Origin of the sequence: Parapedobacter sp. SGR-10, assembly GCF_011030405.1 — a bacterium.
Lineage (GTDB): Bacteria > Bacteroidota > Bacteroidia > Sphingobacteriales > Sphingobacteriaceae > Sphingobacterium.
Genome location: NZ_JAAJTJ010000023.1, coordinates 1 through 57,671, shown reverse-complemented (window position 1 = coordinate 57,671; position 57,671 = coordinate 1). Strand labels below are relative to the sequence as shown.

The window sequence follows — 57,671 nt, the reverse complement described above, 5'->3', positions numbered from 1 at the left end:
CTTTCCGTTGTAGACCATATGGGACAAGGTATTGACATCACCGTGCGTCTGCGGGTAAATGTCTTCTCTCAGGATGGTCTCGATGACTCGCGGCACAATATTTTCGGGTGTAAATTTTCTTGAAATATACAACGGGATGGATTGTACCAAGGCGGGATAAAACTCCGAATCTGCCCCTAGGAACATATCCAATCCTATGCCTACATAATCGTTGCCTATGGGCGTCTGAAAAGAAAACCCACCGACAAAGGAGATAAAGCGTGGAGTTTCATACTCCGGAAATTCATATTTGAGATATTTCAGTGCTTTTGCCAGATCTTTTTCCTGTTTTTTCAAATGGGGAAATCGTTGTGTCACCGAAGCGGATAAATCCTTGAAGTCTTTTTTTTGAAGCACTTGTGTGAGCAACTGTTGGACTCGTAAGCTGTCTTGTGGAGGGCCTATTTCCAGGATTTCAGTCATGTAATCGTGATAAAAGTAGCCGTATTGCTGCTGCCACTCCGTGTTTTTTAGCAGAATATCTTTCGGTTGCAAGGCCGCCATTTCCTGGTCAAAACGTTCGATTTTGACCTCAATATCCATGTTTGATATATCGGGTCTTGAAATTGTAGCCGATTGCTGACAAGATATTATCGTGGGTATTAAAAAAAAGAGATACTTTTGTACGGAAGAATACTGCATAATACTTATTTTCGATTATCGGTACAAAAATATTAATTTAAATAAACAATAATGATTATGACCAACTTTACCAAAAAACTATTCGCTTCGCTAGCACTGCTAGGTGCTGTCCTATGTGGCAATGCTGTATCGGCACAAGATTACTATACCAATCAAAACAGCAGTAGTCTTGATGAGAAAAATTTCCGTTTGGGATTGTCGATCAATCCTAATATTGGTTGGTACAGATATAATGACGATGATTATAAATCCGGTTCAAAAATGGGTTTTTCATATGGTTTGATTGCCGATTTGGGATTTGCCAAAAACTATTATTTCTCGACAGGTTTGCTGATCAATTCTATTGCATCGAGTGTAGAGCCGCCAGCTTCGGCAGCAGATAATGCAAAAAGAGACTTGATACGTTTACAGTATGTAGATGTCCCTTTGACCGTGAAGCTGAAAAGCAATGAAAACGAGCTTGGTCGTTTCTATGGCCAGTTTGGTTTTACGGCAGGTTTTAAGGTTTCGGGTAAAGAAAAATTGGCAGGAGAAACCAAGAAAAGAGGTATCGACAAAGACGATTTGTTCCGTCTTGGCCTTCAATTGGGTGGAGGTGCAGAATGGAAACTGAACGACAACCTGGCGCTGTTGACCGGATTATCGTTCAATAATGGTTTCACCAGAGCCATCAACAATGAAGGGAAACCAAAAACTTCTTTTGTTGCGCTTAATTTAGGATTGTTTTTTTAAAGGAAATTCTCTGATGCAAACGCAAAACCCTTGAGTTGAGGGCTCGACGTTTCCTTTTGTCATCCTGACGATAGGAAGGATCTAAAACTATATAGTTAAAGATCCAATGTTGCATCAGCCCCAGAACCGCCAACACGTCCCTGATGCCTGCTTTGCAGTCGGTAAGCCTCAGGATGCAAATAAACTCTGGTAAATAAATCATCCTATGAAAATAGCTTTAGCACAATTAAACTATCATATCGGAAACTTTGAGGCTAATCAGAAAAAAATAATCACGGCCATACAACAGGCCGTTCTGGACAAAGCTGATTTGATTGTTTTTGCGGAGTTGGCTATTGGAGGCTATCCTGCCAAAGATCTATTGCGAAATGCTGTTTTTATCGAACAATGTCAACGGGCGGTAAAAGAAATTGCGACCCATTGTGATGGTATAGACTGCATTATAGGAGCTCCCCTCCCCAATACTTCCCCGGAGGGGAAGTCCTTAGTCAATGCGGCCGCGTATATCTCCAAAGGCGAGGTGGTCTCCGTGACCGCTAAATCCTTGCTGCCCGATTATGATGTCTTTGACGAATACCGTTATTTTGAACCCAATAGAAATACGCATTGCATCAATATCCGGGGGATGAAAGTTGCCCTTACCATTTGCGAAGACCTTTGGGATGATGATCAGCAAAACTCGTATGTAGGGGATTTGATACAGGAACTTGCTTTGGAAAAGCCGGATCTGATCATTAATATTGCTGCTTCGCCATTTTCATATTCCCATTTTCAAAACAGGGTCAATGTCCTAAAAAGAAATGTGCTAAAAGCCAATGCACCTTTGGTCTATGTCAATCATGTCGGTGCCCACACCGATATTATTTTTGATGGCCGGTCGCTGGCTTTGGACAAATCGGGCAATATCGTTGCCGAACTGCATAAATTTGCCGAAGACCTGCAATACGTAGAGGTTTTGAATAGCCACATCACGGCCTTGCCACCCCCCTCAGTCGATGTGGCAAAGGATACCGATATTGCGCTGATCCACGAAGCGCTTATTCTGGGACTGAAAGATTACTTTTCAAAATCGGGTTTTAAAAAAGCTGTATTGGGGCTGTCCGGTGGAATAGATTCAGCGGTGGTTGCTGCTTTGGCCATCGAAGCGTTGGGTGCTGAAAATGTATTGGCCGTACTCATGCCTTCCCGATATTCGTCGGATCATTCGCTGAAAGATGCACTTGATCTGGTTCAAAATACGGGTTGTGAACATTTGCTTCTGCCGATCCAAGACATTGCCTTCACTTTCGAAAATACGTTGCATAAAGCCTTCGAAGGACGGAATCCAGATACGACCGAAGAAAATATACAAGCCCGGATCAGGGGTACACTCTTGATGGCTATTTCCAATAAATTTGGCCATATTTTGCTCAATACCTCCAACAAGAGCGAAGCGGCTGTCGGGTATGGGACTCTATATGGGGATATGGCAGGATCACTGAGCGTCATCGGTGATGTGTACAAGACGCAGGTCTTTAAATTGGCCGAATACATCAATCGCGACAGGGAAATCATTCCGGAGAATACTATCACCAAACCACCTTCGGCAGAGTTGCGTCCCGATCAGAAGGATTCAGACTCGTTGCCTCCTTACGAAATTCTGGATTCGGTATTGTATCAGCTCATTGAGCTGGAAAAATCCGGATCGGAAATCGTTCACTTAGGATTTGACGAGCAGCTGGTGCAACGTGTTGCAAGACTGGTCAATAATGCTGAATTCAAACGTTTTCAAGCTCCACCCATTCTGCGCGTAAGCCCTAAAGCATTTGGCCCTGGAAGATCCATTCCACTGGTGGCGAGGTTTCCTTTTTAAAATATCTATATTTGAATTTTATGGTCACATTTAGGTTAAAATGGACATTCTGACAAAGAGATTCGTTATGAAAATCGTCATTTCGATGAGGAGGTACGACGAAGAGAAATCTATGGTTAGGTAGGAAAATAATCCCTTATTTATCCATAGATATCTCCTCATGCTTTGTCCATATGACGGTATATTTGTAAAAAAAAAAGCAATCTTTTAAAGTATGGAAAGAGGTGGTGCGGTATATATTTTGACAAATGTTACTAGAACAACTTTATATATTGGTGTCACCTCGGATCTGCTCTGGCGATTGGGAGAACATCGAGAAAAGAAATACCCCAAATCATTCACTGCTAAATATAATCTTTCTATATGTGTATATTATGAACTCTTTTCTTCTATTGAGGAAGCAATAGATAGGGAAAAAGAAATCAAGAAATGGCGGAGAGAGAAGAAGGAAAGATTGATAAATGCAATGAATCCAAATTGGAGAAACTTATGGGAAGATATAAGAGATTGGTAATGTAATCTGCTTATCCATAGATTTCTCTCTTCGTTCGAAATGACGATAAACTAATCACAACGTAAAAGTCGCTAGCTACTGCAAGTCTTAGAGGGATAGATCGTGTGCGGGTCGACTTGTGCCCGATAGGCAAAAAATCTTTTACCCAATTTAAACCATCCCTTACCTTTGTAGTCCAATACGTACTAAATTAAGGAGCTGTCATGAACAAGGCACTATTTTTTCTATCGGTTACGGTTCTATTGATTATGGGTTCATGTGCGACCTATAACTACCATACCACACGTCAGCAATCTATCGATTTTTATCAATACAAAACGTATGGTTGGCTGCCACCTATCGATTCGCTTTCAAAAGATTATTTTACCAACGATATCGCAAAGAGTAATATCATTGGCACGGCCAATAAAGAATTGGAGGCCCGTGGTCTAACCTATACCAAAGAGAACCCCGATATCCTGTTTCGTTACGTAGCTATTGTGAATAACAAGAGCCGATTGGTTTATAGTTCGCCTTATTATGGCGGATGGGGATGGGGTGGCCCTTGGGGCTGGTATAGGCCGTGGGGATTTTACGGTTATTATGGCGGTTCTTATCCCGTAGGAAAAGAACGTGTGCGGTACGGACATATTATCCTGGAAGCAATCGACCGCAGTACCAATGCTGTGATATGGCAAGCACGTGGTACGGGACAGGTCAATATTCCTGAGAAAGCTATCAATGATCTTCCGAAGATCGTCACAGGTATTATGAAAGAATATCCGGTGCAGGCGCGGAAAAGATAATTACGCCCTATGCTTGACAGCGGCGACAAATAGTCCAATCCAGCCGACCATAAAACTGAGTCCGCCAAGGGGTGTAATAGGGCCTAGTATAGCCGTAAAGCTATCCAAGCCTATCAGGTCGCGCACGCTCAAAAGGTACAAAGAGCCCGAAAAGAGGAGTATCCCTAGTGTAAAGGCAATAAATGACACCCGAATAGACTGGCTCTTGGCCCTTGAGAAAGTAGAAATAAACAGCAGTGCAAAGGTATGGTAAAAATGGTATTGGTTGGCTGTCTTCCAGGTACCCAGATGATAATCACTTATTTTTCCCTCCAATCCATGCGCACCAAAGGCACCGAGCACAACGCCTAATAGTCCAAAAAAAGAGGCCGTTAAAATGATCTGCTTATTCATATAGCTATATATAAAAAAATATAAGTCAAAAATCGTTTATAAATGTAAAAAATATCCTGTAAAGAACAGGTTTTTTTATCTTTTTTTATATTAGGATTGAAATTCCTAGGTTTGTATCATGCGTAATACGATAATATTTTCGGCCGTTTTATTCGTAGCAGTTATTGTTGCTTCTGTCTTTTATTTTCGAAGCCTCGATAGAGAACAAAGCCATGCGGCCAGACCGTTGAGGCATCTTCCCGACAATACGATGCTTATCGTATCGCTACGCAACAATGAGGTATCGGATAATATTTTTAAGGATTTTGATGTTTTCGAGGCTCTGTTGGGCAAAGAGGAAGTTAATCTGCTTGCACAGTTCAAAAACCAGATTTTGCGGCACGAGGAAATCGGTGCTTTCGTACAGGATGCAGAAATCTATATCTCGTTTCATCCGGCACAAAAAGGGACAGATATGCTGCTCACTATTCCGACGACAACCACAGTCCCCGAAAACCAACTGCCGAACCTTTTGCACAAAATGGATACCCGATATAAGGTTTCCGAAACGGATACATTGGGACACCGGATGTACGCACTTGCTTATGGTAGTAAGGATTCGGTTTTACATCTACTCTATCATCAAAACATATTTTTTGCCTCTCGTTCTATACCACTTTTGTCGCGAATCGTGGATAAGGCAACCCGACATCTACCTGATGAGCAGATCGATTTTTTCCTCAAGAATAGTTCTCGAAATACACCATTGAGCATATATTTTCCCCATCAACAGTATGACAGCGTCGTTCATCTCTATCAGCGTAGAGATGGAGGCCCATTTCTGGATTTGTTCAAAAATCTACAAGGACAATCGGCATGGAATATCAATTTTAGGCAGGATGCCCTCATGTTGACCGGCGAAAGCGAATTAGATCAATATTCGGAAAATTATGTTTCTATCTTCAAAAACCAACAAAAAAAAGTACAGAGCCTTTATGGTTTCTTTCCGGCAAATACAGCCTTATACATAGAATACAGTATCAGTGATCGTTCCAGATTTCAAAAAGATCTAAAAGATCTGTTCAAAAGGAGGAAAGAAAGTGTTGCCCAAGAAGTTGACACCACAAGCCTCAGTGAACATCTTGAGCAGGTACTCGGAAATGAGTTTGCTTGTCTGGAGACGGGCAGTCAAAACTATATGGCCTTTATTCGTCTCCACGATACAACAGCCTGGAAGGAAATCCAAGTCTTACACTTCGAAAAGACCACCGATTCGATTTTTCGATTCAAAACTCCGAACGTACTCTATAAAAAATTTGGGGATCCTTTCAAACCTTTGACCAGACCGTATGTCACTTTCGTCGAAGATGTTCTCGTATTGGCCAACAGCAGCCATACATTGCGGGCATATCGCGAGGACTGGCGTAGTAGAAACCTGCTGACAGGTACGTTGGGTTTTAAGAACTTTGAGAAGTTACAGAGCTATGAAGCCAATGTGACGCTTTTTGTCCATACAGGGAATGCCCGGCAAAAAATTACCAACTCATTGACCCAACCTTTTCAGGATAATTTCAAGGATACCGAGAATTTTGGTTTTCAGGATTTTCATTCTTGGTCTGTGCAGCTGTCGGGCAATAATGGCAAGATAAGTTCACAGGTGTATGCGGTCTACCAGAGCAAGTCGGCTCTTGGTGTCACACCGGAGTGGACGTATAGTTTTGAGAACAGTGCCATTACGCAGCCTTATGTTTTTGAACATTCGGACACCTCCAAATTTATCATTATTCAAGAATTGGATCATACCATTCACGCTATCCATCCTACAGGTCAGAAATTGTGGTCTACTGTATTTTCGGGTCGTGTGGTCGGGGATATACAACAACTTGAAGACCGAACTATCGTTTTGGTGACGGACAAGAACAGGTTGTATAGATTTAATACCGATGGAAAAGTTTTACCTGGTTTTTCATTACCGCTGCCCGAAGAACCCATTGCTGCCCCTACGATCGTGACGATTAATAATTCCAAGGTGATGCTGATAACGGGACAAAAATCCGTGTACGCCTATGACTTGAACGGTGATATTTATGCCGATTGGCACGATACCGAGCTACAAGGGAATGTGACGGGGCCGATACAGCGTATAAATGACCGTTTTGTGCTGGCTACCGATATGGGCAAGGTTTACTTCTTGGACGAGAGAGGCCATGTGGTGCAGACGTACAGCAGTCCTGGGGAGGTAAAGATTCAAAATCCATTGATGGTATCAGGACAGCTAGCGTGGTGGACAGACGACATGGGTTATCTCAATAAGATTGCTTTGGATGGAAATGCCGTACGTTATAGCGTGGATGAACGTCTTCCCAAACATTTTTCGGATTTTGTGAATATCAATGCCACTTCTATGCCGGAATTGATATTGGTGGACAAAGGTCATCTGCGGGTGTACGATATAGCGGACAGCGCACGGTTGTTGTTTGATTATAATTTCACAAAAGATATTGTCAATCGCCCTCAGCATTTCGAATCGGTTTCGAATCGGGGACAATATTTGTTGGGCATTGCTTCCCGACCGACCAATCTTCTCTATCTGTTTGAGGCAAATGGAAATGTCATGGAGGGTTTTCCTGTCGAAGGGTTGCCGTTGTTCTACTATGGCCGGATCAATTATAACAGTGATATGTATTTGTTGACGATGCGCCGGGACCGTAAGTTGTATGCTTTTAAGCATCAGAAGTAAAAGAACACACGCCACAGGCGTGCGCCATGCTATGATTAGTTTTTCTTTAAGCTAGGCACACATGCCGCATGTGCTTAAGGTTTTGTCCTGTACTAAGAAATTTTTATGTATCTTTGAGAATAATAGGAGGTGGTAAATGGCTGTTAAAGAAAAAAATAAAACAGGGTCACTTTCGTCGACACCGAGATATAAAACATATTCCATCGCAGAGGTTATGGCTGCCGGAGGCACAACCGCGTTTGCCAATAAGCTAGGTAAAAACACAGCGAACATTCAAGGTCGGCTTAATAAATTGCCGGATGAGGCTTTTTTGACGAAAGAAGAAGCTGATAAGGCTCTTAAAACGTTGAATGAAAGTAAATGAATCTATTACTGGATACCAATATTCTGATTTTACTAGCCAAAGATAGAGGTAGGCGGTTATTTAATACCGTGATTAATCCAACTCATGAGAAGGTTTTTGTATCCATTGCTTCGTTAAGCGAACTGAAATCCATTGCATTGCAAAATAAGTGGGGTGCAAAGAAATGGAAAACAGTGAATGCCGTACTGGAAGATGCTGTCATCATAGAAATTAATGAAAATCTTGTGGATACTTATGCCGAAATCGATGCTTTTTCTCAATGTCGTAATCCATCCTATACAGACTACTCGTTTACTACGCCAAGAAATATGGGAAAAAATGATCTTTGGATAGCCACTACTGCAGCACTTTTGGGGTTAAAACTTATTACAACCGACCGGGACTTTGACCATCTACATCGTATATTTATTGAAGTGGAATGTCTACCTCTTAAAGCCTTTCAACAATTATAGCGTTTTAAAAATAATTTGTAGGTTTGTGTCCTTAGATATTTTATGCTTAAAGGAGAAAAAAATTTACAATTACTGGATCACCCCCGACGTATAGTCATCACGACGCATCATAAACCCGACGGAGATGCTTTGGGTTCGTCCCTGGGACTATACCATTGGTTAAAGAAGCATGGTCACGACGTAGAAGTAGTCGTGTCTTCCGATTTTCCCACATTTTTGGATTGGATGCCCGGACGTGAGGATGTGCTCATTTATCCCCAACAACCTGAAAAATGCCAAACCTTGTTTGAGCGTGCAGATATTCTTTTCTGTTTGGATTACAGTGCTTTGTCCCGAGCCAACATATTGGAGGAGATCATTGCCCAAGCCAATGGCCAAAAGTGGATGATTGACCATCATTTGGATCCGGAAGATTTTGCAGATCTGTCTTATTGGGATGCTAAGGCTGCCGCTACGGCCCAACTGGTGTACACGTTTATCGCGGACATCATGCAGGATGCAGGCAGCATCAATGCCGATATCGCTACCTGTCTTTATGCAGGTATCATGACGGATACAGGATCTTTTCGCTTTCGTTCCACAACGTCTGCCGTACACCACATTATTGCGAGCCTGATTGACGCAGGAGCCCGTAATTGGGAGATACACGAGCATGTGTACAACAGTTCTACCGAAAAAAGATTAAAATTTTTAGGATACTGCCTGTTGAATTGTTTGGAAGTCATTCCAGACTACAACACAGCCCTTTTTGCGATCAGCAAAGAGGATTTGGCACAATTTGAAGTCACTACCGGTGATACGGAGGGCTTGGTAAACTATGCGCTTTCGATAAAAGGTATAAGATTAGCTGCATTAATTGTTGACAGAACCGAATTAATTAAGTTATCTTTGCGTTCGATCGGCGAAATCCCTTGTAATGAGATATGTAAAAAATATTTCAATGGTGGAGGACACTTGAATGCCTCGGGTGGAAGTTCATCCGAAGATTTGAGTACGGTTGTCAACAAATTGAAATCGGTATTGCCGGAATATAAAGAGCTATTAACAAAGTAAAAAAGTAGTAAACAAATAAAATGAAGAAATCAATTCTATTTCTATCTGCAGCTGTGTTATTGGTGGCTGCATCATGCCAGAGCTTTAAAAAAGGTGAAGGTGGTCTGGAGTACAAAATCGTGAAGGATGCAGGTGCCGAAAAGGCCGTAGCCGGTGATTTATTGTCTGTAGATATGATGATCCTGTCGGATCGTAAAGATTCATTGTTGAACAGTACATATGATCTGGGACTGCCCCAAATCGTCAATATCGCTCCTGACTCATTGCCTGGACTTTATCCAGGAGATTACAACTCTATGTTCACAAAATTGGGTGAAGGAGATAGTGCTATATTTCGCCTTAACCTGGATACGATGGCAGCCAAAACAGGGCAACCAAAACCGGAGATCGGTGATAAATATGTGACTTTCCGTATCAAAGTAAGAAAGCACTTCAAAAAAGGCGAATTGACTGATTCTGCACTTTATGCAGAAGTAGACAATTATTTCAAAGGTGAATTGGAGAACTTGAAAAATGCAGAAGAAGGTAAGATTACCGGCTATGTTTCTTCAAACAAGTTAGAGCCTAAGAAAACAAATAGTGGTTTGCAATATATTATTTCCGAAGAAGGAAGCGGTGACAAACCTGCTGTCGGAGATACTGTAGTCGTCAACTACACTGGTAAATTGACCAACGGAACGGTCTTCGATACAAATAATGAAGAATTGGCCAAAAAGCATAATTTGGCGAATCCAATGCGTACGTATGAGCCTATCCGTTTCAGTATTGGTAACGATCCGGTTATTCAGGGATGGACAGAAGGTCTCCAATTGTTGAACAAAGGTGGCAAAGCAACCTTCATCATTCCTTCTTCTTTGGGATATGGAGATCGTCCGGCAGGAAATAAAATCCCTCCTTATGCGCCATTGATATTTGACGTAGAGTTGGTTGATATTGTGAAGGCTCCGGTTGCTACAGATTCTGTACCGTCTTTGCCTAAAGCTGAACAATAAAAAACGGTTTAATATAAAAAACGCGGCTCCCAAAAAGAGTCGCGTTTTTTTATATTCAATGTAGGGGCAAAAGATATTTTGCCCAAAATGCATCATAAAGGGCGAAAAATGTTTCGCCCCTACATAAATCTTCTCTATTTTTGTCTATGGCTCCATCCTACATACTGACAGATACGCATACACATTTCTATTACAATGTCCATACGGAAAAGATAAACGAACAAATGCAACGTTGTCGGGACAATCATATTTATCGATTGTTTCTTCCGAATGTAGACAGCGGGTCGATACAGCCTGTATTGGATACGGTGGCTACCTATCCCGAAAATTGTTTCCCTATGCTGGGTTTGCACCCTTGCAGTGTCAAGGAAGGTTATAAGCAGGAACTTGCTCAGATCGAAAAAGCGATTGCTGGCCATAGCGTGTATGCTATTGGGGAGATAGGGATTGATCTGTACTGGGACAAAAGTACCTTGGAGTGGCAGAAAGATGCTTTCCGTACACAAGTGGGCTGGGCAAAACAATTAGGATTACCCATTGACATTCATTGCAGAGAGGCATTTGACGAAATCTTTGAATTATTGGAGGAACTGAATGACGACAAGCTGTTTGGTATCTTCCACTGTTTCACGGGAAATCTGGAACAGGCGAGTAGAGCTATTGATCTCGGTTTCAAATTGGGTATAGGCGGGGTCGTTACATTTAAAAAGGCTGGTTTGGATGAAGTCGTGCGGCAGATTGATTTGAAGCATATCGTGTTGGAAACCGACGCTCCTTATCTTGCTCCTTCACCTTTTCGGGGAAAGGAAAACGAAAGTGCCTATTTGTACTATGTCGCTCAAAAGGTGGCGGATATCCATCAGATCGGAATAGAAAAAATCGCTGAGATCACGACGCAAAACTCTATCGATATATTTGGTATTTAGCACATGAGACATATCTTTATCATATACACAGGTGGCACAATCGGGATGGTGCAAGACGAAAATGGTATTTTTGTTCCTTTCGATTTTGAGCTTATCAAGAAGAATCTACCGGACTTAAGCCGCCTAGATTACAAGTTGACAGTACATTCTTTTGATCCGATTATCGACTCGTCCAATATGACACCGGATATCTGGCTAGAGATGGCCCGTCTTATCAGGGACAATTATGAGCAATACGATGGTTTTGTCATTCTGCACGGATCGGATACGATGGCATTTACGGCTTCTGTTTTGAGCTTCCTGTTGGAAGGTCTGCAAAAACCGGTTATTCTTTCGGGATCACAACTCCCTATCGGTGAGATTCGTACAGATGCACGTGAAAATATGATGACGGCTCTTGAAATAGCCTCGACCAAACACAATGGCATATCGGTCATACAAGAGGTTTGTATCTTATTTGATAATAAATTGTTCCGTGGCAATCGCTCTTTCAAGTATAATTCAGCAAAATTTGAGGCTTTTCGTTCACCAAATTATCCCGTGCTTGTCGAAGCGGGCATTCATTTGAAGTATAATTTCGAAGCCTTGTTGTACAATGGAGACAAGGAACTGGTATTCCACGATAAGCTCGACAACAGGGTAGGGGTGTTGAAACTGTTTCCGGGCATTCGTCTCGAAACAATCAGGGCTGTTCTACAATCCGATGTGCGTTCCATTGTGATGGAAACTTTTGGTTCGGGCAATACGACTACTGATCCGGCTTTTTTGGATTTGTTGAAAGAAGCTATCGGACAAGGCAAAAATATCTTGAATATTTCGCAGTGTAAGGTTGGTTCCGTCGAATTGGGAAGGTACGAAACTAGTCAGGGACTCAAACAGATCGGCGTGCTCAATGGATATGATATGACGTTTGAGGCTGCTATTACCAAGCTTATGTACCTGCAAGGTGAGTTTGAAGACCAGGAATTGGTAGCCTTTTGGGTGGAGAAAGATATTCGGGGCGAATTGACGGTGAATGATTAAATTACGAATTACGAATTACGAATTACGAATTACGAATTACGAATTTTTTATCTTAGCTGTTGTATTATTACCTATTACTTAGTGCAGTTGTATGACACAGAAGAAAAAATTGACCATAACAGATGTTGCCCGTGCGACCGGTGTTTCGGTGACGACAGTGTCTTTGGTGCTGAATGGCAAGGGGGAAGGTCATATCGGTTCTGCTACTATCCGTAAGGTAAAGGATTATGCCCGAAAAGTAGGATACAAACCTAATCCTATAGCCCGCCCGCAGTTGAAGAAAACCAAAATATTCGGGATCTTATTGGAAGATATTGCAGCTCCGCAGCAAAGCCTTCTTGCTTTTGAGATAGAAAGACTGTTGAGAAAGCAAGGCCATCATGGGTTTGTTGTCAGTATGAACGGAGATGTGGTGGCAGGCGAAGAATTGATCCGCATTTTACAGCATAAGGAAATGGACGGATACGTGCTCATGCCGTTTGAAAACATGGATAGTTCACTAAAAAAAATAATGGCAAACAATATTCGGGTTGTATTGTATGACTGTATCGCCGAAGGATTGAAGATCGACCATGTCGTTGCAGATTACAAACCGAAAGTGGTGGAGGCTATCCATGATTATTGGAGCGACCACAAGGATGCCCGGGTAGGCTTGGTGGTCTGCCAATCCAACGCATATAGGATGCGAGAATTTCAGGAAGGGTATATGAACGCGATGGACAAATATGCTGGAGATGTGCTGATGAAAAAAATCCAGATATCCTTGGAAGAAACAGAAATATGTGCGCAAATCAGTGATTTTATTCGTCATAATAGGTTGGATGCCGTGCTGTTTTCTACGGATCGTCTTGCACGGATAGGGGGAGAGACCATAGCGCGCGAACGTTTGCAGATATCGTGCGTGATCGCTACAGATGTGCCTGTACTATCCGGAGATAGTACAGTGACCTATGTCTCCTTGAAACAGGACATGATTTTGATTGCTGAAAAGATTGTTAAAGGTTTATTGTCATAGAGATGCCATGTCTACCTGACGGTAGCCAAATGTTAGCGCACGAATCCTTTCGTGTGCTTGTTCTTGATGGGCACACGAAAGGATTCGTGCGCCAGCATCGGGATAGTAGAGGCTTTTTAGAAGATACCTTCCACACTAACATCATTTCTTCACAAATTTCATGGACAAAGAATTGACGCAATGTCTTGTGTCTTTTTCGGTGAAACCTTCACCAAGAAATACATGTCCTAAATGTGCACCGCATCTATTGCACAAGATTTCTGTCCTTCGGCCATCGGCATCTGTGACACGTTTTACAGCCCCCGGTATTTCGTCGTCAAAACTTGGCCAGCCGCAGTGAGATTCGAATTTGTCTTCGGAGCGATACAGTGGAGCATCGCATCTTTTGCAAAGATAAAGCCCGGTTTCTTTGTTATTCAAGAGTTCTCCCGTAAATGGCCTTTCGGTACCTTTATGCAGGATCACATATTCTTCCTCCGGAGTGAGTTTGTTGTATTTTATTGTATCCATGATCGTCTGATTTTGTTTTTTAGGATTGTTTGCGCAGGAACTCAAAACCACCAACCCAAAGATAACGGTATATCCTATTATTTTTGTCATAAATTTTTTCAAGTTACATTACAATTATACAAGCAAAAATGATGCTAATGATACGAGGTAAAGATAGAATAACTTTTATAGCATAGCGTTGTAAACTGAAATAAGCAGTTAAGCTATTTCATAAAATGATTAAAAATTGAAATAGAAATATTTGTTATTTCAAAAAAACGCCTAATTTTGAAATAAGAATATTTGTGATTTTCAAAAAAGCGATAAAAAATAGCGATTATCCATTACCAATTTGAAACCATTCATCCTTTTTTAGATGGAAATGGCCGGGTAGGAAGATTAATGATTACGTTGTATCTGGTAGATAAAGGTATACTTAAAAAGCATATACTTTATCTATCCGATTATTTTGAGCGTAACCGCAAACTGTATTATGACAATTTGATGTATGTAAGAGAAGACCACAACATGAACCAGTGGCTCAAATTTTTTCTAAACGGTATTATTGAAACATCAAAAAAGGGTGTCGAAACATTTAATGCGATCCTCCAACTGCAACGGATAACCGAAGAGAAACTGAAAAATACAGGTAGCAGAGGCATAGATGCCATAAAAATTGTTCAATCTATGTATAGCATGCCCATAATTGATGCAAATAAAGCCATGGGCGTGATCGGAAAATCAATCAATACCACCTATAAAACGATCGATCTGTTGGAAGAAATGAAAGTAATTGAAGAAATCACCGGGGCACAGCGTGGCAAACTTTACGCTTTTACAGAATATATCGATCTATTTAAGTAAAGAAGTGTGAAAATTTATTTTTGCTCATTATCTTGCTGTCTTTTTTACCATAAATTCTTTTAAGTTACACTACAATTATACAAGCAAAAATGATGCTGATAATTATAAAAGGAACGTGTGGTCACTTTTTTAATAGCAAAATCTCAAAGACCCTAGCGGCAAAGAGAAAAAGTTACTGTAAGGCTGTTTTAACAAAGAAATACATTGATTTTCAAATTTATTTAGAATGGTTTTAAATTGATAATTTGCGTCATTAAATTGTCAGGGATTGCTTATAAAGTCCTACTTTTGTGCATTGTTAGGGGGAAGAGGCGGCCTAACAATTAAGAAAGTAATTTTTATATTCATAAATAAATAGTATAAAGTGCTAAATATGAGAAATATCTCATCCGTTTTGGGAAGACTCGCGAAGTCAATATCGGTCAGTTTGGTATTGTTATTTGCTGTTACATTGACATCACATGCGCAGGATGTAAAAGAAGGGGCGGCGCTGTTTAAGGCGAACTGTACCGCTTGTCACAAAATTGACAAGAAGCTTACCGGTCCGGCGTTGGCTGGTATGTCAGAGCGTCACTCGGAAGAATGGCTAATCACTTGGATCCGTAATTCGAAGGCCATGGTAGATGCGGGTGACCCCACAGCCGTTGCGCTATTTGATGAGTACAACAAGCTGTTGATGCCGGCTTTTACACAGTTCTCTGATGACCAGATCAAGAATATCATTGCTTATGTGAAGGATGAAGAGGCTAAATTGGCACAAGCTGCTGCCGCTCCGGCAGGAGGTGCTGCAGGTGGTGGTGCTAGTAGCGATGCCAATACGTTTATGCTTGTCGGTATGGCGGCGTTGTTGCTTTTGGCGATTGGTGTTATCGTGGTGTTGAACCGTGTGACCCGAACGTTGGAGAAAGTGATTGCCAACAATCAAGCGGCTATAGAGGCTGCCCAAGCCCGTAATGAGGAGCATGAAGGTGGCGATAAGGTGAAATTTGCACAGAAGTTTCTGAAGAACAAGAAACTGGTGGGTTTCACGGCTTTGCTGTTGGTTGCGTTGTTGGCAGTTTTGGGATGGCAGGGTATGTGGAATATCGGTGTGCACCAAGGGTATAAACCTGTACAGCCGATCAAGTTCTCGCACCAGATACATGCCGGTGTCAATCAGATCGAATGTCAATACTGTCATGGAGGTGCGTTCAAATCCAAGAATGCCTCTATCCCATCGGCCAATGTGTGTATGAACTGCCACAATACGATTACAGCTGCAGATCATTATAACGGAGAGACCTCTCCAGAAATCTTGAAATTGTACCGTGCCGTGGATTTTGATCCGGATACACGCACCTATGGTGATAATCCAAGACCTATCGAATGGGTAAGAATTCACAATTTGCCAGATTTTGCTTATTTCAATCACTCTCAGCACGTTGTCGTAGCAGGCGTAGAATGTCAGACTTGTCACGGCCCTATTGAGACGATGGAAGAAGTGTATCAATATTCTCCATTGACGATGAAATGGTGTGTGGACTGTCACAAAGAGACCGAGGTCAATGCAGACAACAAATATTACGATCAATTGATCGAGGCACATGAGAAGTTGAAAAAAGGTGAGAAGATGACTGCTGCCATGATCGGTGGTCTGGAATGTGGTAAGTGTCACTATTAATAATTAAATCGGAAAACGCAATCTTATATACAGCTTAAATGGATAGCAATAAAAAATATTGGAAAGGCTTAGAAGAGTTGAATCAAACTCCAGCTTTCACAGAAAGCAGCAAGGGAGAGTTTGCTGAGCCTATTCCTGTAGAAGATGTCTTAAATGAAGCAGGTTTAAGTACAAGAGCACCTCGCCGTGATTTCTTGAAAGCTTTAGGTTTTGGTTTAGGGGCTGTGACATTGGCTGCCTGTAACCGTACTCCGGTACACAAAGCAGTCCCTTATGTCATCAAGCCCGAAGAAATCACTCCGGGTATTCCGAATTATTACGCTTCGTCGTTCAATGGGCAGAGCGTTTTGGTCAGAACACGCGAAGGGCGTCCTATTTCGATTGAAGCCAACCCGAATGCTGTAGGGTTGAATCAAGGTACGGATGCACCTACTGTAGCTTCGGTGTTGGATCTGTACGATATGTCCAAGTTGCAAAACCCGCAGATTGGGGGCAAGGACGTAGAGTGGTCTAAGCTAGACGCTACTGTCATTGCTGCATTGGACAAAGCTGCAGCGGCCGGAAAACAAATCGTGTTGGTATCCAATACGGTCAACTCTCCGTCTACATTGGCCGCTGTTGCAAGATTTGCTGCGAAATATCCTACCGTTTCCCATGTACAAGTGGATGCGGTCTCTTATAGTGGTTTGGTCGAGGCCAATAAAAACACATTCGGTAAAGCTGTCGTTCCTTCCTATAATTTTGCCAATGCTCAAGTGGTGGTTTCTGTAGCTGCTGACTTTTTGGGTACGTGGTTGTCGGGTGAGGAGCATACACAAGATTATATTAAAAACCGTGATTACAAATCGTTGAAAAACGGTAAGATGTCACGCCATATCCAATTCGAATCGGGTCTTTCCATGACCGGATCCAATGCCGATGTACGTATTGCGATCAAACCTTCGGAAGAGGGAGCTGTATTGATTTCGTTGTACAATGAAATTACCGGGCAATCGCTTTCGGGCGGTACAACCAATGCTAAGGCACAGACTGCAATCAAATTGGTGGCAAAAGAATTGGTCAATGCCAAAGGCTCGGCTGTCGTGGTGGCAGGTGCTAATGATGTCAACATCCAATCTTTGGTCAATGCGATCAACACCCAATTGGGCGCGTATGGATCTATCATTGATCTGGATAACTATTCTAAACAATATCAAGGTTCGGACAGTGCTTTCCAAGCGTTCTTGACTGCGGCCAAAGCGGGACAGGTCGGAGTAGCATTCTTCCTGAACAGCAATCCTGTTTACGATTACTTCAAAGCGGAAGATGTCAAAGCAGCTTTGGCGAAAGTAGATTTCTCCTTGTCGTTCTCTGATCGTGCAGATGAGACGGCTACAGAGACCAAAGCTATCGCACCGGTTCCTACTTACTTGGAATCTTGGGGTGACGAATCATCGAAGGAAGGCTTGTTTACCATCGTACAACCTACGATCAACCCTATTTTTAATACCAGACAAGTGGAGCAAAGCTTGTTGGTATGGGCAGGAGACAATGCAAGCATTTACGATTTTGTAAAGCAAAACTGGGAAACCAATATCTTGGCAGGAACCGGAAAAAGCTGGAAAGATGTATTGCAGCAAGGTTTTGTCTATAAAGGTACGGCTACAGGCTCTTCATATGCGGCTAATGTAGACATAGCTACGGTAGCTTCTGCTATCGTAAACGATGCGAAGAGGATTGCAGGCGATGTTGAATTGAAATTGTACGAATCTACGGTTATGCGTGATGGTCGTTATGCCAACAACGCTTATCTACAGGAACTTCCTGACCCGGTATCCAAGGTGACCTGGGACAACTATGCTGCTCTTAACCCGAAATTTGCCGAGCAATTGGGCGTAGGTGAAAACGGAAAAGTGACAGTAGAAGCCAATGGTCAATCCATAGTATTGCCTGTTGTATTCCAACCGGGACAAGCCATGGGTACAGTATCTGTAGCCTTGGGCTACGGACGTACGAAAGTCGGTAAAGCCGGAAACAACGTCGGTCAGAATGCATTTCCATTGGCGAGCTTGGTGAATGGTACAGTACAACTGTCTGCTAAAGCAACTGTTTCCAAAGCGTCTGGTACGTACGAGTTGGCACAAACACAAACACACCATACCATTGAAGGTCGTAATATCATTCGGGAGACGACTTTTGCGAAATATCAAAAAGATCCGAATTCCGAATCAGGACGTTTTTCCGATACGCACAAGACATACGATCTGTGGAACAAGTACGAGCAGCCGGGCCACAAATGGGTCATGGCAATCGATCTGAATGCTTGTACTGGATGTGGATCTTGTATCGTTGCGTGTAATGTAGAAAACAATATTCCGGTCGTAGGCCGCGATGAGGTACGCCGTCGTCGTGAGATGCATTGGCTGCGTATAGACCGTTATTATACCATTGAGGAAAACGGCAACAAGATCACGAAAGAAAAAGAAATAGCAGGTGTACAGGACTTCGAAAACGTGACCGTCGTGCACCAACCGATGCTATGTCAACACTGTGAGCACGCTCCGTGTGAAACGGTCTGCCCAGTATTGGCAACGGTACACTCTTCGGAAGGTCTGAACCATATGGCGTACAATCGTTGTTTTGGTACACGTTACTGTGCGAACAACTGTCCATATAAAGTGCGTCGCTTCAATTGGTTCAACTATTGGAATGATTCACGTTTTGACAACTATCTGAACAATGAGTTTACACAATTGGTATTGAATCCGGATGTGACGACACGTTCACGTGGGGTCATGGAAAAATGTTCGATGTGTATCCAACGTATACAAGCCGGCAAGTTGCAGGCGAAGATTGAAAATCGTCCATTGAAGGATGGCGATGTGAAAATGGCTTGTCAGGCGGCATGTTCGGCCAATGCCATTATCTTCGGGGATGCTAACGATCCGAATTCAGAAGTGTCGAAAGCATTGCGCAATGAGCGTGTGTACTATGTCTTGGAAGAAATCAATGTACAGCCGAATATCGGTTATATGACGAAAGTGAGAAACACCATTGAAGCGTAATTTTATTCTATATCTGAAATAAAAAAACTATGTCATCGCATAACGAATCCATATTAAGAGAACCTTTAATGACCGGAAAGGGCATCACGTATGCTCAGATCACTGATGATATCCTTTTGCCGGTAGAAAATAAACCCAACAAAGCCTGGTGGATCGGTTTTATCGTTGCCGCTTTGGGGGCTATGTTGTGGGTAGTGAGCGTGGGATACACGTTTTGGACGGGTATCGGCGCTTGGGGGCTGAACAAAACAGTAGGTTGGGCATGGGATATCACCGACTTCGTATGGTGGGTAGGTATCGGTCACGCCGGAACACTGATCTCAGCCGTATTATTGATTTTCCGTCAAAACTGGCGTAACTCCATCAACCGCTCTGCGGAAGCGATGACAATCTTTGCCGTGATCTGTGCGGCAACCTATGTCGTTGCCCACATGGGACGTCCATGGTTGGCCTATTGGATTTTCCCTTTGCCAAATCAATTTGGTTCGCTTTGGGTTAACTTCAACTCACCATTGGTATGGGATGCCTTTGCGATTTCGACTTATTTTACGGTATCGTTGGTATTCTGGTACTGTGGTCTGTTGCCGGATATCGCTTCGGTACGTGACCGTGCAAGTGGCTTAAAGCAAAAAATCTACAAAGTGTTGTCCTTCGGTTGGAACGGCTCGGTAAAGACCTGGCAGCGTTTTGAAATCGTTTCGTTGATCTTGGCTGGTATTTCTACCCCATTGGTACTTTCGGTACACACGATCGTATCCATGGACTTTGCGACATCGGTCATTCCGGGATGGCACACGACCATCTTCCCTCCGTACTTCGTCGCGGGAGCGATTTTCTCCGGATTTGCGATGGTACAGACCTTGTTGCTGATCTTACGTAAGGTATTGAACTTTGAGCACTACATTACGATGTTCCATATCGAGTCGATGAACAAGATCATCATGGTGACGGGTTCTATCGTGGGTATCGCGTATTTGACCGAGTTGTTTATCGCTTGGTATTCGGGTTCGGAATATGAGATGTATGCCTTTGCCAATCGTGTGGCCGGTCCTTACGCTTGGGCATACTGGGCGATGATGACCTGTAACGTGATCTCTCCACAGTTATTTTGGTTTAAAAAAATCCGTACCAGTATTCCTATTTCATGGGTATTGTCTATCGTGGTGAATATCGGGATGTGGTTTGAGCGCTTCGTGATCATCGTGACCTCGTTGCACCGTGACTATTTGCCATCGTCATGGGCGATGTTCTATCCGACTTGGGTCGATGTCGGTATTTTCGTCGGATCTATCGGGTTGTTTTTCACGTTGTTCCTGCTATTTGTACGTTTCTTGCCTGCTATTGCGATCGCAGAGGTGAAACTGTTGCTGAAGAGCTCCAGCTTACAGCAGAAAACCAAATTGGTTGGAGAAGGTGCATTCCCTGCAGAGCAAGTTGAGTACTTTAGGGAAGCACTAGCAAGTAAATATGATTCGGTTACAGAAGAGGATATTAACGCTTTACGTAAATAATAACAGCAATGAGCAATACAAAATATATCATAGGTAGTTTTGCAGATCCGGATGATTTGATGCACGGGATCGATAAGTTGCAAGCCAACAACATTAGTATATACGATTGTTTCACGCCGATGCCCATACACGGTATCGAAGCTAAATTGGGTGTGAAACCGTCACGTTTGCCCATAGCTGCATTTTGTTTTGGTGCGTTGGGTACGTGTTTAGGATTTAGCTTGTTGTACTATACGATGGCTTATGACTGGCCGATGAATATCGGTGGTAAACCTTCGTTGCCGTTGCCAAACTTTGTTCCGGTGACCTTCGAGGTGACGATCTTATTGTGTGCATTGGGGATGGTGGCTACCTTCTTTTTCCGTAACCATTTGTTTCCGGGGCGTGCTCCGCGCGTGATGGATCTTCGGGCTACAGACGATCGTTTTATCATCGCCGTTGATGCTCATGAAAATACAGATCATGCTTTGATCGATAGTTTGTTGAAAGAAGCTGGAGCAGTAGAAGTTAAATACAATGAAAGAAAATATGTTAGTTATGAATAAGAAGAATTTTCTTGGAACTGTATGCGTGGCTGTTGTACTGACAGCAGTAGTTACTGCTTGTGGCGATGGCACGACACGTAGTAGGGGTTGGGAATTCTCGCGTAATATGTATGATCCGATCGCATATAATCCGGATCAGCCAAATGATAATTTTAAGAATAAACAGACTGCTCAGCTTCCGCCTAGCGGCACCAATCCGATTGGCTTTGAACGTTTTGAATATGCCAATACGATGGAAGATTATGAAAGGGCAGGAGCAGAGTTGCAAAACCCGCTCGCGGTAACAAAGGAAAATCTAGCCGAGGGTGAGCATTTGTTTTTGGTCAATTGTGCGGTATGCCATGGTAAGGAAGGTAAAGGCGATGGCTCCATTACGAAGGATCGTAGTGTGACGGATTCCAGAGGTACACGTCAGTTGGAAAATTTTCCTCCTCCGCCATCCTATGCGAGGTCCACAGGAGCCAATTCATCCCGTGGCGGTGCTATGGCCGATCTTTCTGCGGGAAAAATTTATCATACCATTTACTATGGTCTGAACACAATGGGGTCTCATGCTTCGCAATTGAACCCAGAAGAACGTTGGAAAGTGGTCATGTACGTACAAGAATTACAAAAAAAATAATCAAACATCAATTCATATAAATGGGAACTCACAATCATCATCACGATTATAATTTCAGCGAGCAATATACTTTTGCTGGTACGGCTAAGATTATCAGCTTAGTTGCTATCGTGTTCGGTATAGCGGCCGTTGCATTCGGTCTGTTGTCCAGTGAACATATTATTGTGGAGCGTACATATGCCAATCTATTATTGATGGGGTATTATTTTACTTGTGTATGTGCCGCAGGAGCGTTTTTTGTTGCCTTACAGATTGTCACACAATCAGCATGGTCTGCGGGATTGATCCGTATTCCGCAGGCTATGGCCAGTATATTGCCTATCGCGGCAGCTATTTTGTTGGTCATCGTTGGACTAGGGCTTTTTACACATAATCTTTATCACCACTGGCATGCAGAGGGGCTTACAGATCCCAATAGTCCGAATTACGATGCTTTGGTAGCTGGTAAGGAAGCTTTTTTGAATGTACCCGGATTTTTGATCCGTCAGATACTTTTTATGGGCTCTTATAGTATTTTCGCCTATATCTTAGCCAAGCTTTCATACAAGGAAGATCTGGCCGGGGGCTTGAATTCTTACAAGAAGAGTTTTAAATTGTCTGCTATTTTCTTGGTTATTTTTGGTTTCACCACGCCGATTTGGTCTTTTGATACGGTGATGTCCTTGGAGGCGCACTGGTTTTCAACCATGTTTGGCTGGTACAATTTTGCTGCGATGTGGGTGAGCGGTCTCTGTGCGATTACCGTGATCTTGATCCTTGTCAAGAAAGCAGGGTATATGGCTTGGGTCAATGAGAACCATTTGCATGATTTGGGTAAATTGATATTTGGTTTCTCCATCTTTTGGACATATGTCTGGTTTGCGCAGTTCATGTTGATCTGGTACTCGAATATTCCAGAGGAGACGGTGTATTTCTACAAGCGTTGGGAGCCCGAGTACAAACCTTGGTTTTGGTTGAATATTATCATTAACTTTGTTGCTCCGTTGTTGATTTTGGTGGACAGGGATGCGAAGCGTAAGCAAAATATGATGTTGTTTGTCTGTATTTTATTGCTGTGCGGACACTGGTTGGATTACTATATCATGATTATGCCGGGTACGGTAGAGACCCATAGGGGCTTTGGTCTGATTGAAATTGGTACGGCGGCAGGTTTCTTTGGTTTGTTTGCTTTCTTGGTTTTGAATAAATTGAGTAAGCATCCTTTGGCGGCTAAAAACCATCCATTCCTTGACGAGAGTTTGCATCATCAGATTTAATAGCAGGTTTTAGAAATTACGTTCAAACGTTTTATAAAAAAATGAATTTAAAAATTAATAATCCATTCAAATCCATCTGGGGTTTATTACTTGTTGCCAGCTTGTTTTTTGCTGTGCCGACAGTTGCTTCTCAGCAAGACTCTACTGCAGTAGAAGCTCAAACGGAAACTACTGTGGATACAGCAGGTTCTGCAGAGGCGGATACGACAGCAGCTCCGGCTACAGACGAGGCTCCGGCTACGACAGATGCAACTGTTTCTACAGGTACATCGACGACAACTGCTGCCGCTGCAGAGGAGACCAGTAAGATTGATCCTCAGGTCTATAAGAACTTTTTCTACTACGTTTTATTATTCTTGGTTATCTGTACGGTAATCGCTGTGATTGGTAGGATCCATTCCTTATATGTACTGACCAAGAAAATGAATGGCAAGTACGACCCATTGGCCAACAACACTTTTCAAGCAATATTGTTGTTCTTGTTCTTGTTGTTTTTCTTGTGGGGTACTTATTATTCTTTTGCGGTATGGGGCGATTGGGCCTGGCGCGAGGCGGTGACTGAGCACGGTAAGGATTATGATCAAATGTTTATCGTTACCACGGTATTAACGACTGCGGTAATGGTGATCATGCATATTTTGATTCTGACGTTTACGTTGATTTATCGGATGCGTGCCAAACGTAAAGCGTACTATTACCCGCACAACGATACTATCGAGAAAATATGGACGATTATTCCTGCTACGGTATTGACGATCCTTGTGCTTTTCGGTTTCTTCACCTGGAGAAAAATCACGAATGTACCGGAAGAGCTTCAAAAATCGGCTATACAGATTGAAGTATTGGGCGAACAGTTCAAATGGTCTGTACGTTACCCCGGTGCAGATGGCAAGATCGGTAAGCGTAACTATAAGCTGACGACAGCTACCAATCCTTATGGTATCGATTTCAATGACAAAGCCTCTTGGGACGACATTGATGCGACAGATATTGTTATCCCTGTTGGCAAATCGGTACGTTTTCATATTATTTCCAAAGATATTATCCATTCATTCTACATTCCGGATTTTCGTGTGCAGATCAATGCTGTCCCCGGAATGACAAACTATTTCCAGTTTACACCGACGGTGACTACGGAGGAAATGCGTGATCGGATGAATGATCCAAGTTATGATTATATCATGTTGTGCAACAAGATCTGTGGTCAAGGTCACTTCAATATGGGTAAGAAGGTGATCGTAGTGACAGAGGCTGAGTACAAGGAATGGTTGACCAAGCAAGGTAAGTACTTCACAGAGGATCTGCAGAAGGAATTTGCACAGAATAATACTGAAATCGAAGTTGATCAACAAACAGCTTCATTGAACTAAATCTCGAAGAAAGAACTTTAAAATAGAATATGTCAAGTACAGTTATATCTCACGACGCTATGCATCACGATGATCATGGACACCACCATGAGACTTTCCTTACTAAATATGTGTTTAGTCAGGATCATAAGATGATAGCCAAGCAATTCTTGATTACGGGTATCATCATGGCGGTTTTTGCCATGTTATTGTCTATCTTGTTCCGTATACAGTTGGCCTGGCCAGACAAGGACTTTCCTATTTTGGAGGTTTTCTTGGGCAAATGGGCTGAAGGCGGCCGTATCAAGCCGGATTTTTTCCTTTCCTTGGTGACTATACATGGTACGATGATGGTATTCTTCGTACTGACAGCAGGTCTATCGGGAACATTCAGTAACTTGTTGATTCCTTACCAATTGGGTGCACGGGATATGGCCTCGCCATTGATGAATATGCTTTCCTACTGGTTCTTTTTTACGGCTTGTGTGATTATGATCGCTTCTTTCTTTGTAGAGAGTGGCCCTGCATCAGCAGGTTGGACGATTTATCCACCACTATCGTCGGTGCCTACAGCGATTCCGGGATCGGGATTGGGGATGACATTGTGGTTGGCCAGTATGGTGCTTTTTATTGCTTCCCAGGTATTGGGAGGTGTCAACTACATCAGTACAATTTTGAATATGCGTACCAAAGGGATGGACTTGTGGAGAATGCCTTTGACCATCTGGGCATTTTTCCTGACGGCTATCGTCGGTCTATTGTCTTTCCCGGTATTGGTTTCTGCAGTAGTTCTATTGATTTTTGACCGTTCGGCCGGAACGTCTTTCTACCTTTCGGATCTGGTGGTGCAAGGAGAGATTTTGCCAAACGAGGGTGGTTCACCTATTTTGTTCCAGCACTTGTTTTGGTTCCTAGGACACCCGGAAGTATATATCGTGGTGATGCCTGCGATGGGTATTACCTCGGAAGTAATATCGACCAACTCACGCAAACCGATCTTCGGTTATCATGCGATGGTGTATTCTTTGGTCGGTATCACTGTTCTTTCATTTATCGTATGGGGTCACCACATGTTTGTGACAGGTATGAATCCTTTCCTCGGTGGAGTGTTTATGATTACGACATTGATTATTGCGGTTCCATCGGCTGTCAAGGCCTTTAACTATACGGCTACGTTGTGGCGTGGAAATATCCGTTTTACACCTGCGATGCTGTTTGCGATAGGGATGGTTTCTTTCTTTATCTCTGGTGGTGTGACGGGTCTATTTGTAGGTAATGCTGCATTGGATATTCACTTGCACGATACGTATTTTGTCGTAGCCCACTTCCACTTGGTCATGGGTTCTGCTTCTATCTTTGGTATGTTGTGCGGTGTCTACCATTGGTATCCGAAGCTATTTGGCCGTATGATGAATACAAAGCTGGGTTATCTGCATTTTTGGCTGACTTTCCTGGGAGCGTATCTGGTATTTTTCCCGATGCACTTTATGGGAGTGGACGGGGTTCCACGTCGTTACTATGCGTTTACGGAGTTTCCTTTCATGGAGAAATGGGTTTCGGTCAACCTGTTGATTACCTGGGCAGCCATCGTTGCAGCCTTGGGACAGGTAGCTTTCTTGGTCAATTTCTTCGGTTCTATCTGGAAAGGTAAAAAAGCTGTCCAAAATCCATGGGGAGCAAATACACTGGAGTGGACTACTCCGGTAGAACACATCCATGGCAACTGGCCAGGCGAGATTCCTACCGTGTACCGCTGGCCTTATGATTATAGCAAACCGGGACATGACGAAGATTTCATTCCACAGACAGTGCCTTTTTCACAGACGATGAGTTCGAATCAAATGCATGATTTCGAAGGGGATGAGGAGGCTATGCGTATACAGGAAGAATGGAATAAGGAAAATAATAGAGTAGAGTAGAAAGGGGAAATAGAGCATGTATCCACCTTCGGAGAAACGATTTATAAAGACAAACAGACTGACGATCATTGTTTTATTTCTCGTTATTGCCGCAGGTGGAATAGTAAGAAGTACGGGATCAGGCATGGGATGTCCCGATTGGCCGAAGTGTTTTAATCGGATTATTCCACCCACGGATGTTTCACAGTTGCCGGAAGGTTATGAGGAGCATTACATTGATATCCGGGTTAAGAAGAATGAGCGTTTTGCAAAGCTCGTTGCGTTTTTCGGATATCCGGAAATGGCCGATAAGATACGGCATGACGAGTCTATCTTGGTGCACGAGGAGTTTAATGTGGCCAAGACCTGGACAGAATACATCAATAGGTTAGTCGGGGTCATTACGGGATTCTGCTTACTTTTTACTGCTATTTTTTCATTTACCTATATTAAATCAAAGCCATCCATTTTGATATGGAGCGTTCTTAATCTTATTGCTGTTATTATTCAAGCTTGGTTTGGGTCGATTGTGGTTTCGACAAATCTCATGCCTTGGACAATTACATTCCACATGCTGTTGGCTCTTGTCATTGTGGCGATCAGTATTTATACGTTTTTCTTGGCGACTACCTTGAGAAACAAAAATATATTGATCAACTTTCCCCTTGTGGGTATGAAGACGATAGGAATATTGGCGGTAGCCTTGACAGTCATCCAGGTGATATACGGAACGGAGGTACGGGAAGTCATCGATCATTTGAACGATGAGGGAATGGCGCGTAGTATGTGGATAGAGAATATAGGTACAGCCTATACGGTACATAGGATACTGTCCTATGTGTCGGCGGTATTGACTGTCGGATATTTCTTTTTGGTAAAAAACAGGTTCAATGCGTTATCCTTGCAGAGTAGATTTGCTTGGGTAATGTTGATTTTGGTAATGATACAGATGTTGTCGGGAATAGTGTTGGCGCGGTTTGATGTTCCGGCATTTGCACAGACAACACATTTGGTTATAGCAAGTTTGTTTTTCGGCGCACAGTTTTACTTGATGCTGCTAATGACGAAGTCTAGATTGTGAGATGAATACAGTTGTCATTTATTATGAAGGTAAAGAATCGGACGAGGAGGTAATGTATTCATGAGGACATTTATATCGGACTTTAATAAGCTTGTCAAATTACGTTTAACGTTAACTGTTGTATTTTCTGCATCCATTTCATTTTTGATCGGTGCGAAGCAACAGGGTGACATCATGTGGTTCAACTGGCTATTGCTGACAATCGGTGGCTTTTTTGTGACGGGTGCGGCCAATGGCTTCAACGAGATCATCGAAAAGGACATCGACAAGTTGATGAAGCGTACGATGGATCGGCCATTGCCTACAGGGCGTATGACGACAGGACAGGCTTTGGTGCTTAGTCTATTGATGGCCTTGGGAGGTACGTTGATATTGGTACAGCTCAATTTTTTGACGGGGCTGCTATCGGTGTTTTCGATCTTTTTGTATGCCTTTGTGTACACGCCGCTCAAGCCGAAGTCGCCAATAGCTGTTTTTGTTGGTGCGTTTCCGGGAGCACTTCCTCCTTTGATCGGCTATTATGCCTCTTTTGAGTCGGCAGGTTTTGGCTTCGAGTACGCTGCGGTCAGTGAGGCCGCTATCGTCATTACGCCGTTCGTGCTGTTTGCCATACAGTTTGTCTGGCAATTTCCGCACTTTTGGGCCATTGCCTGGGTAGCGGACGAGGACTATAAGAAGGCGGGGATACAGCTGTTGCCAACGACAAAGAAGGATAAGGTATCGGCTATTATACTTTTTATCTCTTGCCTATTGATGCTGGCTGTAGGTTTTTTGCCACTTTATTATGGCTTTGGAGGCTGGATTTTTACAGGGGTGTCGTTGATAGGAGGATTGCTATTTGTATGGTACGGTTATAAGCATTTGCGGGAAATGTCGGATGCTTCGGCAAAAAAGATTATGTATATGTCGTTTGCTTATCTGCCAGTTACCCAATTAGTTTTATTGTTTGATTTTATTCGATTTTGAGCATATAGTGATGGAGAATAATGCTATCGGTAGTATAGAAGAGGAACAAAGGGTCCGAAAGGCCAAGAAATTCAACCTTTGGCTGGGAATGATCGGTATGTTCATGATGTTTGCGGCATTTTCGAGTGGCTTTATCGTGTACACGGCTAGTGGTGTAGACAAGGGTTTGAAAACGATATTGCCCCAGACCTTTATGTACAGTACCGCGGTACTTATTTTGAGTAGTTTGACCATGCATTTGGCATTTAAGGCTGCTAAAAACAGTGCCCTCACCAAGCAAAAACTATTTTTGCTATTGACAATTGCTTTGGGGATTGCATTCCTGTTTTTGCAGGTGCATGCTTGGGGCCTATTTTTTGCACAAGGAATTACGTTTATCAATAACAATGCCTCGCAGTCTTTTCTGTATGTATTTACCGGTATGCACTTGTTGCATATCGTGGCAGGGCTGCTTGTGCTACTTCGTTGTTTGATCGGTGCGATGCGGGGGATACCGCAGTCGAATAATATTTTTAGAATGGATCTGGCTGCTATTTTTTGGCATTTTCTGGATCTTTTGTGGATTTATATATATGTTTTCTTACTTTTGAATCAATAACAGTAAACAATGAGTACAACAACTGTATCGCAATTGGATAAGGTGAAAACCGGGCCATGGAATGGTGGCAGATCGCCTTGGAACTTAGAGTATGGAAAGATCATGATGTGGTTTTTTCTGGTATCGGATGCATTTACCTTTTCGGCTTTCTTGATCTATTATGGCTCTCAAAAATTTGCTCAACCGACATGGATCGATGCGGACAAGGTGTTTCAGTCTATTCCGGGGATAGCAGATTCGGGTCAACCTTTGGTTTTCGTCGGTATCATGACCTTTATCCTGATCATGTCTTCTGTCACTATGGTACTTGCTGTAGAGGCTGGTCATCGCAACTCAAAGCATGAGGTTGTAAAATGGATGCTTTGGACGATCTTGGGCGGTTTGATGTTTGTTGGTTGTCAGGCGTTGGAGTGGTCCCACTTGCACCACCAAGGTTTTTGGTTCGGAAGCAACCCTGCTACAGGATTGACAGACCCTGCTGCTATTGCCGCAGCATTGGAACCTTATTTTACGAAGGAGATTTCGTATACGGCTGCTTTGCAGTTTTCTAATCTGTTCTTTACGATCACAGGTTTCCACGGATTCCACGTTTCGATAGGTATCTTGCTGAATATCATTATTCTATCGATGACTTTGAATAATACTTTTGAAAGAAGAGGAACGTATCTGATGGTAGAAAAGGTGGGTCTTTATTGGCACTTTGTGGATTTGGTGTGGGTGTTTGTATTTACATTCTTCTACCTGATCTAAAGGAATAAGGATAAAAGAGCAAGGAACAAGGGCTTGCTGATACCTAATAATTAACGGGTTTTTGAATTTTTACTTTTGAACCGAGCTTGCGAGCTCATCTTTAGATAATTTTTATTTTTGAAAATGGCACATCACGATCATATATCAGCTTCACACGATGCACATGCACATGGTGAAGGAATGGATAAGAAACGCATCTGGTCCGTATTTTTTGTCCTGTTGGCTCTTACGGCTTTAGAATTTTTAATCGCCTTGGGTTTTGTACATCATTGGGCTATCCTTCATAAAGGACCATTGGTTACTACGATTTACATTATACTTACATTGGTCAAAGCATACTATATCGTCGCTTTCTTCATGCACTTGAAGTTTGAGAAATCGAGTTTTATAGTGACTTGTTCCATTGTCTTTTTGTTCATTATTTATTTCATTGTATTGATGTTGATCGAAGGCGATTACCTGTTGCACCATTTTCAGGAACATCCCCTTTATCCGAATAAATAATGATGAACGCGAGTTCTCGTAAGAAGAATATTTCTACTGTCATAATCCTGGTCATCGTTTTGTTGGTGCCAGGATTTTTGTATGTAATGCTCAACCGTATGGGCTCCAATTCCTATATCGTATTGCCGGTATTAGGGGAGAAGGTATTGTCGGGGGAGATGAAGAGGGTAATGGGACGGGAAGTCCTCGATACGATTTACCATCAGATTCCTTCGGTTTCCTTATGGAATGATCGTGGAGATACGACTTTGTTCATGGGCAGTGATTCGAGTATCAGCGTGGTTCACTTGTTTTATACCAGGGATGATGGTTTGTCACAAGCCCTATTGGAACGCTTGCGTCCTGTGGTTGAACGGTTCCAACATAATCAAAGTGTCAAGTTTTATTCCATCTCCGTTGATCCCACAGATTCTCCAGAAGAATTGGTTAACTTTGCTAAACGGTTCAATAAAGGTTTGGAGAGTAGTTGGCAGTTTTTGGGTGATCCTGCTGTGGATATGTTAGATTTTAGCCGCAAGCATCTGTTGATGGATGCGATGAGGGATACAGGAGACAGTACAAGGTTTGTCATCAGTCCCAATTATGCGCTTATCGATTCGCGACACCGTATCCGTGGCTTTTATGATATCAACCTGAAAACGGAAGTGGACAGGCTCAAAGATGAAATCAAGGTACAGGTAGTAGAAGAATTGCGTAATAATCCGCTTAAAATAGAAAAGAAATAGTATGGCAATGACCGAGGCAGAAAAGAAGTACAAAGGTTGGATATGGATGCTGTCCATTGTTATTCCCTTGGCTGTAGCGGCATTATTTGGTGTCAATCTGAGAAAGTTGGGCTATGATGTGGAGCCCTTGTCTTTTTTGCCGCCGATATACGCGAGCATCAATGGTTTGACGGCAATATTATTGTTTGTGGCCGTGACTGCTGTCAAGCGGGGCAATACGAAGCTGCATGAGCGTCTGATCAAACTGTGTATGGTGTGCTCTTCTTTGTTCTTGTTGATGTATGTGGCCTATCACATGACTTCGGATTCGACACCATATGGTGGAGAGGGATTTATCCGTTATGTGTATTTTTTCATCTTGATTACACATATTGTTCTCTCTGTAGTCATTATACCTTTTGTACTCTTTACTTTTGTAAGGGGGATTGCCGGAGCTTATCAGCGGCATAAGAAGTTGGCCAGGGTCACGTATCCGATGTGGCTGTATGTGGCGGTGACAGGGGTGATTGTGTATTTGATGATTTCGCCGTACTACCAGTAGTCAGTGGTCAGTAGTCAGTGGTCAGTTGTAAGTTGAGGGGGAGCGTCATCTTGAGCGAATCCGCCGCCGCGGAGAAGTCGAAAGATCTCGTGTATCTGGGAGAAGACCGGTGGACAGTGAGGAGTAGAGGATTAGTCGTTTAAAGGGTTAATTGGTTAGGGTTTAGGAGATTTAGTCAATTGATTAGTCAACCAAATAAACGATTAATCGGTTAAACAATTAAACAATAATAAAATGAACAGAGTCTGGATATATCAAGCGGACCGTTTTTTGTCGGATGAGGAGGTCACACGGATGTCGGCTTCTTTGAATGATTTTATATCGCAGTGGGCAGCACATGGTGCTGCATTGGCTGCAAGGGGGTATATAAAATATAATCTATTTTTGATCTTGGAGGTGGATGAGCGACAGGCTAGTGCATCGGGTTGTTCGATCGATTCATCGGTACGTTTTATCAAATCGTTGGAGCAAACATTTGGTGTTGGCTTTTTTGATCGCATGAAGGTGTCTTTCAAAGATACTTCGGGTGCTGTCCGGTTGGTCGGTAGGAATGAGTTTGAGGGACTGGTTCGTTCGGGAGAAGTCACTGCCGAGACGGTTGTTTTCAATAATCTGATCCAGCAGGGGGAGGAATTGCTGACAAACTGGGAAGTGCCTTTTAGGGAGAGCTGGCATAGTAAGGTTTTTTGAGGGAGAGCGGACAGTAGATACAGAAGATTAAGAGATTAGGGACTTGCAGGAAAGAGAGATTAATTGTTTAACTGCTTAGTTATTTCCGGGTGGCTAAACACAGTGTACGTTATAAGTGCGTTTTGTTAATTTAAAGAAATTATAATATATTTAAGGCAAGAATGAAACAGTATAATCCATAGGGTTAGTGTCTAATGGTGTTGGACCGACCCCCGGCTCAATATCTGATTATGAAAAGACCTGTCTTGCCGTTATTGAAAGAGGCCATTCGGTAGATTATCCACAAGAATATTCGTCTAACATTACGTTTGAGATATCCTATGCCGAACGTGAAATCCTCAAGATACCCGAAGGAATTCTAATTTCACAACGTTTTGATGGTTTTCTTTATTTTATGGAGATCTTGGAAATCAGGATCGAACAGGATCTTTATTTGCCTTACGAAACGTTGGATTTTTCGGTTTTTCTTTTTTTTATGCTGGAAGGGCATGGGCAGTTTACGACCGGGGAGGGAAGGAATTTATCAGAAGCACATAAGGGCATCTGTTATCTGACCGTTAACGAGGCCGATCGCTATGGCCTGCATTTGAGGCAAGGTACACATATCCTGTTTTATGTATCACCTCATATAGAGTGGATAGGCAGATACTGTGATATTTGGCCTGGACTGATTGATTTGATCCATGAGACGCAAAGATCGGGTTTAGATATCGCCTTTATGCATAAGATGACTATTAATCGGACGATCAGCAGGTATCTTATCCGTATGTGGCACCTTTCGGAGAAACAGACAGAGCATATTGAGCTGCAATTTGCCATCGAACTTAAAGGCTTACTCCAGACGTATTATCATTCGAAGCATTTGGCCGAACAGATACACTATCTCCGGTCGGAAGAAAAGATACATGAAATCAGCCGTTATTTGGACCAGAATTTCCAGTACCCAAATATTGGAAATATCCGGCAGCTTTGTGAAAGATTCCTAATCACAGACCGTACCTTGCGTAGGGTATTCTTTAAGGTAAACAGAAAGACAGTTTCAAATTACATGGGCAGGAAAATACTATTCGGATGATAATATATCATTTGGAGGACAATTAATGCAAGGATTAAGTCGTTCTACATGGGAGATCTTACAATCCTGGGGAGGATATAATTACAGTCAGATAAGGAATATAGCTGGAGATGTGGATAGGGTGGATTATCTTGGAGGAGCTACTTTTGTGACCAATGAAGGTGCTGCCGGAGGTGCATGGGGTGTTTCTTTGGGGAACTATCTGAACCTAAATATCAATGGTGGGATAATAGGTAGTTTTAGTGAGTGGGTTACCAACAACCCCTTGTATATGCATGAATACGGGCATACGTTTGACAGTAGGGGATATGGACCTGCCTATCTTTTCAAGGTAGGCATTCCAAGTGCAAGGAGTGCAAAAAGGAGTACACAGATTTCAGGAGAGCCTCAAGGAGTGGAGACCCATGATTTCCAATGGTATGAAATGAATGCTAATAGGTATGCAGCTCGCTATTTTGGGAGATATTATGGGGTGAACTGGAATAGACCTTTTGGACTCCCTGGTGATACAATAGAAACATATTATCCAAGAAGAACGAGAATAAGAACGAGGAGGTAAAATGAGAAGATATTTAATATTTATCGGTATTGCAGTTATGTGCCTGTCTACTGCAGGAGAATGCAGAAAGGCTATGGATTACAAGTATCCATTATGGCTGACTAATTCTTCTGAGCAGGAAATTATGATTTATATTAATAATAATGGAACCGTGTTAGACCCTATTTATCCAGATACAACAATAACAAAGAGTATCAAACATATATCGAAACCTATACCACAAGACTTTATTATCAGGCCTGGAGAGAAAGAGATATTTGTAGAGAGTTCAGGTCCTTGGGAAGAGAAAAGAAGAGGAATAGACACACTCTCTCTCGTTATCTTTAGTGTGGATACATTGGAAAAATATCCATGGGAGATTATTCGTGAGGATTATATGATCTTACAGCGTTATGATCTCAGTATGTCTGATCTGCGCAAGTTAGATTATAGTATTGCATATCCACCCACCGAGGCAATGCGTAATATGAAGATGTGGCCACGTTATGGGGAGTGAGGTGAGATGCGGGTTTCGGGTTACGAGAGTGATGAGGTTAATTTTTAAGGGTTTAACTGGTTAGAGGAAGTTCGGTCTTTAAAAAACTGTTGAGGATATACCGGTCATAGCCTGTCCCGATCTCGCAGAGATAAATCGGGAAGCATTTGTTCGGGGTGGGACTGGTTAATATGAATGGCCGCTTGGGAGCCTGTCCCGAACTTGATTCGGGAACGCGAGGTTGCACAGGTTCCTCTCTCCGGACAACTATGTGCAGGCGGAGCGGAGTCCCGAGAAGCATAGCGAATCGGGAATCCGTGGGGTACGCAAAGCTTCAACCGGTATGGCTATGCAATGAACAATCCGCTGGTGTATGTGGATGAGAATGGGGAGTTTTTTTTCATACCAATAATTATTGGGGCAATTATCGGTGGGGTTTCTGGTTATCTTGCAGGAAAAGCACCAGGAGCAAAGGGGTGGGATATGGTCGGTTATATTGCTGGAGGAGCCGGTATTGGTGCTTTATCTGGAGGGGCTGCTGTTGGGATTTCTGCAATAGGGGGAGGAGCAATGCTGGCAGGGGGTGTTGCCGGTGCAATTTCCGGTGCGGGTTTTTCTGGCTTGGCGACAGGATGGAACGGTGAAGCGATGTTAAAAGGTGCGGCGTACGGCTTTGCATCCGGTTTCGTAGGTGGAGGAATCGCTTCTGCAATGGGAGGAGGCTGGGGTGCTGTTGCTGGAGGTGCTGGAGGGTCAGGACTGAACACATTGTTATACGGTGGCGATTTAGAACAAATAGGTATTTCTATGTTTATAGGCAGCATTTTGTCTTATGGAACCTATGAATTAACTTCTTATATTGCCTACAAACAAGCCAACTTGTCAATAAACAATCACCAAGTAACATATAAACAGTTTAAAACGATGCAAGCAGACTATCAACGTTCTCGTTTTTGGCATAAAGAATATGGTGGAATACTGACAAAAAATGGTAATGTAATAAGAGCACCTTCTCAAAACAGGCATAGTTTAAGGGTTGATTTCACAAGAGGAATGGTTAATGCTGCTAATAATGACGGTGGGTCTGCTGCTTCGTATCATACACATTGGGCAAGAGGAGGGGTTGATTACTATGTTAATAATGTTAACGATATTGTTACTAAAGCAAATGCTTTGTCTTTAGTAACAACTTCTAATGGACCTTCGCCTGGAGATATGAATGGATTAGCAAATTATTTCGGAGGGAATCAATATTTGATTGATCGGAACAGTTTTTACTATTATAATACTGCAACATCAGGAAATAATAGTGTTTTCTTGTTTAGATATTTTCCGATGTATTGGTGGTGATTAAATAAAGGAACTTATGAAGAGGTTTTTTATTTTCATATTTTTAATGGTTAGCATTACAGATGTCATTTGTCAGAATACCGACAGTATTTTAGTGTCTTCTGGCAGTACAAGAATTATTTATCTATTAATAAGTGATAAAAATATTGAGGACCGTAAGAGGGCAGGAATAGATTGTCATTTTATTTATCCTTTATTGATTTTGAATGGCTTAATAATCAGAGAGGAAGAAAAAGTGAATTGTTTTAGAAATCAGTTTGAATTTACAAATATAAAAAGCACAAAACGAATTACAAAAGCTGAAGCTGAGAAAAAAGGTATTCCTAATGTGCCGAAAGACGGAGTTTTGTTTGTAACCACCAAAAGAGGATATTATTTTGATTACTCTTGTGAATAGCCTATCCCGGACTCGCTTCGGGAAGCATTTGTTTGGTGTAGCACTGATCAATATGAATGGTCGCTTGTATGACGCGAGGTTGCACAGGTTCCTTTTTTCACGTTTGAAGTATCCCTTTCTCATCAAGACACATATAAAAGTTGGATGGTTGTTTACACAAATTGACAAGTATGTATCCGAAACCCATGTTAATGTATATATGGGTTTACATGTTGTATACAACGTTTGGACCAATGCGGGTGTAGATTTGTAAATTATGCAAGCGGTGTAGGAATAGGGAGACGCAGCATCTGAACAATGCATATACATGTTAAATAGTGTTGTGTATAGCTGATGTAAATGTATATCTAACAGACAAAAATGTATGAGCAACTTTGTGAAATGTATACGCTGTTTTATAAAAATGCGTACACTATTTCGTAGAATGTGTGCACAATTGTACCAAGTATAGTTCTCCTTTATGAAAGTGTATATATCGTGACGCCATACGTAGTTGTAGTTTGTCAGAATAGATGCACATATTCACTCCTTTATCTATTAGATTTGAATACTTGCATACCCTTGTGCCGATATGAGGTATGTTTATTGGCAGACTGCTGGTATATATAGGGAAGGTCGGTTGTCATTTTGCGAGATCAATCATGTATTTTTATTCCGCTGGCATACATTTAATGACAATGTACGCACCATCTCGTAAAACGGATACAAGATCTGACGATCGGGGTACACGTCGAAAAGTGTTTTTTGCGTCATTCTACATCAAAATCGGTGTTTGCATGCCTTTCCTGTTTGACGGCAATGCCCAAACCTCTACTGATGTCTGTAGAGGGGAGAGGCTGTTGCCAACCTCTTGGTGGGAGTTTTAATTTTTTGAGGTTGTCTCCTATGTTTGCATTAAACAAACATAGGAGACAACCTCGCTATCTACTCACAAAAGACTGGTCTTTGGCGCTGCCGATAGAATAGCCGTACTGGCCTTGTCTTCGTATTGTTTGAAATTGTCGACAAATAGCTGGGCCAGTGCCAGTGCTTGCTGATCGTACGCCTCCTTATCTTCCCATGTATTCCTTGGGTTGAGGATAAGGTCGGGTACACCCGGACAGGACTGCGGCTTCCATACCCCAAAGACATCATGGGCCACGTACTCGACCTCATCGAGATCACCCCGCATGGCTGCATGGATCATAGCCCGTGTGTATTTGAGGTTCATACGCTTGCCTTCCCCATATTTGCCGCCTGTCCATCCCGTATTGACGAGCCATACTTTCACGTCGGCATACTTTTCTAATTTTTCTCCCAACAATTCGGCATAAGCGGTCGGGTGCAGGGGCAAGAATACTTTTCCGAAGCAAGCCGAAAACGTAGTCTGTGGCTCGATGATGCCTACTTCGGTACCGGCAACCTTGGCCGTATATCCCGAAATGAAGTGATACATGGCCTGCTCTTTTGTCAATCGGGATATGGGCGGCAGAATACCGAAAGCGTCACAGGTCAGAAAGAAAATATTCTTCGGATTGCCGCCTATCGAGGGTTCCTTGGCATTGGGGATATAATGGATCGGATAGGCCGCCCTCGTATTTTCCGTGATGCTCTTGTCCGAAAAATCGACTTTATTGCTGTCGGGAAAAAATGCGACGTTCTCCAATAATGTACCTTCTTTGATAGCTGCATAGATCTCAGGCTCTTTTTCTATACTCAGGTCAATACATTTGGCATAACATCCTCCTTCAAAGTTGAATACAGCGCCTTCAGCCCAACCGTGTTCATCGTCGCCGATCAGATGGCGATCGGCATCTGCCGATAGGGTAGTCTTGCCTGTTCCGCTCAGTCCAAAGAATAAGGATACATCTCCTTTTTCGCCTTCATTGGCCGAACAGTGCATGGGCAGGATGTGATGCTCGTGCGGGAGCAAAAAATTTAATACACTGAAGATTCCCTTTTTCATCTCCCCCGTATAGGCAGACCCGCCGATGAGTATGACTTTCTTGCTGAAATTGACGATGGTAAAATTACCCTGCCTCGTTCCGTCGACTGCCGGATCGGCTTCAAATTCGGGTACTTGCAAGATCAGCCATTCTTTTTCGAAGTTGTTTTGCTCTTCGGTAGTGGGTCGGATAAAGAGGTTGTGACAGAACAGGTTGGCCCATGGTGTGGTATTGACCACGGTCACACGTAACCTGTAGTCGGGATGTGCTCCTGCATAGCAGTCACGTGCCCAGATTTCCTTGTCGGAAAGAAACTTCACCATTTTGTCATACAACCTATTGTACACCTCTTCACTCGTAGGAATGTTGATGTCTCCCCAATCTATGGTATTAGAGGTCACTGCGTCTTTGACAATAAACTTGTCTTTTGGGGATCGGCCGGTAAATTTTCCGGTGTTTACGCATAATGCACCCTTGTCGCTTAGACTGCCTTGGCCTAATGTGAGGGTTTGCTGTGTCAGTGTGGCACTGTCTAGGTTCCAGTGGATGTGCTCTGCAAGGATACCTAGTTCTTTGAGGTTTACATTGGAATTTAGTGCTCCAATTTCACGTCGTATCATGGTGTTGTCATAATTTGTTTATGGGGCTAAGGTAGGGACAATATCAAAGGGATAGGGGATGAGTTTAATTTTTGCTAAAATGATATTTATACCGAATGAACGTAACTCGTATTTCAATATTTTCGAATGTTGTTTTGTTTTTTGTTATTTATCGTGTTCTTTTATTGAAGAATTATCAACAAAAAAACACCACTTTTTGGGTGGTGTTTGCTTCAAAAAAGTCGTGAACTCAAACGATTTCGTAAAATTTTTATTCCCGCATATCTATGCAGGTATGTTTTGCAGATTCTTTTCATGAAAAATCTGCGGTTTCAATCAGTGTCATTCCGATAAAGCGGAACGTACTGTGGGATATTATACCCTAAGAGTTTTACTTCTTATTTACGCTGTACTTACCAGGACCGGTAAAGAAAATAGCGAGAAATACAGCACACAATTCGAGGGCATGTGATGCGGTCGTCCATCCGTCACCGTTGGCCAAATGGAAGACGGTGGCCACGAGCATCGTCAGCGCTAAAAATAAGCTTGCCGGTCTGCTCCAAAGTCCGATGATGACCAATATTGCTCCAAGCGTTTCGGTCAATGCTGCTAATCCCCCCCAAACCATGGGAAAGAAATTGATGCCTAGATTTGCCATAGAAAGCCCTATTTTTTTCCACAGCTCAGGTCCACCCATTATTTTGGGCAATCCATGGAAGGCAAACATGGTCACGCCGGTGACCACACGTAAAATCAATAGTCCGATGTCTTTGTTGTTGGTTCTGCTCATAAAAATTATTTTAAGTTATGTAAATTATGATGGTGAAGGTAGTTATGGAAGCAACGTATATCACGGGCTTTTATGACCTCTATAACTATTATCACCTCCATCACTTTATTTTAATCTATATAGTGAATGGAAATTTTTGTTTTTTGTACAGATAGCTTGATCTGTTGCCCAAGTATCAAAGTTCTGTTGTCTGCTATATGACCTACCGGGCAACCGAAAGCAACGGGAAAGTCGTATTCCTGCACTTTGTCCAGAATTATTTCTTCAATCGATTGACCGAAAGAAGCACTACTGTCCCGCATGTCGGTAAATCCACCCACGATCAGTCCTTTGAGTTTGTCCAGTTTTTTGGCTCTCTTCAATGTCCACAGCATGCGGTCTATGTTGTAATGAGCTTCGCCTACATCTTCGATAAACAATATCTTGTTGTCATATTTGATGTCCGAACGACTGCCGATGATACTATGGAGAATGGCCAGATTGCCTCCGACTAGTATAGCTTCCGCTTCACCCGAACGATTGGGAAAACCTGAAAAACGGTATTTGAGATCACTTTTTTTTCCAAAAAGAGCTTTTTTCAAGGACAAGAGTGATGCGGGCGATGCGTCCAGAAACGATTTAGCCATCTGCCCATGGATGGTCGGGATACCGAATTGTCGTTGGATATGGCTATGCAATACGGTGATATCGCTGAAGCCTACCAGCCATTTGGGGTTGTTCTTAAATTTTGTGAAATTCAATCGGTCGATAATGCGAACGGTTCCATATCCCCCGCGGCCTGCTATAATGGCTTTGATCTCTTTGTCGTCCAATGCCTGTTGTAGATCTGCTGTTCTTAGTGCATCGTCTCCGGCAAATTGGTTTTTCTGTGTGGAAACTGATGGAGCAACCACGACCTCCAGTCCCCAGCTTTCGAGCATAGCGTAAGCTTGACTGATATCGGGTTTGATATAGCCCGCCGGACATACGATAGCTACCTTGTCACCGGATTGCAGGTATGGAGGTGTTTTCATTTTTTTATGTTTTATTAAATGTAGGGGCAAAAAATCTTTTGCCCCTACAAGGATATATTTTTCTTACCTTTATCTATTCCGCGCAAATTGAATTATCTTTGCAAACAATTTTACAATTTATTTTTTGTATACACCTTAAAAAATAGAATATTTTGAGCAATTTGTCTAAAAAACGCTATACCATTACTTCTGCTTTACCTTATGCCAATGGCCCCTTGCATATCGGTCACTTGGCAGGTGCATATATTCCCGGAGATATTTTCGTGCGTTTTCTGCGACTAAAAGGCAAGGATGTGGTATATGTGTGCGGTTCGGATGAGCATGGTGCCGCTATTACGATCAAAGCGAAGAAGGAGGGGGGGACGCCGAGAGAAATCATAGACAAATACAATAAGCAGATCAAGGAGTCTTTTGCCGAGTTTGGTATCTCGTTTGATATCTATCACCGTACTTCAGAGCAGATCCACCATCAGCTATCGCAGGAGTTCTTTTTGAATCTCTACGAGAAGGGTGAATTTATAGAGAAATTTTCAGAACAATATTATGATGAGGAGTTCCACCAGTTTTTGGCGGATCGGTATATTACAGGTACATGTCCCCATTGCCAAAATGAAGGAGCGTATGGTGATCAATGCGAAAAATGCGGCACTTCGCTGAGCCCCACAGATCTGATCAACCCCAAGTCGACATTGAGCGGAAAGACACCCATTTTGAAGGAAACCAAGCATTGGTACCTGCCATTGGACAAGTATCAGCCTTGGTTGGAAAAATGGTTGATCGAAGGTAAAAAAGACGTACTGAAGCCCAATGTATATGGCCAATGCCAATCTTGGCTCAAGCAAGGGTTACAACCACGCTCGATGACCCGGGATCTGGATTGGGGAGTAGATGTGCCGTTGGAAGAAGCTGTCGGAAAGAAATTGTATGTATGGCTAGATGCACCCATAGGTTATATTTCTGCCACCAAGCAATGGGCCTTGGATCATGGTAAGAATTGGGAGGACTATTGGAAGAAGCAACCCAATCCCGAAGACGACTCGACATTGATCCATTTTATCGGTAAGGACAATATCGTGTTCCACTGCATTACTTTCCCGGCCATATTGCATGCACATGGGGAGTATATCCTGCCGGATAATGTACCTGCAAATGAATTTTTGAACTTAGAAGGGGATAAGCTATCCACCTCACGTAACCATGCGGTCTGGCTACATGAATATCTGGAAGAATTTCCGGGCAAGGAAGATGAACTTCGGTATGTGCTGACCTCCATCTTGCCCGAAACATCAGACAGTGAGTTTACGTGGAAGGATTTTCAGGCACGAGTCAACAATGAGCTCGTGGCTATCCTGGGTAATTTTGTCAACCGGGTGATGGTGCTTTCACATAAATACTTTGCCGGTAATGTGTGGGGAGGCTCGGCGTTGAATGCCGTGGATAATCATGTTTTTGATGAGTTGGCCAAATATCCCGAACTGATCGAACAGTCTATTTCCAATTATCGTTTCCGCGAAGCATTGGGTCATTTTATGAATGCAGCGCGTTTGGGAAATAAATATCTGGCTGACGAGGAGCCTTGGAAGGTCATTAAGACAGACGAAGAACGTGTCAAGACGGTGCTGTATGTGGCCACACAGATTGTTGCCAATCTAGCTGTATTGGCTCAGCCATTTCTGCCCAAAACATCTGCCAGGCTATTCGATATGCTGGATCTGTCACAGCAAGGATGGGACAAAGCCGGAGCTAAGGATCTGGTGAAAGAAGGTCACCGTCTGGGCGATGTACAACTGCTGTTTGAAAAGATCACGGATGAACAGGTGGATTTTCAATTGCAAAAACTGGCCGATGCCAAAGCGAAGAATGCCTTGGAAACTGTGGAGGCTACTCCGGCAAAAGGCAATATTACGTTTGATGATTTTATGAAACTGGATATCCGTGTAGGTACAATACTGGAAGCGGAGAAAGTAGCCAAAACCAAAAAACTGTTGAAATTGACGATAGATACGGGTATAGATCAACGTACAGTGGTATCCGGGATTGCTGAGTTTTTCTCACCGGAGGATATCGTAGGTAAGCAGGTGTCGATTCTCGTCAATCTGGAGCCTCGTGAGATCAAAGGTATTCAATCCCAAGGGATGATATTGATGGCGGAAGATGCCGATGGAAGATTGGATTTTGTCAATCCGACTTCAGCCATCAGACCGGGCAGTACGGTGAGATAGTTAGTCTTTTTTTACTTTTTGACGTTTTAATTTTTACTTTTGCCAATATGAGCAAGCAAACAGACGATTTTTTCAAAAATATCATATCTCATGCCAAGGAATATGGTTTCGTATTTCCTTCCAGTGAGATCTATGACGGTCTAAGTGCCGTGTACGATTATGGTCAGTTGGGTTCTGAACTCAAGAACAATCTCAAGGCCTATTGGTGGAAAGCCATGGTGCAGTTGAACGAAAATATTGTCGGCATCGACGCCGCGATTTTCATGCATCCCACGACATGGAAAGCCTCCGGGCATGTAGATGGGTTCAACGATCCGATGATCGACAACAAGGATTCCAAAAAACGCTATCGTGCCGACCAATTGATCGAAGAAAAAATCGATCGTTATGAAAAAGACGGCAAGACAGATAAAGCCGCCCAGTTGCAGAAAGATCTGGATGATGCCTTAAATGCAGATGATTTAGCTCGTCTGAAAACCATCATCGAAGAACACAATATTGTATGTCCTGTTTCCGGAACCAAGAACTGGACAGAGGTACGTCAGTTCAATCTGATGTTTGCTACCCAAATGGGGGCAATGGCCGATGGAGCGGAACAGGTATATCTACGCCCGGAGACGGCACAGGGTATCTTTGTCAACTTTCTGAATGTACAAAAGACCGGACGGATGAAAGTGCCTTTTGGTATTGCCCAGATCGGTAAAGCCTTCCGAAATGAAGTCATTGCCCGGCAGTTTATCATGCGTATGCGGGAGTTTGAGCAGATGGAATTGCAATTCTTTGTACGTCCTGGGTCTGAATTGGAATGGTACAACAGGTGGAAGGAGACTCGTCTGAAATGGCACTTAGCCTTGGGAGCCGACCCGGCCAAGTATCGTTTCCACGATCATGTTAAGCTTGCCCACTATGCCAATGCTGCCGTGGATATCGAGTACGAGTTCCCATTTGGTTTTAAGGAAGTGGAGGGTATACACTCTCGTACGGACTTTGATTTGAAGCAGCACCAAGAATATTCGAAGAAAAAAATACAATACTTTGATACGGAAATCAATCAAAACTACATTCCGTATGTGGTCGAGACATCCATTGGTTTGGATCGTTTGTTCTTGACTGTATTAGCCAATTCCTTAGTACAGGAAGACCTTTCGACAGAAGACAAGCAGGATTCACGCGTAGTATTGAAATTTCATCCAGCCATCGCGCCCGTCAAAGCGGCTGTCCTGCCATTGACCAAGAAAGACGGCTTGCCCGAAAAGGCACGTGAGATCATGAACAGTCTTAAGCTGGATTACAACATACAGTACGACGAAAAGGACTCGATCGGTAAACGCTACCGTCGTCAGGATGCTATCGGTACACCGTTCTGTATTACGGTAGACCATCAATCTTTGGAGGACAATACCGTGACCATCCGTCACCGTGACAGCATGGAACAAGAACGTGTAGCCGTGGATCAATTGGGCACTATTATCGGAAACCGTGTCAGCTTGACCAATCTGCTGAAAGAGTTGGTATAAAAGAAAAAACTTCGCAAGTCTTATAGTATAAATACTACAAAATTTTGTAAAAAGGCAATATCTTATGGTGTTGCCTTTTGCTTTTCCGTATTTTTGCCCTAAATTAAACTATTTAGAACGATTATGTTCTAAGTAATAAAAAATGTACTTATGATAAAGACTATTAGACTATTTGGAATTGTTGCATTCGTTACTCTTCTTGGGCTTCAGATTTCCAATGGCCAATCATCTGGAACTTCTGTAAGAAACACTATTCTAGATACCATTCCCGTTTCTCAGATCGGTGCAGAACAAAATAGGCTAGCTACTGAAAAGCAATTAGCCACGGATCAGGCGCGCCGGGAAGCAGCAGCCGAACAAAAGCGTATAGAAAAAGCGGAGCAAGAAGCCAAAAAGGCTGAACAAAAGGCAGCTAAAGAAAGAGCTAAAGCTGAGAAAGCTGCAAAGAAGCGTGAAAAAGAAATAGCTAAGCGTGAAAAAGAGCTGATAAAGGCACAGAAAGCCCGTGAAAAAGCACAAAAAAAATACGATAAAGCGGTCAAGAAATCTACAAGCCTTCAAAAGAAAATCGTTAAGCAAGAAAAAAGGATAGAGAAAGTACAAAAGGACTTTAACAAAAAAGTTGGAAAGGGTAAGCTAAGCGGTATCGAAGAAGAAAAAGCCAAGATTAAAATTAGCAGAGAAGAGATTAAGTTGAAAGAACTTCAACGTGACCTGGAAAAAGTAGAGAAGGAAGTCGATAAGCTACGATAAAATCCTGTAGTGACCCTAAAGATAAAAAACCGCTATTTGGCGGTTTTTTATCTTTAGGGTAAAATCTTCTTATCTTTGCCCCATGCGATTTGATATCATTACCGTCTTGCCCTCTTTGTTGGAAAGCCCCTTTGCACATTCCATTCTGCAACGTGCACAGAAAAAAGGATTGGCTGAGATATACGTGCACAACCTGCGTGACTATGCCAACAACAAGCATAAGTCTGTGGATGATTACCCTTATGGCGGGGGTTCCGGTATGGTCATGCAGATAGAACCCTTTGCGGAGTGTATTGAAAAACTGACTTCTGAACGGATATACGATGATATCATCTATATGACACCGGATGGTGTCACACTCAACCAGAGTATCGCAAACGATCTGTCGACAAAACAAAATATAATCATCCTTTGCGGTCATTATAAGGGGATCGATCAAAGGATCCGGGATGTTTTCGTCACCAAGGAAATTTCCATTGGCGACTATGTACTATCGGGTGGAGAATTGCCTGCAGCCATTGTTGTGGATGCGGTGATCAGATTGATACCGGGAGTACTTTCGGATGAAACATCTGCTCTTTCCGATTCGTTTCAAGATGGTCTCCTGGATGCTCCTATTTATACACGACCTGCCGAATGGCGTGGACATAAAGTCCCGGAAGTACTGTTGAGTGGACATGAAGCAAAAATAGCGGCTTGGCGTGATGAGCAGCAATTGTTGCGTACCCGAGAGCGGCGTCCGGATCTATTGGATGAATGACTGTAAATTTCCTTATACAATTTTTATTCAAAAATCTGATTTTCAGAATTTTATGTTAAAAACTATAGCCTGTCGATATATTATAGTTCAATAAAAGGCTGTTTTTGTTTGGAACACGTGTTTTTTTTCCTAATTTCGTCCCCCGAAGAGGCCCACAGCGGTTGTGAGCCTAAACATTAAACATACTAAACTTCATTTTCTATGAAAAAAACTTTACTTTCAGTTTTGGCCGGATTGGCTATCATCGGAACAGTATCTGCTCAAGAAGACAGCAGAGTGATCGGTACTACAACTAATAAAGGAGCAAATATTCTTCCTGCAGCAGGAGATATCGCTATTGGTATAGATGCGGTTCCCTTTTTAGAGTATGCGGGTAATATATTTACAGACAGCTACAACAATGCTCCTGATTTCCAAGGACCAAACAGCTTTTTGGGAGGCAACAACACGTTGTACGGTAAGTACTTTTTGACAGACAAGTCGGCCGTGCGTGCTAGGTTGTCTTTTGATTTCCGAAGCCAAAGCGAAACAAGACTTGTCCAAGACGATGTGGCGCTAGCAGCTGATCCTACGTCAGATGCAGAGGTTACGGATAAATACACCGAAAAAAACAACTATGTCGAAATTGGTGCAGGTTATGAATTGCGTCGTGGATACGGTCGTCTTCAAGGCTTCTACGGTGCTGAGGCTTTCGTAGGTTTTGGTAGCTCTTCTGAAAAGTATAGCTATGGTAATGCCATCACCTCCACCAATACAAATCCTTCAAATGCATTTGGTTTTGGTCCTCAGCGCCCTACTTCTGTGAAAGATGGTAATTTGTTTTTAGTTGGTGTAGGTGGATTTGCAGGTGTAGAATACTTCATCGCTCCTAAGATTTCTCTGGGTGGAGAAGTTGGTGCTAGTATCATAACAGGTCGTCAAAAAGGCCAAAAAGAAACTACCGAAGAGTGGGATGCTGCTAATTCTGTTGTAAAAACTGAAACAGACGATAATTCTAAAGAAAAAACAGGTGGATTTGACTTTGGTACTAGAGCAAATGGCCGTATCATGTTGACTTTCCACTTTTAATCTTTCCTAAAAGATTAACGGGATAATACAAGAAAAGGGCGATCAACGATCGCCCTTTTTGCTTTTTGTCCCTATTTACTTTTCAAATATTTTTCCAGAAACTGATCCTGTTCCCACAATAGATGGAAGATATTCTCTTTGGCGACATAGCCATGCGATTCTCTGGGGAGAATGACCATTCTGACCGGAGCTCCAAGGTTTTTCAAGGCCTGAAAATAACGTTCGGTCTGTAAGGTGAATGTTCCCGGGTTGTTGTCTGCCGCACCGTGTACAAGCAGCATTGGTGTTTTCATACGACTGGCACTCATGAATGGGGACATAGTTATATATAGTTGTGGATCATCCCAAAAATTGCGTTGTTCGCTTTGAAATCCAAAAGGGGTCAAGGTACGGTTGTAAGCTCCCGAACGGGCAATTCCAGCCGCAAATAAGTTGGAATTGGACAATAGATGAGCCGTCATAAAGGCTCCGTACGAATGCCCACCTACTGCAACCTTTGCACGGTCTATATAACCTAGTTTGTCTACCGCGTCGATGGCTGCCTCAGCATTCGCTACCAATTGAGGGATAAAAGTGTCATTGGGTTCCTGTGTGCCTTCACCAACAATCGGAAATGCGGCATTGTCAAGTACTGCATACCCTTTGGATACCCAGTACACAAAGGATCCATAACTTGGAAAGGTAAACTCTTTGGGATTTACCCGGACTTGGCCTGCGGTGCTTTTGTTCTTATATTCGCGGGGATAGGCCCAAACGAGCAAAGGCAGCTTTTCTTTTTTCGTGAAATCATATCCGGCAGGCAGATACAATACACCCGAGAGGTCGACACCGTCTTTGCGTTTGTAATTCAATACCTGTTTGTGTACATTTTCGAGTGGTTTGAATGGGCTTTCGATATGTGTGATCGCCTGCTGTTTACCTGTATTGATGTTTTTGGTGTAGATATTTGGGTATTGGCTGGCCGATTGCAACGAAACGAGGATGTCACCTTTATGGATGTCTACGATTTGGGAGATGCGTTCTTGCAAATCAGAATTCGGAGCCGTGTATAGCCTTTTTTTCTTCAAGGTTTTTAAATCCAGCTCATCGATAAAAGGGAATTCTCCTTCTTTGGTAAAACCATCGCCTATCCAAAAGGTTTTGCCCTTGTGTATATACATGGTATAGGTTCCGAATTGGTTTTTATCCCGGAAAACGGATCCCGGATCAGAATAGATATCCTGTCTGTTGCGGTCACTGATGACTTGCATACTACCCGTTTTTGGATTGAGCAAAAACGTCTTGACATTGCGTGTATCATACCATTGTGAAGATACCAGAGCATGTTCATCATCTCCCCATACCACACCCGAAAAACGGTCGGCAACCTTGGCGAGAGATCGGGGTGCTGTTGTAAAAGGAGTCTCCCATTCAAACAGTTCATCCCGATAGTCTGCCGCTTTATTGGCATCTCCTTCATCCAGGGCCTCTACAAAAAATAGCGTGGCGGGTTTGTCCTGCCGCCAGCCCATAGCTCTTTTGCCGGTACGAACAGATGAAAAACCTTTGGGCATAGCTTCTACTAAGGGCAGTTCGTTTACTTTTTTCACTAGATTGCCTTGCATATCATATACGGTGGTTTCCTGTGGGAATGAAGAGTAACGGACGATATAGGAAAAAGGTCGTTTGAGCGAAGAAACCAATACATATCGTCCATCCGGTGAAAAGGAGGCCTGTGCGTACATGGCTTTATCCAGATACTTCGTTTGGTTGCCGGATAGGTCTACCCAATAAAGCATAGAGGTAGCCAACGTTTCAAAATCTTGTTCGTCGCGTGGATCTTTCAACAGATCTTGATAAGTGCGCAATTGGGAAACCTGTCCAGCACTGCTCGAGACGACCGGTCCTGTAGGCAGTTCATTGCTGCGATCGACAAGAGGAGGCATGTCCGAAGATAGTTTATTGATCAGCAATCGCTCACTGTCCCTAAACCATCTGTAGGGGCCATCCAATACGGCATTGAGATCGTAATCTGTCAATTGCTTGGCTTGTTGTGTGGCTACATCTATGATCCACAGCGCAAGCCCATGTGTATTGGTGTGGGTGAATGCGATTTTCTTGGCATCGGGTGAAAAACTGATGTTGGCGATCCGTGCATTTTCGGGCAGGCCTTTTATATCAAATTCCCGATCACTGGCAAATTGTTTTAACCGTAGGTTGCCCACATAGCTTTCTGTACTGCTGGCTTTAGTTTTGGCATTGATACGTAATCCTGCCAGCCGCATTTCCTCCTGTCCCAATTCTTCCAGAGACTTGTAGGTAGGCCTATACATAAACAGTATCCATGCCTTGTCGGGACTGACCCTGATCGTCGGAGGACGTTGGTAATCTGCCAATGCCAAAATCTCGGCAGAAGGTTTTTGGAATGTTAGGTTTTCTTGCCCATATACCCATGAGGAGAGCAATAAAAAGAGAAAAAGGATTGTTTTTTGCATAATATCAGATTTATACCAAAGGTAATAACACGAGGTATAAATATACAATATTATCGCAGATAAAGAGGGATGTACCTTTTACAAATACAGGTCCAGGTCGCCCTTGCCTTCACGGATCACTTCAAAGTCACCGTTGGTCAAGTCTACGACAGTGGATGCGACGTTGTCCCCATAACCACCATCGATAACCAGATCGACCTTGTCTTGGTATTTTTCGTAGATCAGTTCGGGATCGGTTGAATACTCTATGATCTCATCGTCGTCGTGGATAGAGGTGGTCACAATAGGGTGACCCAACTGTTTGACAAGCTCGCGTATGATGTTGTTGTCGGGTACACGTATACCGACAGTCTTCTTTTTGGAACTCAATAATTTAGGTACGTGTCCGCTGGCATTGAAGATAAATGTAAAAGGCCCGGGAAGGGCTTTCTTCAAAACACGGAATACCGTGGTATCAAAGGGCTTGGTGTATTGGGAGATATCCGTCAGGTCGTAGCAGATAAACGATAGGTTGGCCTTGTCGGGTTTGAGGCCTCGGATCTGACAGACACGTTCTATAGCTTTTTGATTGGTGATATCACAACCAATACCGTACACTGTATCCGTTGGATAGATGATGACCCCTCCTTTGCGGAGCACTTCCACAGCCAGTTCGATGACTTTGGGATTTGGATTGTCGTTGTATATCTTTATCAGCATAGCTATTTTTTATAAAGATACGTTTTTAAGTGCTTTTCCAAAGTTTAGAACTTTGGAAAAGCTTGATGGCCCTTAAAATCTACTCCACATAATCGGCATCGATCAGCGATACTTTAACAACTAAATCATTCGGTACAGAGATTTCAGAGCCTGGCTCCATGATCGGATCTTCGGCATAAATAATTACTGAACCTACTTTGTAATCGTAGCTGTAGGAGATCCCATTTACAGTCGCAGGAATGGTTCGATAGGTTGACTCATTATCCTCACTGATTGCGACAGACACTATTCCTTGATCCATGTAATATGCCGTGAGTTCGGGTATAGGTAAAGTGAAGTAAGCTCGGTTGTCGGTTCCCCCCCAATTCCAGGGATAGTCCGTTGCGGTTTTGGAATAGATCATGGTTTGTGCAGGCACCATATCATAATGCTCTTGGGTAATATACTCTTTTGTGCAAGAAGTGAAAGCAACGAATGATGCGGTAGCTATGGCCAGGGCGAGTAATAGTCTTTTCATAATATACAGTTTTTGTGGAGTTAAATAATTATTCTTTGTTCTGTATGACAGCTGAGTCCTGTATTTGGTTTAATGGCAGCAAAAATATTGCCATAATTATTGTTAAAGAAAAACGTCATTTCGATGAGGAGATACGACGAAGAGAACCGAACGAAGTGAGCTCTACGAAGTAAAATCTATGGATAAGGAGGCAAATTAATCCTGTATGATCCTAGATTTCTCCTCGTTCCTCGTCGAAATGACGGTATAGTTTGCTGTCTAGATGAACGCTTTACTTTTAAGCGATGTCTTATTACTCCACCAAAAGGTTGATCTTCCTCTCGATCGAGACATTGTCACCTGTAAGTGCATTGCCATCTTTGTCTACAAGGGTCAATTTGACAGTATTCTCACCCAAAGGAAGGTTTAAGATTTCGTAAGGAACCCATTGATCCAATACAAACTCCTGTCCGTTGATATCTGCTTTGACCTTGTTGCCATCGGCAGCCAAAGTCGTATTGGCCAGGAAGAAGTCAAGCAAAAGCGTTTTTGTCTCTTCGCCCTTGTAGTCTCCTTTTGGTCTGCTGTAGAACAATGAAGGCTCTGTCGGTGCAGGTAGTTCCTCTACCTTGCCATCTGCATTGACCTTGAATCTGATCAACTTGGAAGCCTCGGCTGTCTTGATCGATTCATGAAAAGAGCGTGAAAGGAACGACAACAGGTAATGTTCCGAATTGACAGGAACTGTCACAGAATGTTCGGGTTTGTATAGCGCTGCATAAGGGGTATTGTCCAAAATAAAGTGGATGTGCTGTCCGTCATGCGAATTGGCCATGTGGTGCTCATGCTCGGTTTGTTCCGTGAGGTTAAAGTTTTGTACATCGTATTTCACGGTGATTTTAGCCGAGTCTGTACCGACCTTTTCGGCAGTGATCGAGGCAATATTTAAGGTCGCTCCCGGAAACTCCTTGGCATGGGCCAAAGGATTGACTGCGATTGCGCCTACGGTGTCATCCAGAGCGGTAGAATCTTGGACTTCTCCTTCTTTGTTTTTTGTAGGGTTGTTGCATGCTACGATCGATACGGATAAAGCAACAATGAATAATTTAGATTTCCAGTTTTTCATTTTTTATTGAGTTTGTTAAATTTTTGACTTCACCAAGTATAAACGTTTAAAATGCTTTTTTGTTTTACGAACAAGCAATTAATAGTGATTCTTTGATGGCTATTAATGTTGTCTCAAGGTCTTCTGCGGTATGGGCAGCCGAGATAAAGCCGACTTCATAGCCGGACGGGCCAAAATAAATACCCCTATTGAGCAATTCCCGGTGCATGATCTTGTATCGTTCCATGGATGCGGGGTCGATCTGGTCGGCACGTTGTATTTTTTGTTGTGCTGTAAATGCAAACCAGAATATAGAACCGATTGTGAATATCTGGACCTCCAATTGATTTTTGTCAATGAATGCCCGTAGATTTTCGACGAAAGCGAGGGTTGTTTGTTCAAGTTTTTCATAAAATCCGGGTTGTGCCAGGATGCTTAGTGCCGCTATACCCGCTGCCATAGCTACCGGATTGCCGGATAGTGTGCCGGCTTGATATACCACTCCATCGGGAGAAATATGGCCCATGATTTCTTGGGATGCACCGTAAGCCCCTACAGGCATACCTCCGCCGATGATCTTGCCGTAGGTTAGGATGTCTGGCTGTATGCCGTAATGATGTGCTGCACCTTCAAAACCCAATCGAAAACCGGTGATCACTTCGTCAAAGATCAACAGGCTACCGTTGGTCTTGGTGATGTCCCGAAGGAAATGGATATACTCCCTGTCCTGTATCAAGAGGCCGTTGTTGGCCGGTACACCTTCGATGATGACGGCGGCGATCTGATCTTTGAAGTCCTTGAAAACCTGTTGTAGTGCTTCCCTATCATGCAGTGCGATGACGATGGTTTCGTCTGCAAAGGTTTTTGGAACACCTGCGGAGGAAGTTTCGCCAAATGTGACCAGACCGGATCCGGCTTTGACCAAAAGGGAGTCGGAGTGTCCGTGGTAACAGCCCTCGAATTTGACGATTTTGTCCCGTTGCGTGTAGCCTCTTGCCAAGCGGATCGCCGACATGACGGCTTCGGTACCCGAACTGACGAAACGGATTTTGTCTATGTATCTATTGTTTGATAAGATAAGCTCGGCTAGCTCGTTTTCCAATCGGGTAGGTGCGCCAAAGCTCAGTCCTTTACCTAACTGGCTTTCTACGGCTTCACGGATATGAGGATTATTGTGTCCAAGGATCAAGGGACCCCACGAGCAGCAATAGTCGATGAATTCGTTGCCGTCGGCATCCCATAGGTGAGCCTTGTCACCTCGCTCAATGAATAGGGGTGTGCCATATACGGATTTGAAAGCTCTGACAGGAGAATTGACTCCTCCCGGAAAATAGTTTTTGGCTTTGTCAAATAGTTGAGCCGATTGCTCTCTTGAAATATCTTGTACCTGCATTTGTTGTATTATTTACTTCAACCAACCTTTTTCCAGAACTTCCTTGGCATGATAGGTGAGTATAGCTGTTGCACCTGCCCTGCGAAAGCCCATCAATGTTTCCATGATCGTCTGCTCGCCCAGCCATCCGTTGGCTATAGCGGCTTTGAGCATGGCATACTCTCCCGAAACATTGTATACTGCTATCGGTAGGTCAAAATTGTCGTGCAGGAGCTTGACTACATCCAAATAAGGCAATCCCGGTTTGACCATCAGAAAATCCGCTCCTTCTTCGGCATCCAGCTGTGCTTCAATCAAAGCTTCCCGTATGTTGGCAGGATTCATTTGATAGGTCTTTTTATCACCTTTCTTAGGAGCAGAACCTAGTGCGTCACGGAAAGGTCCATAGAAGGCTGAGGCGTATTTGGCCGTATACGACATTAGGGATACATTGGTAAATCCGTTGTCGTCCAATAGACGACGTATATAACCGATACGACCATCCATCATGTCCGAAGGGGCGATGATGTCAGCTCCGGACTGTGCATGGGCCAATGCCATTTTGCCCAAAATTTCCAATGTTTCATCGTTCAGGATCTCACCATTCTCGACAATGCCATCGTGGCCATCCGAACTGTAGGGATCCATCGCTACATCGGTCACCACACAGGCTTCGGGAAAGTTTTTCTTTACGGCTTCGATAGCCCGCAAATATAATGTACCCTCCCGATAGCTTTCTGTTGCATATTTGTCTTTCAAGGATTCCTCTACGGCAGGAAAGAGGTCAAAGGATTTCAACCCTAATTTCAAACAGCTTTCGACTTCACGCAGGAGGTTGTCGATCGAATACCGGTATATACCCGGCATCGAGCTTATTTCTGTTTTTTGGTTTTGCCCTTCAATAATGAACAAAGGAAAGATAAGGTTGGAAGGTGACAGGTGCGTTTCCTGTACCATATCGCGTATGACTGCTGATTTTCTATTTCTTCTTGGTCGGTGTAGCATTTTTTTTAGTATTGAATAATGTAGGGGCAAAAAATCTTTTGCCCTTACATATGTTTGTCTTGTTCCTAATATTCCAATCCAAATACGGCTTCGGCGAGCCCAATCTCATCAGGTGAAAAAGGTAAGGTGTATTTTAGCCCCATTTCTTCAATTTGCTTTGCTGTCGAGTAGCCTATGCAGATGATTTTTTGGTCTGGTTCGGCCAGATTTTCCTTGAAATAGGCTTGTACATTGCTCGGACTAGTAAAGATCAGAACATCTGCATTGGACTTGTCCACGTTTTCATCCAGTACGGTTTCGTAGATCGGCATATCGATGATCTTAGTGGATGGGGTCAATGCTTTTTGAATGCTTTGCAATGAATCCTTGGCGCGTGGTATCAGTACCGTTTGACCGTCGACCAATTTGGCAAATTCCTGGGCTATACCTTCTGTACTGATACCGAGGTCGTCACCCGAAAAGTCAGCCACTCGGCCATATCTCCGTAGGGTAGACTCCGAGCCTCTACCTAACACGGCAATTTTAGTTTTTTTCAGAAGGAGAGGGTTGAGGTTGAAAAAGTGTTCAATGGCATTTTTACTATTGAAAAAGATCCAATCTGCTCTTTTCAAGATAAAGGAATCCAACACATTGATGGTGGGATATATCTTGATCAGCGAACGGTCTTCGATCTGTATATTGTGCTTTCTGAGTGCCTTAGACAAATATGAGTTGTCATCCAGGTCTCTGGTGATGAAGACAGAAGAAGGCAGTTTTCGTTGTGGTCGATATTTCGCAAAAATCATTTCGGCCATACCATCGGTACTGTCCGATTGTAGGTAGACCCGGTCAGGAAAGTCTTCGTTGTCTTTGGCAATGGAAGTCCAGGTTTCGTATTTGCCGTCTCGCTTGCGACAGTAGCAACCTAGTGGCGCATGGCAACCGGCATCAAATAGATTAAGAACCTTGCGTTCTACAGTGATCGCAGCCACGACTTCCTTGTCATTGATCTGCTGTAATATAGTAAACAATTCATGGTCGGCTTCCCGGATTTGTATGGCCAATACACCTTGTGCGGGTGCAGGGATGATTTCTACCGGAGCGATCTCTTCGAGATGGAAGTCGGAGAGATCCATGTTGATACGGCTGATACCGGCTTTGGCCAGTACGATGGCGTCGTATTTCTCGTCACGCAGCTTTTGGATACGTGTCTGTAGATTTCCACGTAGGTCATCAAATTCCAGATCGGGACGAAGGGAAAGAAGTTGTGCTTTTCTTCTGTTGGAGGACGTGCCTACCGTAGCATTGTGCTTGAGCGAAAGACGTTTTTTGATGTCTACGCAATCCTTATGGATGATGATGACTTCTGAGGGATCTTCGCGTTCGGATACAGCTGCGATGATGAGGCCAGGAGGATTGACTGTAGGTAGGTCTTTGTGAGAGTGTACGGCCAAATCGATGTGCCCATTCAGCAATTCTTCTTCAAGTTCTTTGGTAAAGAAACCTTTACCTTCCAATTTGTCCAAACGAAGGTGTTGGATAATGTCGCCCTGTGTTTTGATGATTTTGAGCTCTGCCTCTATACCGATTTCGGCCAATTTGCCTTTTACAAAATTGGCTTGCCAAAGTGCAAGTTCACTACCACGTGTACCTATGGTTAATTTCCTGTTCACTGTTAGTTGTTTACGTTTAGAAATACGCATGCAAAGTTAGCCAAATACCCCCACAATTCGGGAGTGAAATGTCAGAATAAAGTATATTTAGTGGGGGAAGGGACAATCTGCATTGCCTTGGACTAAAGCCCAAGGCAATGCAGATTAGTTATTCTCGTGCTCCGCGCTCTTGACGAGGATTTCTTTTGCCATGACCATTGGAACTTTAATGTATTTTTTTTCCATATAGTTGATGACTTTTTCCAATACCTCGCGCGCTTGAGGGGCAAGGTTGCTGAGGTCGTGGGCAAAGACTTCGTTGACAGCCGTGTCACGGATCTGTTTGATAGTGCTGGGTACCTGGCTCATAGCAACTTCCACACGTCTTTGTTTGACGATAGGGAGAAACTCTTGGATATTGGCGTCAATGATTCTTTCGGCGTTTTCCAGTTCATTGTAGCGCTCTTGTATATTTTTTGCAGCAATGGCTTGAAGACTGGATACTTCGATATAGTGTACGGGATTTTGTGCAATGATCTCAGGAGCGACGTCGTTGGGCACGGCCAGATCGATGATGACTTTTTTGTCTGTTTCGTGGTTCAACAGGCTTTCGTACATCGATTGGTCGATGATAGCATGTGGAGCTCCGGTACAGGTGATCATCACGTCAAATCCTTTTTTATAGTTTTTTAGCTCGGATAGCGGGTAGGCTTCAGCGTTTAGCTCTGATGCCAGTGCTTTTGCATTTTCCAAGGTACGGTTGAAGACTACGAAGTTGGACAGCTTATGCTTTTTGAGATATTTGGCCAGATTTTGATTAGTTTCACCGGAACCAATGACCAATATCCGAGGATTCTCGGGAAGTTTGACTTCCTTCAGTTTGCGGTAGGCCAGTGATACAACAGAAATAGGGTTGCGCGAAATATTAGTATAAGTATAGACTTCTTTAGCGGTTTTGACGAGGCGATCCATCATCAATCGAAGAAAATCTCCTGTAAAACCTGCCGTACGGCATTTTTCGTAAGCTCGCCGCACTTGGGCCAATATTTCCTTTTCGCCTACGACTAGGCTTTCTAAGGAACACGACATGCGGAAAAGATGGCGCAGAGCCTCTATACCCGAATATCGGGTCACTTGTCCTAGATAACATTGAAGCCTTTCGGATGGCACGCAGAAATTCATTTTGTCCATGAAGTTTGCGATAAACTCATCCGTCAATTCATGTGCACCATAGAAAACAAATTCTACCCGGTTGCATGTGCCGATATAGAATATCTCCGGGATATCAAGGTTGTTTTTCAGACTAATCAACCGGGTATCCAACTCTTCATTGCAGATTACCAGATTGCCCAAATCCTTTAGGTCAACATGTTTGTGTGTAAATGCTATTACTTTTAAATTCTTCAACGCCTTTTATATCTAGCTCAAATCTATTCATGCAAATGTAGAGCAAAACCTTCGGTCTTCTGTCAAAAATCTGTCAAACAGGGAAATTTAGAATGTTTATAAATAGCAATAATATGTTGATTGTTAGATAGTTGTGTTTTGTTGACCAAGAATTGTGATGACAATCATTAATTATAGAATTTTGAGCAAGAGGTCTACAGCGATATTAAATCTGGCGCAAGCATTATCTTTGATGAGTATGGATGGATTGATGTCTTTGAACCTCGGTCACAAGCGGACGCTTGCGCCAACTGAAAATTGAAACCTGGTGTAAGCATTAGCATAGCGGTGCTTGTGCCTTCTATAGGATAGATTTAATTTTATATGCAACGCAATTATATTGCAT

The 57,671-nt window shown here is 43.0% G+C and carries 53 protein-coding genes (1 of these 53 running past the window's edge); 39 read left to right on the top strand and 14 right to left on the bottom strand.

The features are described 5' to 3' along the window. Positions 1 to 582: the 5' portion of a gliding motility lipoprotein GldB gene (locus G5B00_RS14340; protein WP_240894510.1), read on the bottom strand. Its footprint begins 357 nt before the window's first position; the window shows 582 of its 939 coding nt (coding positions 1-582); its start codon is at positions 580 to 582; the stop codon falls past the left edge of the window. 156 nt (positions 583 to 738) lie between these two features. Here G5B00_RS14340 and G5B00_RS14335 point away from each other — a divergent pair, with 156 nt between their 5' ends. The 4 genes from G5B00_RS14335 (at position 739) to G5B00_RS14320 (ending at position 4,564) form a co-directional block, all read left to right on the top strand. Next, entirely contained in the window at positions 739 to 1,413 is a 675-nt protein-coding gene (locus G5B00_RS14335) for a porin family protein (RefSeq protein ID WP_163876811.1), read from the top strand. A 205-nt stretch (positions 1,414 to 1,618) separates the two neighbouring features. Further along, positions 1,619 to 3,265 carry an NAD+ synthase gene (locus G5B00_RS14330; RefSeq protein ID WP_163876808.1) on the top strand — a complete coding sequence of 549 codons (1,647 nt, stop codon included), beginning with the start codon at positions 1,619 to 1,621 and terminating at the stop codon, positions 3,263 to 3,265. A 214-nt stretch (positions 3,266 to 3,479) separates the two neighbouring features. After that, positions 3,480 to 3,779, top strand: a complete 300-nt coding sequence (locus G5B00_RS14325) for a GIY-YIG nuclease family protein (RefSeq protein WP_163876805.1) — start codon at positions 3,480 to 3,482, stop codon at positions 3,777 to 3,779. Between the two features lie 203 nt (positions 3,780 to 3,982). Then, on the top strand, positions 3,983 to 4,564 hold the full coding sequence (locus G5B00_RS14320) for a DUF4136 domain-containing protein (RefSeq protein WP_163876800.1): 582 nt from the start codon (positions 3,983 to 3,985) through the stop codon (positions 4,562 to 4,564). On the opposite strand, the gene G5B00_RS14315 is transcribed toward G5B00_RS14320, so the two are convergent. Further along, complete coding sequence (locus G5B00_RS14315) at positions 4,565 to 4,957, bottom strand: DUF423 domain-containing protein (RefSeq protein ID WP_163876797.1); 393 nt, start codon at positions 4,955 to 4,957, stop codon at positions 4,565 to 4,567. It lies immediately after the preceding gene. Positions 4,958 to 5,075: 118 nt separating this feature from the next. Between G5B00_RS14315 and G5B00_RS14310 the strand changes: the two genes are divergently transcribed. From G5B00_RS14310 to G5B00_RS14275, 8 genes are all read left to right on the top strand, one after another. After that, complete coding sequence (locus tag G5B00_RS14310) at positions 5,076 to 7,676, top strand: PQQ-binding-like beta-propeller repeat protein (RefSeq protein ID WP_163876794.1); 2,601 nt, start codon at positions 5,076 to 5,078, stop codon at positions 7,674 to 7,676. Between the two features lie 136 nt (positions 7,677 to 7,812). Continuing rightward, complete coding sequence (locus G5B00_RS14305) at positions 7,813 to 8,040, top strand: hypothetical protein (protein WP_163876791.1); 228 nt, start codon at positions 7,813 to 7,815, stop codon at positions 8,038 to 8,040. Then, a complete protein-coding gene (locus G5B00_RS14300) occupies positions 8,037 to 8,492 on the top strand; it encodes a type II toxin-antitoxin system VapC family toxin (protein ID WP_163876788.1) in 456 nt (151 codons plus the stop codon). Before G5B00_RS14305 ends, G5B00_RS14300 begins: the two co-directional genes overlap by 4 nt. A 42-nt stretch (positions 8,493 to 8,534) precedes the next feature. Then, on the top strand, positions 8,535 to 9,545 hold the full coding sequence (locus tag G5B00_RS14295) for a DHH family phosphoesterase (RefSeq protein WP_163876785.1): 1,011 nt from the start codon (positions 8,535 to 8,537) through the stop codon (positions 9,543 to 9,545). Between the two features lie 20 nt (positions 9,546 to 9,565). Then, positions 9,566 to 10,537: an FKBP-type peptidyl-prolyl cis-trans isomerase gene (locus G5B00_RS14290; RefSeq protein WP_163876782.1), complete on the top strand. Its 972-nt coding sequence runs from the start codon at positions 9,566 to 9,568 to the stop codon at positions 10,535 to 10,537. 146 nt (positions 10,538 to 10,683) lie between these two features. Next, the gene (locus G5B00_RS14285; RefSeq protein ID WP_163876779.1) at positions 10,684 to 11,463 is read left to right on the top strand and encodes a TatD family hydrolase; all 780 of its coding nucleotides are present in this window, start codon (positions 10,684 to 10,686) and stop codon (positions 11,461 to 11,463) included. 3 nt (positions 11,464 to 11,466) lie between these two features. Then, positions 11,467 to 12,486, top strand: coding sequence for a type I asparaginase (locus tag G5B00_RS14280; protein WP_163876776.1), 1,020 nt, complete (start codon positions 11,467 to 11,469; stop codon positions 12,484 to 12,486). A gap of 91 nt (positions 12,487 to 12,577) precedes the next feature. After that, positions 12,578 to 13,501, top strand: a complete 924-nt coding sequence (locus tag G5B00_RS14275) for a LacI family DNA-binding transcriptional regulator (protein ID WP_163876773.1) — start codon at positions 12,578 to 12,580, stop codon at positions 13,499 to 13,501. A 141-nt stretch (positions 13,502 to 13,642) separates the two neighbouring features. Here G5B00_RS14275 and G5B00_RS14270 read toward each other — a convergent pair whose 3' ends face one another. After that, positions 13,643 to 14,101 carry a methionine-R-sulfoxide reductase gene (locus G5B00_RS14270; protein ID WP_163876770.1) on the bottom strand — a complete coding sequence of 153 codons (459 nt, stop codon included), beginning with the start codon at positions 14,099 to 14,101 and terminating at the stop codon, positions 13,643 to 13,645. Between the two features lie 219 nt (positions 14,102 to 14,320). On the opposite strand from G5B00_RS14270, the gene G5B00_RS14265 reads away from it, so the two are divergent. From G5B00_RS14265 to G5B00_RS14160, 22 genes are all read left to right on the top strand, one after another. Further along, the gene (locus G5B00_RS14265; protein WP_163876863.1) at positions 14,321 to 14,854 is read left to right on the top strand and encodes a Fic family protein; all 534 of its coding nucleotides are present in this window, start codon (positions 14,321 to 14,323) and stop codon (positions 14,852 to 14,854) included. A gap of 373 nt (positions 14,855 to 15,227) precedes the next feature. Next, on the top strand, positions 15,228 to 16,514 hold the full coding sequence (locus G5B00_RS14260; RefSeq protein ID WP_163876767.1) for a cytochrome c3 family protein: 1,287 nt from the start codon (positions 15,228 to 15,230) through the stop codon (positions 16,512 to 16,514). 38 nt (positions 16,515 to 16,552) lie between these two features. Next, entirely contained in the window at positions 16,553 to 19,558 is a 3,006-nt protein-coding gene (locus G5B00_RS14255) for a TAT-variant-translocated molybdopterin oxidoreductase (protein WP_163876763.1), read from the top strand. 29 nt (positions 19,559 to 19,587) lie between these two features. Beyond that, positions 19,588 to 21,069, top strand: a complete 1,482-nt coding sequence (nrfD, locus tag G5B00_RS14250) for an NrfD/PsrC family molybdoenzyme membrane anchor subunit (protein WP_163876761.1) — start codon at positions 19,588 to 19,590, stop codon at positions 21,067 to 21,069. 8 nt (positions 21,070 to 21,077) lie between these two features. Further along, positions 21,078 to 21,614 (top strand): DUF3341 domain-containing protein, encoded by a 537-nt coding sequence (locus G5B00_RS14245; RefSeq protein WP_163876758.1) that lies wholly within the window; start codon positions 21,078 to 21,080, stop codon positions 21,612 to 21,614. Beyond that, complete coding sequence (locus G5B00_RS14240; RefSeq protein WP_163876755.1) at positions 21,586 to 22,236, top strand: c-type cytochrome; 651 nt, start codon at positions 21,586 to 21,588, stop codon at positions 22,234 to 22,236. Before G5B00_RS14245 ends, G5B00_RS14240 begins: the two co-directional genes overlap by 29 nt. 20 nt (positions 22,237 to 22,256) lie before the next feature. Next, positions 22,257 to 23,492, top strand: coding sequence for a quinol:cytochrome C oxidoreductase (locus G5B00_RS14235; protein WP_163876752.1), 1,236 nt, complete (start codon positions 22,257 to 22,259; stop codon positions 23,490 to 23,492). Between the two features lie 41 nt (positions 23,493 to 23,533). Then, positions 23,534 to 24,862, top strand: a complete 1,329-nt coding sequence (locus G5B00_RS14230) for a cytochrome c oxidase subunit II (RefSeq protein WP_163876749.1) — start codon at positions 23,534 to 23,536, stop codon at positions 24,860 to 24,862. 29 nt (positions 24,863 to 24,891) lie between these two features. Further along, positions 24,892 to 26,760, top strand: a complete 1,869-nt coding sequence (locus G5B00_RS14225) for a cbb3-type cytochrome c oxidase subunit I (RefSeq protein ID WP_205966434.1) — start codon at positions 24,892 to 24,894, stop codon at positions 26,758 to 26,760. Between the two features lie 16 nt (positions 26,761 to 26,776). Beyond that, positions 26,777 to 27,820: a COX15/CtaA family protein gene (locus G5B00_RS14220; protein ID WP_163876746.1), complete on the top strand. Its 1,044-nt coding sequence runs from the start codon at positions 26,777 to 26,779 to the stop codon at positions 27,818 to 27,820. Between the two features lie 60 nt (positions 27,821 to 27,880). Continuing rightward, positions 27,881 to 28,786: a heme o synthase gene (gene cyoE / locus G5B00_RS14215; RefSeq protein ID WP_163876743.1), complete on the top strand. Its 906-nt coding sequence runs from the start codon at positions 27,881 to 27,883 to the stop codon at positions 28,784 to 28,786. A 10-nt stretch (positions 28,787 to 28,796) separates the two neighbouring features. Then, positions 28,797 to 29,384, top strand: a complete 588-nt coding sequence (locus G5B00_RS14210; protein ID WP_163876740.1) for a heme-copper oxidase subunit III — start codon at positions 28,797 to 28,799, stop codon at positions 29,382 to 29,384. Positions 29,385 to 29,393: 9 nt separating this feature from the next. Further along, positions 29,394 to 30,134 carry a cytochrome c oxidase subunit 3 gene (locus G5B00_RS14205; RefSeq protein WP_163876737.1) on the top strand — a complete coding sequence of 247 codons (741 nt, stop codon included), beginning with the start codon at positions 29,394 to 29,396 and terminating at the stop codon, positions 30,132 to 30,134. Between the two features lie 123 nt (positions 30,135 to 30,257). After that, positions 30,258 to 30,638 (top strand): cytochrome C oxidase subunit IV family protein, encoded by a 381-nt coding sequence (locus G5B00_RS14200; RefSeq protein ID WP_163876734.1) that lies wholly within the window; start codon positions 30,258 to 30,260, stop codon positions 30,636 to 30,638. Beyond that, complete coding sequence (locus tag G5B00_RS14195) at positions 30,638 to 31,363, top strand: SCO family protein (RefSeq protein WP_240894500.1); 726 nt, start codon at positions 30,638 to 30,640, stop codon at positions 31,361 to 31,363. Before G5B00_RS14200 ends, G5B00_RS14195 begins: the two co-directional genes overlap by 1 nt. A gap of 1 nt (position 31,364) precedes the next feature. After that, on the top strand, positions 31,365 to 31,904 hold the full coding sequence (locus G5B00_RS14190; RefSeq protein ID WP_205966433.1) for a DUF420 domain-containing protein: 540 nt from the start codon (positions 31,365 to 31,367) through the stop codon (positions 31,902 to 31,904). A gap of 234 nt (positions 31,905 to 32,138) precedes the next feature. Beyond that, positions 32,139 to 32,594, top strand: coding sequence for an ABC transporter ATPase (locus G5B00_RS14185; RefSeq protein ID WP_163876731.1), 456 nt, complete (start codon positions 32,139 to 32,141; stop codon positions 32,592 to 32,594). Positions 32,595 to 32,781: 187 nt separating this feature from the next. After that, positions 32,782 to 33,669, top strand: a complete 888-nt coding sequence (locus G5B00_RS14180) for a hypothetical protein (RefSeq protein WP_163876728.1) — start codon at positions 32,782 to 32,784, stop codon at positions 33,667 to 33,669. Between the two features lie 25 nt (positions 33,670 to 33,694). Beyond that, the gene (locus G5B00_RS14175; RefSeq protein WP_205966432.1) at positions 33,695 to 34,228 is read left to right on the top strand and encodes a hypothetical protein; all 534 of its coding nucleotides are present in this window, start codon (positions 33,695 to 33,697) and stop codon (positions 34,226 to 34,228) included. A 1-nt stretch (position 34,229) separates the two neighbouring features. Further along, complete coding sequence (locus tag G5B00_RS14170) at positions 34,230 to 34,724, top strand: hypothetical protein (protein ID WP_163876725.1); 495 nt, start codon at positions 34,230 to 34,232, stop codon at positions 34,722 to 34,724. A gap of 333 nt (positions 34,725 to 35,057) precedes the next feature. Continuing rightward, the gene (locus tag G5B00_RS14165; protein ID WP_163876722.1) at positions 35,058 to 36,053 is read left to right on the top strand and encodes a hypothetical protein; all 996 of its coding nucleotides are present in this window, start codon (positions 35,058 to 35,060) and stop codon (positions 36,051 to 36,053) included. A 16-nt stretch (positions 36,054 to 36,069) separates the two neighbouring features. Further along, positions 36,070 to 36,450 carry a hypothetical protein gene (locus G5B00_RS14160; RefSeq protein WP_163876719.1) on the top strand — a complete coding sequence of 127 codons (381 nt, stop codon included), beginning with the start codon at positions 36,070 to 36,072 and terminating at the stop codon, positions 36,448 to 36,450. Between the two features lie 928 nt (positions 36,451 to 37,378). Here the strand turns inward: G5B00_RS14160 and pckA are convergent. From pckA to G5B00_RS14145, 3 genes are all read right to left on the bottom strand, one after another. Next, positions 37,379 to 38,995: a phosphoenolpyruvate carboxykinase (ATP) gene (pckA, locus tag G5B00_RS14155; protein WP_163876716.1), complete on the bottom strand. Its 1,617-nt coding sequence runs from the start codon at positions 38,993 to 38,995 to the stop codon at positions 37,379 to 37,381. A gap of 370 nt (positions 38,996 to 39,365) precedes the next feature. Beyond that, positions 39,366 to 39,764, bottom strand: a complete 399-nt coding sequence (locus tag G5B00_RS14150) for a DoxX family protein (protein WP_163876713.1) — start codon at positions 39,762 to 39,764, stop codon at positions 39,366 to 39,368. A 110-nt stretch (positions 39,765 to 39,874) separates the two neighbouring features. Next, on the bottom strand, positions 39,875 to 40,777 hold the full coding sequence (locus G5B00_RS14145) for an LD-carboxypeptidase (protein WP_163876710.1): 903 nt from the start codon (positions 40,775 to 40,777) through the stop codon (positions 39,875 to 39,877). Positions 40,778 to 40,929: 152 nt separating this feature from the next. Here G5B00_RS14145 and metG point away from each other — a divergent pair, with 152 nt between their 5' ends. The 5 genes from metG (at position 40,930) to G5B00_RS14120 (ending at position 47,097) form a co-directional block, all read left to right on the top strand. Continuing rightward, a complete protein-coding gene (gene metG, locus G5B00_RS14140; RefSeq protein ID WP_163876707.1) occupies positions 40,930 to 42,999 on the top strand; it encodes a methionine--tRNA ligase in 2,070 nt (689 codons plus the stop codon). 47 nt (positions 43,000 to 43,046) lie between these two features. Continuing rightward, positions 43,047 to 44,516: a glycine--tRNA ligase gene (locus G5B00_RS14135; RefSeq protein WP_163876704.1), complete on the top strand. Its 1,470-nt coding sequence runs from the start codon at positions 43,047 to 43,049 to the stop codon at positions 44,514 to 44,516. 150 nt (positions 44,517 to 44,666) lie between these two features. Continuing rightward, a complete protein-coding gene (locus G5B00_RS14130; protein ID WP_163876701.1) occupies positions 44,667 to 45,269 on the top strand; it encodes a hypothetical protein in 603 nt (200 codons plus the stop codon). Positions 45,270 to 45,351: 82 nt separating this feature from the next. Next, positions 45,352 to 46,029 carry a tRNA (guanosine(37)-N1)-methyltransferase TrmD gene (gene trmD, locus G5B00_RS14125; protein WP_163876698.1) on the top strand — a complete coding sequence of 226 codons (678 nt, stop codon included), beginning with the start codon at positions 45,352 to 45,354 and terminating at the stop codon, positions 46,027 to 46,029. Positions 46,030 to 46,230: 201 nt separating this feature from the next. Next, a complete protein-coding gene (locus G5B00_RS14120) occupies positions 46,231 to 47,097 on the top strand; it encodes a hypothetical protein (RefSeq protein ID WP_163876696.1) in 867 nt (288 codons plus the stop codon). A gap of 71 nt (positions 47,098 to 47,168) precedes the next feature. Here G5B00_RS14120 and G5B00_RS14115 read toward each other — a convergent pair whose 3' ends face one another. The 8 genes from G5B00_RS14115 to hemA form a co-directional block, all read right to left on the bottom strand. After that, positions 47,169 to 49,571, bottom strand: a complete 2,403-nt coding sequence (locus G5B00_RS14115) for a S9 family peptidase (protein ID WP_163876692.1) — start codon at positions 49,569 to 49,571, stop codon at positions 47,169 to 47,171. Between the two features lie 78 nt (positions 49,572 to 49,649). Then, on the bottom strand, positions 49,650 to 50,270 hold the full coding sequence (locus tag G5B00_RS14110; RefSeq protein ID WP_163876689.1) for an L-threonylcarbamoyladenylate synthase: 621 nt from the start codon (positions 50,268 to 50,270) through the stop codon (positions 49,650 to 49,652). A 79-nt stretch (positions 50,271 to 50,349) separates the two neighbouring features. Continuing rightward, positions 50,350 to 50,787: a hypothetical protein gene (locus tag G5B00_RS14105; RefSeq protein ID WP_163876687.1), complete on the bottom strand. Its 438-nt coding sequence runs from the start codon at positions 50,785 to 50,787 to the stop codon at positions 50,350 to 50,352. Positions 50,788 to 51,079: 292 nt separating this feature from the next. Next, positions 51,080 to 51,892, bottom strand: a complete 813-nt coding sequence (locus G5B00_RS14100) for a hypothetical protein (protein ID WP_163876684.1) — start codon at positions 51,890 to 51,892, stop codon at positions 51,080 to 51,082. A 64-nt stretch (positions 51,893 to 51,956) separates the two neighbouring features. Continuing rightward, on the bottom strand, positions 51,957 to 53,264 hold the full coding sequence (hemL, locus tag G5B00_RS14095) for a glutamate-1-semialdehyde 2,1-aminomutase (RefSeq protein WP_163876681.1): 1,308 nt from the start codon (positions 53,262 to 53,264) through the stop codon (positions 51,957 to 51,959). Between the two features lie 12 nt (positions 53,265 to 53,276). Next, the gene (gene hemB, locus G5B00_RS14090; RefSeq protein ID WP_163876678.1) at positions 53,277 to 54,248 is read right to left on the bottom strand and encodes a porphobilinogen synthase; all 972 of its coding nucleotides are present in this window, start codon (positions 54,246 to 54,248) and stop codon (positions 53,277 to 53,279) included. Positions 54,249 to 54,313: 65 nt separating this feature from the next. Beyond that, entirely contained in the window at positions 54,314 to 55,900 is a 1,587-nt protein-coding gene (gene hemC / locus G5B00_RS14085) for a hydroxymethylbilane synthase (protein ID WP_163876675.1), read from the bottom strand. Between the two features lie 144 nt (positions 55,901 to 56,044). After that, complete coding sequence (gene hemA, locus G5B00_RS14080) at positions 56,045 to 57,286, bottom strand: glutamyl-tRNA reductase (RefSeq protein ID WP_163876672.1); 1,242 nt, start codon at positions 57,284 to 57,286, stop codon at positions 56,045 to 56,047. Between the last annotated feature and the right edge of the window lie 385 nt (positions 57,287 to 57,671).

Excerpts from the sequence above, each read along its gene's own strand:
- G5B00_RS14235 (WP_163876752.1), top strand. The coding sequence starts at position 22,257 with ATGGGAACTCACAATCATCATCACGATTATAATTTCAGCGAGCAATAT.
- G5B00_RS14175 (WP_205966432.1), top strand. The coding sequence starts at position 33,695 with ATGCAAGGATTAAGTCGTTCTACATGGGAGATCTTACAATCCTGGGGA.
- pckA (WP_163876716.1), bottom strand. The coding sequence starts at position 38,995 with ATGATACGACGTGAAATTGGAGCACTAAATTCCAATGTAAACCTCAAA.
- G5B00_RS14110 (WP_163876689.1), bottom strand. The coding sequence starts at position 50,270 with ATGCTGATAAAGATATACAACGACAATCCAAATCCCAAAGTCATCGAA.
- G5B00_RS14310 (WP_163876794.1), top strand. The coding sequence starts at position 5,076 with ATGCGTAATACGATAATATTTTCGGCCGTTTTATTCGTAGCAGTTATT.
- G5B00_RS14135 (WP_163876704.1), top strand. The coding sequence starts at position 43,047 with ATGAGCAAGCAAACAGACGATTTTTTCAAAAATATCATATCTCATGCC.
- G5B00_RS14170 (WP_163876725.1), top strand. The coding sequence starts at position 34,230 with ATGAGAAGATATTTAATATTTATCGGTATTGCAGTTATGTGCCTGTCT.
- G5B00_RS14130 (WP_163876701.1), top strand. The coding sequence starts at position 44,667 with ATGATAAAGACTATTAGACTATTTGGAATTGTTGCATTCGTTACTCTT.
- G5B00_RS14145 (WP_163876710.1), bottom strand. The coding sequence starts at position 40,777 with ATGAAAACACCTCCATACCTGCAATCCGGTGACAAGGTAGCTATCGTA.
- G5B00_RS14330 (WP_163876808.1), top strand. The coding sequence starts at position 1,619 with ATGAAAATAGCTTTAGCACAATTAAACTATCATATCGGAAACTTTGAG.
- G5B00_RS14275 (WP_163876773.1), top strand. The coding sequence starts at position 12,578 with ATGACACAGAAGAAAAAATTGACCATAACAGATGTTGCCCGTGCGACC.
- G5B00_RS14230 (WP_163876749.1), top strand. The coding sequence starts at position 23,534 with ATGAATTTAAAAATTAATAATCCATTCAAATCCATCTGGGGTTTATTA.
- G5B00_RS14185 (WP_163876731.1), top strand. The coding sequence starts at position 32,139 with ATGAACAGAGTCTGGATATATCAAGCGGACCGTTTTTTGTCGGATGAG.
- G5B00_RS14105 (WP_163876687.1), bottom strand. The coding sequence starts at position 50,787 with ATGAAAAGACTATTACTCGCCCTGGCCATAGCTACCGCATCATTCGTT.
- G5B00_RS14210 (WP_163876740.1), top strand. The coding sequence starts at position 28,797 with ATGGAGAATAATGCTATCGGTAGTATAGAAGAGGAACAAAGGGTCCGA.
- G5B00_RS14285 (WP_163876779.1), top strand. The coding sequence starts at position 10,684 with ATGGCTCCATCCTACATACTGACAGATACGCATACACATTTCTATTAC.
- G5B00_RS14315 (WP_163876797.1), bottom strand. The coding sequence starts at position 4,957 with ATGAATAAGCAGATCATTTTAACGGCCTCTTTTTTTGGACTATTAGGC.
- G5B00_RS14270 (WP_163876770.1), bottom strand. The coding sequence starts at position 14,101 with ATGACAAAAATAATAGGATATACCGTTATCTTTGGGTTGGTGGTTTTG.
- G5B00_RS14160 (WP_163876719.1), top strand. The coding sequence starts at position 36,070 with ATGAAGAGGTTTTTTATTTTCATATTTTTAATGGTTAGCATTACAGAT.
- G5B00_RS14205 (WP_163876737.1), top strand. The coding sequence starts at position 29,394 with ATGAGTACAACAACTGTATCGCAATTGGATAAGGTGAAAACCGGGCCA.
- G5B00_RS14305 (WP_163876791.1), top strand. The coding sequence starts at position 7,813 with ATGGCTGTTAAAGAAAAAAATAAAACAGGGTCACTTTCGTCGACACCG.
- G5B00_RS14295 (WP_163876785.1), top strand. The coding sequence starts at position 8,535 with ATGCTTAAAGGAGAAAAAAATTTACAATTACTGGATCACCCCCGACGT.
- G5B00_RS14300 (WP_163876788.1), top strand. The coding sequence starts at position 8,037 with ATGAATCTATTACTGGATACCAATATTCTGATTTTACTAGCCAAAGAT.
- hemL (WP_163876681.1), bottom strand. The coding sequence starts at position 53,264 with ATGCAGGTACAAGATATTTCAAGAGAGCAATCGGCTCAACTATTTGAC.
- G5B00_RS14120 (WP_163876696.1), top strand. The coding sequence starts at position 46,231 with ATGAAAAAAACTTTACTTTCAGTTTTGGCCGGATTGGCTATCATCGGA.
- G5B00_RS14115 (WP_163876692.1), bottom strand. The coding sequence starts at position 49,571 with ATGCAAAAAACAATCCTTTTTCTCTTTTTATTGCTCTCCTCATGGGTA.
- G5B00_RS14190 (WP_205966433.1), top strand. The coding sequence starts at position 31,365 with ATGGCAATGACCGAGGCAGAAAAGAAGTACAAAGGTTGGATATGGATG.
- G5B00_RS14225 (WP_205966434.1), top strand. The coding sequence starts at position 24,892 with ATGTCAAGTACAGTTATATCTCACGACGCTATGCATCACGATGATCAT.
- hemB (WP_163876678.1), bottom strand. The coding sequence starts at position 54,248 with ATGCTACACCGACCAAGAAGAAATAGAAAATCAGCAGTCATACGCGAT.
- G5B00_RS14220 (WP_163876746.1), top strand. The coding sequence starts at position 26,777 with ATGTATCCACCTTCGGAGAAACGATTTATAAAGACAAACAGACTGACG.
- cyoE (WP_163876743.1), top strand. The coding sequence starts at position 27,881 with ATGAGGACATTTATATCGGACTTTAATAAGCTTGTCAAATTACGTTTA.
- G5B00_RS14320 (WP_163876800.1), top strand. The coding sequence starts at position 3,983 with ATGAACAAGGCACTATTTTTTCTATCGGTTACGGTTCTATTGATTATG.
- trmD (WP_163876698.1), top strand. The coding sequence starts at position 45,352 with ATGCGATTTGATATCATTACCGTCTTGCCCTCTTTGTTGGAAAGCCCC.
- G5B00_RS14290 (WP_163876782.1), top strand. The coding sequence starts at position 9,566 with ATGAAGAAATCAATTCTATTTCTATCTGCAGCTGTGTTATTGGTGGCT.
- G5B00_RS14245 (WP_163876758.1), top strand. The coding sequence starts at position 21,078 with ATGAGCAATACAAAATATATCATAGGTAGTTTTGCAGATCCGGATGAT.
- G5B00_RS14255 (WP_163876763.1), top strand. The coding sequence starts at position 16,553 with ATGGATAGCAATAAAAAATATTGGAAAGGCTTAGAAGAGTTGAATCAA.
- G5B00_RS14240 (WP_163876755.1), top strand. The coding sequence starts at position 21,586 with ATGAAAGAAAATATGTTAGTTATGAATAAGAAGAATTTTCTTGGAACT.
- G5B00_RS14150 (WP_163876713.1), bottom strand. The coding sequence starts at position 39,764 with ATGAGCAGAACCAACAACAAAGACATCGGACTATTGATTTTACGTGTG.
- G5B00_RS14165 (WP_163876722.1), top strand. The coding sequence starts at position 35,058 with ATGAACAATCCGCTGGTGTATGTGGATGAGAATGGGGAGTTTTTTTTC.
- G5B00_RS14335 (WP_163876811.1), top strand. The coding sequence starts at position 739 with ATGACCAACTTTACCAAAAAACTATTCGCTTCGCTAGCACTGCTAGGT.
- nrfD (WP_163876761.1), top strand. The coding sequence starts at position 19,588 with ATGTCATCGCATAACGAATCCATATTAAGAGAACCTTTAATGACCGGA.
- G5B00_RS14325 (WP_163876805.1), top strand. The coding sequence starts at position 3,480 with ATGGAAAGAGGTGGTGCGGTATATATTTTGACAAATGTTACTAGAACA.
- G5B00_RS14260 (WP_163876767.1), top strand. The coding sequence starts at position 15,228 with ATGAGAAATATCTCATCCGTTTTGGGAAGACTCGCGAAGTCAATATCG.
- G5B00_RS14100 (WP_163876684.1), bottom strand. The coding sequence starts at position 51,892 with ATGAAAAACTGGAAATCTAAATTATTCATTGTTGCTTTATCCGTATCG.
- G5B00_RS14280 (WP_163876776.1), top strand. The coding sequence starts at position 11,467 with ATGAGACATATCTTTATCATATACACAGGTGGCACAATCGGGATGGTG.
- G5B00_RS14195 (WP_240894500.1), top strand. The coding sequence starts at position 30,638 with ATGATGAACGCGAGTTCTCGTAAGAAGAATATTTCTACTGTCATAATC.
- G5B00_RS14200 (WP_163876734.1), top strand. The coding sequence starts at position 30,258 with ATGGCACATCACGATCATATATCAGCTTCACACGATGCACATGCACAT.